The sequence below is a fragment of the Streptomyces sp. H51 genome, from assembly GCF_035656535.1.
Taxonomy (GTDB): Bacteria; Actinomycetota; Actinomycetes; order Streptomycetales; family Streptomycetaceae; genus Streptomyces.
Window position 1 is genome coordinate 135,815 of the sequence record NZ_JAYMHD010000077.1, and the last position, 57,671, is coordinate 193,485.

Genomic DNA, 57,671 nt, shown 5'->3' on the forward strand with positions numbered 1-57,671 from the left:
GTTCAGCACGTGCGGGGCGACCTCCAGCATGAGCATCCGGCCCTGGGTGTGGATGCGCACGAAGACGGTGACGACCAGCTCCTCCTCCCAGCCGCCGACCCGGATGCGCAGGAAGTGCCGCCGCTTCTCCGCGCCCTCCTCGACCGCGCGCGCCCGGTGCTCCTCGAAGGCGGCCGCGGTGTACGGCGCCTGGTCGCGGCTGAGCAGGCCCTCGACGGGCAGGAACACGCACTCGTCGATCTCCAGCCGGCGCAGCCGGTCCCGGACGCCGGGGCCGGCGTGCGCCGACGGCACGCGGAGCTGTTCGAGCAGTGGCCGGATCTTCTCCAGGACGGTGCGGTTGCTGAGCGGCTGCTGGTGCTTGGTCAGCTCGTCGCGCTTGAGTTCCACGGCGAGCACCCAGGTCTCGTGCGCCGTTCCCGCCCCGCAGAACGGGCGCGCCTCGTGGTACATGACCAGCGGCGCGTGCTGTTCGAGCCGGATGCGCTGCTTCAGCCGCTGGAAGCGCGGGTTGTCGGACTGCTCGGCGGGGTCGCCGGCGGCGTCCGGGAAGCGCTGCGGGGAGAGTTCGGTGGCCAGCGCGCGGCCGAACTGATTGCGCTGGGCATGCGCGCACCATGCGATGAGCGCGAACACGCCGAGGGCGAGCCAGGCCTGCCAGGGCTTCGCCAGGCCCTGGAGGGCGTCGGCGCTGGGGACGAGGACGTCGGTGGCGCTCCCGGAGCCGGAGGAGCCGTAGTAGCCGTCGTACGACGAACCGTTGGAGGAGGAGTCGTCCGAACCGGCGCCGCCGAACGCCTGGTAGACCGTCAGGCCCAGCAGCGCCGCGAACGCGATACGGCCCCACCAGCGGACGAGGAACGCGGCGGCCAGCCGGTACAGGGGCGGCTGTGCGGCACGGCCCCTGATCCAGGGGGCGACGGCGAGGGCCAGGCTGGACCACAGGAAGAAGAGCAGCAGCCCGCCGCTGAGCGCCCCGCCGACCGCCCACAGGCCGATGACCGCTCCCGCCCACAGCAGTTCCTGGCGGCGGGCGCGCAGGGCGTGGGCCAGGACACGGGCGGCGTCGAAGCCGAGTGACGGCGCGACGATCCGCTGTTCGTTGAGGTGGAGCTGCTCGATGACCCGGTCGCGGTAACCGGAGTCCAGGTAGGCGCCCGCGCACAGCAGCCGGGTCGCCTCGCTGGCGTGCGGCGGGGTGGGCGGTGCCGGCGGCGCTCCCGCGGGCGTCGTCGGCTGCGGTTGCTGCGGCACGTAGGCGGTGCTCACGCCAATCCCCCGATGCGTGGAAAGACCGTTCTCAGACGTCCGGCTGACAGGCCATCAGCATAGGGGGACGGGAAGGTCCCGCGACACCGGATTCCCCGCGGACCGCCCCTCGCGGGTGCCGCTGCGGGCAGCGGCGGCGGAAACGGGCGCGGGCCCCGTCCGGACAGAACCGGAACGGGGCCCGTGCGGGCTGCGCGGCTCGCGCCGCGCGGGGTGTGCGGGCTCCTGGCGGGGAGCGCCGGGGCCGCGGAGCCGTCAGACCAGGCCGAGCGAGCGGACCGCCTCGCGCTCCTCCTCGAGCTCCTTGACGGAGGCGTCGATGCGGGTGCGGGAGAACTCGTTGATCTCCAGGCCCTGGACGATCTCGTACTTGCCGTCCTTGCAGGTGACCGGGAAGGAGGAGATGAGGCCCTCCGGGACGCCGTAGGAGCCGTCCGACGGGATGCCCATGGAGGTCCAGTCGCCCTCGGCGGTGCCGTTGACCCAGGTGTGGATGTGGTCGATGGCGGCGTTGGCGGCGGAGGCGGCGGACGAGGCGCCACGGGCCTCGATGATCGCGGCGCCGCGCTTGGCGACGGTCGGGATGAAGTCCTCGGCCAGCCACTTCTCGTCGTTCACGGCCTCGGCGGCGTTCTTGCCGGCGACCGTGGCGTGGAAGATGTCCGGGTACTGGGTGGCGGAGTGGTTGCCCCAGATGGTCAGGCGCTTGATGTCGGCGACCGTGGTGCCCGTCTTCTTCGCGAGCTGGGTGAGCGCGCGGTTGTGGTCGAGGCGGGTCATGGCGGTGAAGCGCTCGGCGGGTACGTCCGGCGCGGCGGCCTGGGCGATCAGCGCGTTGGTGTTGGCCGGGTTGCCGACGACGAGGACCCGGATGTCGTCCGCGGCGTTGTCGTTGATGGCCTTGCCCTGCGGCTTGAAGATGCCGCCGTTGGCCTGCAGCAGGTCACCGCGCTCCATGCCCTTGGTGCGCGGGCGGGCGCCGACGAGGAGGGCGACGTTGGCGCCGTCGAAGGCCACGTTCGGGTCGTCGGTGATGTCGATGCCCTGCAGGAGCGGGAACGCGCAGTCGTCCAGCTCCATGGCCGTGCCCTCGGCGGCCTTCAGCGCCGGGGTGATCTCCAGCAGGCGGAGCTTGACCGGCACGTCCGCGCCGAGCAGCTGGCCGGAGGCGATGCGGAAGAGCAGGGCGTAACCGATCTGGCCGGCCGCGCCGGTGACGGTGACGTTCACGGGAGTGCGGGTCATGGCGTTCTCCGTATGACAGCTGGCGGTGGGCGTCCTTGCCCGGGGGTGCGGACGTGCGGATGATCGATCTCTTGGTATCAAGAGATCCACCGGTCAGGCTATCGCGCATCCGGGATGCCGGACGTCCGGGGTTGTGTGGCCCGTCCCACAGAGTGACGCCGCCGCAACACGGGACGCCGCCGGCCGCGGCCCGGGAAGGCGGCGCGAGCCGGGTCGGCGGCGCGCGACATGGGACGGCGGCCGCCCGTCCGGGAGAGGAGGGACGGAGACGGCCGCCTGGTGGGGGTCCCGACTGTGCCGGACTCCCGTGGGGGTACGGTTCGCGTGCCCGGGACGCGGACGCCTAATCCCTGCGCCGGGATTTTCTTTCGCGGACGTCCCCCGCCCGGCTCACTTCGTGCAGCCCTGCTGCCCGGACGCCAGCGTCGCGCACGCCGTCGCGTCGCCCGGGTCCCGCACGCCCACCATCGGCGTGTACGCGATCGTGTCGCCCGCCGTGGTGATGCTGTCGGTCTGCCGGGCCTTGCCCGCCGACACCCGGACCTGGTCGCCCTGGACGCCCTGGGTGATGCGGCCCCAGGCGGCGTCGCACGTCTCGCTGTAGCGGACCTCGACGGTGGTCGTGCCGACGGTCGCGGTCTTGGCGGTGGTCACCGCGGTGGCGTCCTTGGTGCAGCCCATGCTCTCCGCGTCCTTGCCGGTGCAGGAGTCGCCGCTGCACTTCACGCCGGGCGGCAGCTCGGTGGCGACGTCGGCGGAGGGCGACGGGGACTTCTTCCCGCCCTCGTCGGCCTTGCCCCCGCCGTCGGCCAGGAAGAACACGCCCGCGATCACGACCAGCACACCGACGGCGCCCGCGAGGACCATCGTCAGCCGCCGCTTGCCGCCGCCCCCGCCGGCGGACCCGCCGCCGCGCCGCGGTCCCTGCGCGGGGTCGGCGTACGGGCTCGGGGTGCCCGGTGTCCGGCCGGCACCGCCGGGGGCCGGCGTCCCGGCACCCGGACGGCGGCCGCCGGACGCGGCCGGGCCGCGGTAGCCGGCCATGTTCCACGAGTTGGTGCCCTGTCCGCCGGAGGACGGCCCGGCGCCCGCGGCGCCGCCCCCGAGCCGCGGGCCCGTCCCGTCGTCCGCCGGGTCCGGCGCCGGACGCGGCGGCACCGTCGGGGCGACGCCCGCCGGTCCGGCGACGCCGGGTGTCGGCGCCGCTCCGCCGCTCCTGCGGGACTGCTTGCCCCTGGCGTTCGCCGGGGGCGTGGCCAGTTCGCTGAGCGCGGCGCGCGCCTGCGAGATCCGGATCGCCTCCATGGTCATGTCGTGGCGCATCTCCGAACGGCTCCAGGCACGCTCGGCGAGCTCCCACATCGTCGTCAGGTGGATCGGGTTGGTGCCGGTGACCTCGGCCAGCGCGACGATGGCGCCCTTGGGCGCGAGCAGCCGGCCGTTCAGGTAACGCTCCCAGGACGTCTTGCTGTAGCCGGTACGGTCGGCCACGGACGCGATGCTCAGTCCACTGCGGTCCACGAGCCGCCGCAACTGGCTCGCGAACTCCCTGATCTGCGGATCCAGGTCCTCCGGCAAGGCCTTCCAACGAGGCATTGCTTCCCCCCTCTTCCCCCGGGTGTGGTGCTGTTCTCCGCCCCCGCGCGTGGTGCCCTCCGCCGAGACCCCTCCGGCTGCCCACAGGGATGCGCCGACTCAGGATCTCAGTTCCCGGGGTGGGGGCGCACGGGCGCGTCGGGGCCGGGCGTGCACCGTCGCACGCCGGCCGGGACCCGGTCCAGTCTCCCACCGACCGCCGTCAGTCACGCCGGTCGGGCCGGTCACGCCGATCGCGCGGTCATGCCGGTCGCGCCCGTCACGCCGGTCACGCCGGTCGGGCAGGCGTCGGCGCTGTCTTCGGCGCTGTCGTCGGTTGCCCGGTCGGTGCGAGGGACGGCGCCGGGCGGTGTGCGGTTCCCTCGTCCGTGGCGAAGCGCGGACACCGTAGCGAAACGGTCACCTCCGTGCCACAGCGCGCGGACAGCCGTTGAACAGGCGGTTCACCGCGGGAGAGGGTTGATCCGGGCGGCGGCCCGTCCTTGCTCGGGGGAGGGGACGGGCCGACGCCGCGCGGGGCCGACGCCGCGTGGAGCGCCCCCGGGCGGGCCGTTCCGCTAACCGCTGACCGTGAAGTGCAGGGTGTCCTTCAGGAACGGGATCTGCAGCCAGGGGTTCGGCTGGACCATCAGCGCCAGCAGCACGATCGCCAGCCCGAGGGCCCCGTAGGTGACGATGTCCGTGAAGCGGGAGCGCACGGCGAGCATGCCGACGTCGGGCAGCAGCCAGCGCAGCACACCGCCGGCGACCAGCGCGACGCCGATCAGCAGCGTGCCGTACCGGAAGGCGTCGAGAGCGGTCAGCAACAGGCCGAACGCGACCAGGCCCAGCACGGTGAGGACCGGCCACTGCCGGGCGGGCGCCGGGGCGTCGCCCGGCGCGGCCCGGCCGCCGCCCTCGGGGCGGGCGGTGTCCCTGGTGAACAGCGGGAAGCGGCGGGTGACGCGGCGCGGCCTGCCCTCGGCGTCCGGCGCGCTGACCGCGTCCCGCACCTGGAGGTCGTCGGAGTCCTCAGCCTGCACGGCGCTCCGCCGCCTCGACCACGTTGACGAGCAGCTGGGCCCGGGTCATCGGACCGACGCCGCCGGGGTTGGGGGAGATCCAGCCGGCCACCTCGGCCACGTCCGGGTGCACGTCGCCCACGATCTTGCCCTCGGCGCTGCGGGAGACACCCACGTCGAGGACGGCGGCGCCCGGCTTGACGTCCTCCGGACGGATCAGATGGGCGGAGCCCGCTGCCGCGACGATGATGTCGGCACGCCGCAGGTGCGCCGGCAGGTCGCGGGTGCCCGTGTGGCACTGGGTCACCGTCGCGTTCTCGGAGCGGCGGGTGAGCAGCAGCGGCATCGGCCGGCCGATGGTGACACCGCGGCCGACGACCACCACCTCGGCGCCCTTGATCTCCACGCCGTAGCGGCGCAGCAGGGTGAGCACGCCGTTGGGGGTGCAGGGCAGCGGGGCCGGCTCGTTCAGGACCAGGCGGCCGAGGTTCATCGGGTGCAGGCCGTCGGCGTCCTTGTCGGGGTCCATCAGCTCCAGGATGCGGTTCTCGTCGATGCCCTTGGGCAGCGGCAGCTGGACGATGTAACCGGTGCAGGCCGGGTCCTCGTTCAGCTCGCGCACGACCGCCTCGATCTCCTGCTGCGTCGCCGTGGCCGGCAGCTCGCGCTGGATGGAGGCGATGCCGACCTGGGCACAGTCGCGGTGCTTGCCGGCGACGTACTTCTGGCTGCCGGGGTCGTCCCCGACCAGGATGGTGCCGAGGCCGGGCGTGATGCCCTTCTCCTTCAGCGCCGCCACGCGGGCGGTCAGATCGGACTTGATCGCGGCTGCGGTGGCCTTGCCATCGAGAATCTGGGCGGTCATGGCCCCATCCTCGCGGATGACGGCCCCCCGGTTCCAATCCGGGTCCCTCCGGACGGCACGGTGCCGCTCCCCCGGTGTCCGGCCATGATCAGCGATGTTGCACTTGCACAACACCTGCGGAATGCGGCTGGACAAGTAAGTCACCGGTAAAGAACGATGGCGGAACAGTGCCGCGGGCAGCTCATCGGGGGGACGCACCGCAGACTCGGATTCTTTTCGGATCTTCCTCCGTACGGCGCCGCGCGTCGTCCCCGCACCTGGAGCAACGGAGGAAACCCCGCCATGAGTTTCGGCGATCCCCACAACCCCTACGGCCCGCCCCCGGGCCAGCAGCCGGGCTACCCCCAGGGGCAGCAGCCGGGGTATCCCCAGGGTCAGCAGCCGGGTTACCCCCAGGGCCAGCCGGGTTACGGCTACCCGCAGCAGCAGCCTCCCGGCTACGGTTACCCCGCCGCTCCCGCGCCGCAGCCCTACGGCGGCGCCCCGATGATGACGACGATGCCGGGCACCGTGAGCGCGGCCCGCATCCTGCTCTGGGTCATCGTCGCCCTGCAGCTGCTGGGCGTGGCCCTGTTCGCCTTCAGCGCCGCAACCATCCAGGCCGCCAAGAACGGCTCCCTCGACAACGAGGCGGCCTTCGAGCAGCTCAAGAACTACTCGACCGGCGCACTGTGGGGCTTCACGGTGTTCGCGCTGGCCTGGGGCGTGTTCGCACTCCTGCTGGCGGTGAAGTTCAACACCGGCGGCAACGGCGTGCGCGTCGCGGCGATGATCTTCGGCATCATCACCGCGGTCCTCGGCATCTACCCGTTCATCATCGTCGGCCTCATCCACACGGTGCTCGGCATCCTGATCGCCGTGTTCGTCGGCAACGCCAACGGCAACGCCTGGTTCAACCGAGCGCGTTACTGAGCCGGCGGGGCCGCTCGCGCCGAGCCGTCCAGGCCGTCCAGGCCGTCCGCGCCGCTGACACACGAGGGCCGTGTCCCACCCCGCGGGGAGGGACACGGCCCTGCCGCGTCACACGGACGCCGCGATCGACGGACGCCCTGATCGACGGACGTCGCGGTCGGGCGACGCCGCGGTCAGCGGCTGCCGCGGTCAGCGGCTGCCGCGACCGGGCGACGTCGCGATCAGTGGAAGAAGTGCCGGGTACCGGTGAAGTACATCGTGATGCCCGCCTTCTCCGCGGCCTCGACGACCAGTTCGTCGCGGACCGAGCCGCCGGGCTGGACGACCGCCCGGACACCGGCCTCAGCGAGGATCTCCAGACCGTCGGGGAAGGGGAAGAACGCGTCCGAGGCAGCGTAGGCGCCGCGCGCCCGCTCCGCGCCGGCCCGATCCACCGCGAGCTTCGCGGAGTCCACGCGGTTGACCTGCCCCATGCCGACGCCGACCGAGGCGCCGTCCTTGGCGAGCAGGATGGCGTTGGACTTCACGGCCCGGCACGCCTTCCAGGCGAAGGCCAGCTCGGCGAGCTCCGCCTCGGACAGCGCCTCGCCGGTCGCGAGCGTCCAGCCCGCGGGGTCGTCGCCGTCGGCCTGGAGGCGGTCGGTGACCTGCACCAGGACGCCGCCGTCGACGGGCTTGACCTCGACCGGGTTCGCCGGGGCGCCGGGCGCCCTCAGCACGCGGATGTTCTTCTTCCTGGCGAGGGCCTCCAGCGCGCCGTCCTCGTAGTCGGGCGCGACGATGACCTCGGTGAAGATCTCCGCGACCTGCTCCGCCATCTCCTTGCTGACCGGACGGTTGACGGCGATGACACCGCCGAACGCCGACAGCGGGTCGCAGGCGTGCGCCTTGCGGTGCGCCTCGGCGACGTCCGCGCCGATCGCGATGCCGCACGGGTTGGCGTGCTTGATGATCGCGACGCAGGGCTCGGCGTGGTCGTACGCGGCACGGCGGGCGGCGTCCGTGTCCGTGTAGTTGTTGTACGACATCTCCTTGCCGTGCAGCTGCTCGGCCTCGGCGAGGCCGGCCTGCGTGCCGTCGACGTAGAGGGCGGCGGGCTGGTGCGGGTTCTCGCCGTAGCGCAGGGCGTTCTTGCGCTCCCAGGTGGCGCCGAGGAAGTCGGGGAACTGCGACTCGTCGACGGGCGCGTAGGAGGAGGCGAACCAGCTCGCGACGGCGACGTCGTAGGCGGCGGTGTGCTGGAAGGCCTCGGCGGCGAGCCGCTTGCGGGTGGCGAGGTCGAAGCCGCCCTCCTTGACGGCGGCCAGGACGTCGGCGTACCGGGCGGGGCTGGTGACGACCGCGACCGAGGGGTGGTTCTTGGCGGCGGCGCGGACCATCGACGGGCCGCCGATGTCGATCTGCTCGACGCACTCGTCGGGCGTGGCGCCGGAGGCGACGGTCTCCCGGAACGGGTAGAGGTTGACGACGACGAGGTCGAACGGCTCGACACCCAGCTCGGCGAGCTGCTCCCGGTGGCTGTCCAGGCGCAGGTCGGCGAGGATGCCCGCGTGGACCTTCGGGTGCAGGGTCTTGACCCGGCCGTCCAGGCACTCGGGGAAGCCGGTGAGCTCCTCGACCTTGGTGACGGGGACGCCGGCGGCGGCGATCTTCGCGGCGGTGGAACCGGTGGAGACGAGCTCCACGCCCGCCTCGTTCAGGCCGCGGGCGAGCTCCTCGAGCCCGGTCTTGTCGTAGACGCTGACGAGCGCCCGGCGAATCGGCCGCTTGTTGCTCTCGGCGGTCACTGGATAACTACCTTTCGTCCCTCGATGCGATAGCCGTTGCGGGCGAGGCGCCCCACGACCTCGACGAGCAGCCTTCGCTCGACTTCCTTGATGCGCTCGTGCAGAGCGCTCTCGTCGTCCTCGTCCCGGACCTCCACCACGCCCTGGGCGATGATCGGTCCGGTGTCGACGCCGTCGTCGACGAAGTGGACGGTGCAGCCGGTGACCTTGGCGCCGTACGCGAGGGCGTCCCGCACACCGTGGGCCCCGGGGAAACTGGGCAGGAGCGCGGGGTGCGTGTTGACGAACCGGCCGCCGAATCGGGCCAGGAACTCCTTGCCCACGATCTTCATGAAGCCCGCCGAGACCACGAGGTCGGGCCGGTACGCGGAGACGGCCTCGGCCAGGGCGGCGTCCCACGCCTCACGGGTGTCGTGGTCCTTGACCCGGCACACGAAGGTGGGCAGTCCGGCGCGCTCGGCGCGGGCGAGGCCCTCGATGCCCTCCCGGTCCGCGCCGACGGCCACGATCTCGGCTCCGTACGCCTCGGCGCCGGTGGTCGCGATGGCGTCGAGGAGCGCCTGCAGGTTCGTACCGGATCCGGAGACCAGCACGACGAGGCGCTTGGCCACGGGCTTGGCGGCCACGGCGGGGCCCTTTCTCGGGGAGGCGTTTGTATGGTCGTACGAATGCTTCGCGCCCCCGGATACGGGGAAGTCTACGAAGCGGCCGACCGTCAGCAACGATACCGGCACACCGGACGGCCCCCGTGGGACGGGGGCGTGGCCGGAAGGTAGCGTCTGCGGGGAGCGGGCTCGGGAACGCGGCAGGCGTGCGGAGCGTTTCCGGGATGACAGCTCAGGCCGGGCCGGTCCGCCGGACCCACCACAGCCACCGTACTCGCCAAGGGGAAGACGCTCACTTGATGCCGGACCGCAGTCTGCGACTCCTCGCCCTCCCCCCGCTTCCGGCGCAGGAAGGGGAGCACAGCCGCGTGCTGCTGCGGGAGCGGCCCGCCTCGCCTCCCGACGCGCCCTCGGGCGGGACGAGGGGTGACGGGCGTGAGGGGGGCGCGCGGGAGGACAACCCGTTCGCGCCGCCGCCGGAGGGCGCTCCGGACCGGCCCTGGCAGCCGCGCGGCCCGGTGGGACGGGACTCCGGGGGCCGTGGAGGGTCCGGCGGTTCCGGGGGCTCGGGGGACTCGGGGGACTCCGACGGCACGTCCGGCGAGGGCGGGCATTCGCCCTGGGGCAGCCAGTGGAGCGACCGCCAGCCCGGCCGCTCCTCCGGCGGCTTCGGTGAACGCCCCGGCGCTCAGCGCGGCGACAGCGAGGGCCCGGCCCCCAAAAGCCCCGGCCCCGGCGCGAACATGCGCTGGGACCCCACCGACCCGGTCCAGCGCCGTGCCCGGTACGCGCTGCTGGGCGGCATGTGGGCGTTCTTCTTCTCCCTGTTCGGCTGGCCGTACGTGGCCCTGCTGCTCGGCGCGCTCTCCGTGTACTGGGGCATCAGCGCGCTGCGTGCCAAGCCGCGCGCCGGCGCCGGCCCGGAGGCGGCCGGCCGCCCGCAGACGACGGCGGCGGTGAGTGGCCTGGTCACGGCGTCCCTGGCCATCGTCCTGGTCGCCGCGAACTTCGCCGCGCACCTGGTCTACAGCGACTACTACACCTGCCGGAGCGACGCCCTCACCAGCGAGGCGAAGCAGTCCTGCAACCAGCACCTGCCGAAGGAACTGCGCGGAGTGCTGGACGCGAACAGCTGACCCACGGCGGCCCGGCTCGGGTCACGGCGGCTCGGGTCACGGCGGCTCGGGTCACGGCGGCTCGGGCGGCTGCTGCGGTTCATGCGGCTCGCCCGGCTCCTGCGGGCCGGGCGCCTGTGCCCGGGGGTTCGGGGGCAGGGCGTCCCAGGGCCGGAAGCCGGCGTCGTCCAAGCCGGGGAAGGTGTACGCCTCGGTGTCGTCGGCGCCGGGGACGCCGGCCGGCGGCGGGACGGCGGGCCTGCTGGACGGACGGCGCGCGAATGAGGGCAGCCGCATCCGCAGCCGCGGGCGGCGGCGGGCAGGCTGCACGGATGCGGGCGCGGGTTCCGGTGCGGGCGCGGGTGCGGGTTCCGCTGCGGGTGCGGGTTCCGCTGCGGGTGCGGGCGCGGGTCCGGGCGCGGGTTCTGGTGCGGGGCCGGGTACCGGTGCGAGGCCGGGTCCGGGTGTGGGTGCGGCGTCGTGGTGGCGGGGTCGTCGGGCCAGCGCCGTCGGGAGCGCCGTGACCGCCGTCCACAGCAGGGCCGCACCGCCCGTCTGCCACCACACCGGACCGAACCGGGCGAGCGCCGCCACGCCGAGCGGCCCGCCCGCCAGGGCCGCGAGCACCGCCATCGCGCCCCCGCACATCAGCGCCGCCAGCGCGGCCGTTCCGGCGGTCCACCGACGCGAGCGGACGGCGTCCCCGTCCGCGGCCCGCCCCACGAGCCACCCCACCGTCACCCCGGCCGCCGCCGGCACCAACCCCGCCGCCGCCCAGTTCGCCGGGCCCCCGGCCCCCGGTTCCGGCACCGCCGCCAGGAGCGGGAACGACGGCGACGAGGACACCGGCGCCGACGAGAGGGGCGCGACGACATGGCCGGCGTTCAGGAAGAAACCGGGGCCGAGCGCGTACGCCGCCGCCCAGACCGTCGCGTTCGGCAGCAGCGCCACGCACAGCAGCAGCACCGCGAACCGGCCGGACCAGTCCTCCGTCAGCCGCAGCAGGGACGCCTCCGCCACCCCGCCGTGCCGGACCAGGGAGACCGCCAGCAACAGTGCCCCGCCGCCGACGAGCACCGCCGCCCCGCCCGCCCCGGCCCGTGCGGCCACGACCAGGCGGTCCCGGGCATCGGCCCCCCGCAGGAACCGTCGCACCGACGCCGGCAGGGCGACCGGCACGCCGTGCACCGCCCCGTACGGACGGCCGTACGCCGTCCACACGCCCGCCCCGGCCGCCGCCGCGGCGACCAGCGGCAGGCTCACCGCGGTCGCTGCCCACGAGGGCCGCAGCTCACCGCCCGACGCGTACAGCGCGGCGGCCGCGGCGACGGCGAGGTAGCCGACGACGACGCCCGTCCAGGCCGTGCGGCCCGGCACGAGCGGTTCACCGATCTCACCCGCGTCCGTCGCGTCCCGGGCCGCCCGGTGCACCAGCCACACGGGAAGCGCGAGGAGCAGCAGCGGGGTGACGCCGACCGGCGCCGGGACACCGGAGAGGGTGTCGGTGCGGACCAGTTCCGCGCCGTGCGCGAGCAGCCACAGCGCGGCGGCGACGTGCAACACGCCGCGGGGCCCGGTGTCCGGGTACGGCGAGCTGATCCACAGCACGGTCACCAGCATGGCGAACGCCCCGAGCCCGAGCCCGGCGGCGACCGCACCGCCCACGAGGCCGACGGCCGGCCGGGGCTCTCGGCGGTTCCTCCGGGCCGGCCGCGGCGGTGACGGCGATCGGCGAGGGTTCATCCGGGTCACGCCCGCCATGCTCCCAACGACACGCTCTTTCCCGTCGTAACCGCTGAACCTCGGATGTGTCGCCCAATATACGGTTATGTACTTTTCCGTACGAAGGGGCGCGCAGTGACGCGGAGCCACCGGCCCGGCCGGCAGACCGACCTGACGCCCGCTCAGGCATTCGACGCGTTGTACGCGTTCTGCGCCCCCGCCCTCGTACGGCAGGCCTACCTCCTCACCGGGCGGCGCGAGGCGGCGCGCGAGGCGGTCGAGCGGGCCTTCCACCTCGCCTGGCAACGCTGGCCCGAGGTGGCCCGCGACCCGGATCCCGCGGGCTGGGTGCGGGCGGCGGCACATGAGTGCGCGCTCTCCCCCTGGGACCGCCTCCGCCCGCGCCACCGGCACCCCGAACCGCCGCCGGCCGACCCCGCCCACCGCGCGCTGCTCCAGGCGTTGCGGGACCTCCCGCCGCCCCACCGCCGCACCCTCGTGCTGTACGACGGCGTCGGCCTGGACCTGCCGGAGACCGCGGCGGAGACGGAGGCGAGCACCCCGGCGACGGCACACCGGCTGCTGTACGCGCGCGAGGCGGTCGCCGCGCGCCTGCCGGAGCTGGCGGCCCCCGGAGTACTGCACCGGCGGCTGACCGAGGTGGCCTCCGCGGAACGGCTGCGGGCCACCGCCCCGACGTCCGTGCGCACGAACTGCGAGCGCCGGGCGCGTTTCTGGACCCGGGCGGCGATGGCCTTCACCGCCTCGCTGATCGCGACCACGGCGCTGACCCTGCGCACCGCGCCGACGCACTACGAGCCCCCGGTCCCGCCCGGGGAGACCGTGCAGGGGCTGCCGCCGCGGGTCGCGCCGGGGCCGCTGTCGCAGCGCGAGGCGCGGCTGCGGGCCAAGCTGCGCTCCCAGGTCGTCCGGGGCCCGGACCGACTGCTGCCCGTGCCGCGCTGACGCCCGCCGGTGACGCGCCGCGGTGTCGGCCCCCGGTGACGCGCCGCGGTGACGCATCCCCGGTGACGACGGTGGCCCCCGGTGACGGCGGTAAGCCCCGGTGACGACGGTGGGCCCGCCCCCGGGAAGGGGGCGGGCCCACGAGCCGTACGGACGGCGGTACTGCCGGATTCAGCCGGATTCAGCCGGATTCAGCCGGATTCAGCCGGATTCAGCCGGCCAGGATCTCGCGCGCCAGCTTCGCCGTCTCGGTCGGCGTCTTGCCGACCTTGACGCCGGCGGCCTCGAGGGCCTCCTTCTTCGCCTGCGCGGTGCCGGAGGAACCGGAGACGATGGCGCCGGCGTGGCCCATCGTCTTGCCCTCGGGCGCGGTGAAGCCCGCGACGTAGCCGACGACCGGCTTGGTCACGTTCTCCTTGATGAAGGCCGCGGCCCGCTCCTCGGCGTCGCCGCCGATCTCGCCGATCATGACGATCAGGTCGGTGTCGGGGTCGTCCTGGAAGGCGGCCAGGGCGTCGATGTGGGTGGTGCCGATGATCGGGTCACCACCGATGCCGACGGCCGTGGAGAAGCCGATGTCGCGCAGCTCGTACATCATCTGGTATGTCAGCGTGCCCGACTTCGACACCAGGCCGATGCGGCCCGGCTTGGTGATGTCGCCCGGGATGATGCCGACGTTGGACTGGCCCGGGGTGATGATGCCGGGGCAGTTCGGGCCGATGATGCGGGTCTTGTTGCCCTTCTTGCCGGCGTACGCCCAGAAGGCGGCCGTGTCGTGCACGGCGATGCCCTCGGTGATCACGACGGCCAGCGGGATCTCGGCGTCGATGGCCTCGTCGACCGCGTCCTTGGTGAACTTCTCCGGCACGAAGATGACGGAGACGTTGGCGCCGGTCTTCTCGATGGCCTCCTTGACGGTGCCGAACACCGGTACCTCGGTGCCGTCGAAGTCCACGGTCTGACCCGCCTTGCGCGGGTTCACGCCGCCCACGACGTGAGTGCCGTCACCGATCATGAGCTTGGTGTGCTTCATGCCGGTGGCGCCGGTCATGCCCTGGACGATGACCTTGCTGTCCTTGTTGAGCCAGATAGCCATGGTGTGTTGTGTCCTCGTCCTGAGTGCTTACTTGGCGGCGTGGGCCAGCTCGGCGGCCTTGTCGGCCGCGCCGTCCATGGTGTCGACGCGCTGGACCAGCGGGTGGTCGGCGTCGGTGAGGATCTGTCGGCCCAGGTCGGCGTTGTTGCCGTCGAGGCGGACGACGAGCGGCTTGGTGACCTCCTCGCCCCGGTCCTCCAGGAGCTTCAGCGCCTGGACGATGCCGTTGGCGACCTCGTCACAGGCGGTGATGCCGCCGAAGACGTTGACGAAGACGGACTTGACGTCCGGGTCGCCGAGGATGATCTCCAGGCCGTTCGCCATGACCTGGGCGGAGGCGCCGCCGCCGATGTCGAGGAAGTTGGCGGGCTTGACGCCGCCGTGCTTCTCACCGGCGTACGCGACGACGTCCAGGGTGCTCATGACGAGACCGGCGCCGTTGCCGATGATGCCGACCTCGCCGTCGAGCTTGACGTAGTTGAGGTTCTTCGCCTTGGCCGCGGCCTCCAGGGGGTTGGCCGCCGCCTTGTCGTGGAGTTCCTCGAAGTCGGGGTGACGGAACTCGGCGTTGTCGTCCAGCGACACCTTGCCGTCGAGGGCGATGACCTCACCGGAGGCCACCTTCGCCAGCGGGTTCACCTCGACCAGGAGGGCGTCCTCCTTGATGAAGGTGTCCCACAGCTTGACGAGGACGTTCGCGACCTTGTCCGCGACCTCGGCCGGGAACTTGGCGGCCGCGACGATCTCACGGGCCTTGGCCTCGTCCACACCGTCGATGGCGTCGATCGCGACCTTGGCGACGGCCTCCGGACGGGTGGCCGCCACCTCCTCGATCTCCATGCCGCCCTCGACGGAGGCGATGGACAGGAAGGTGCGGTTGGCACGGTCGAGGAGGAAGGAGACGTAGTACTCCTCGAGGATCTCCGGAGCGGTCTCGGCGATCATCACCTTGTGGACCGTGTGGCCCTTGATGTCCATGCCGAGGATGTCCGTCGCGCGGGCGACGGCCTCGTCCGGGGTGGCGGCGAGCTTCACGCCACCGGCCTTGCCGCGGCCGCCGACCTTCACCTGGGCCTTGACGACGGACTTGCCACCGAGGCGCTCAGTGGCTGCGCGGGCCGCCTCAGGCGTGTCGATGACTTCACCGGCCAGCACCGGTACATCGTGCTTGGCGAAGAGGTCCCTCGCCTGGTACTCGAACAGGTCCACGCGCTTCCGTCCCTATCAGTGATCTCGCGGTTCGTTGGATGCGTGGGCGTGCCGCGAAGGGCAACGTGACGTCCGCCGTCTGTCACAAGGGAGGCGCACACGGTGTCCGAGCGCGCGGCATGTCCGTCTCGCAGGTTATCGCCGCTGGCGGAGGGTCTCTAAATCGCGGGTCACACCTGAGCGGTGATACCTGTCACATGATGCCACGCTCACTGGCACGGCGTGCCGACGGTGAGGCGGGCGGGAGGAGAGCCCGCGGAGACCGCGAGGAGACGGGGAAGGGCCTCACCGGGCTGGGGTTGACCCGGTGAGGCCCCCTGAACAACCCCGGAGGTGCGCGAAGAGGCCACCTGCGGGGTTCCGGGCGGACGGTCCCCACCCCGATGGGGTCCGCCCGGCCCGTTCCGCGGAGGTCCGGCCGGACGAATCCGACGGCTTTCGGCCGTCCGGGTCCTTCGGCTCCGCGAGTCGAGCGCCCGCCGCGTGACGGCGCGCGGGGTGCCGCGTGACGGCGTGCGGTACGTCGGGGCGGTCAGATGCGACGGGTGCTGCTCTGATGCCCGGTGGAAAGAGAAATCGTCGTGTCGGCGACCTCATGGAGGTCGGTCCGGGCCGCGGCGAGCGTCTCCTCCACCTCCGGGGCGAATACGGAGAGCGGGCCGAAGAGGTGGTCGACCTCGCTCTGGGGGTGCCGCGCGGGGCTCACGCCCGGCACGACGGGACCATCCGGCCCATCGGGGGCGTGCGACAGGTCGGGAACGTGCGGCAGGTGCGGCACGTCCGGCAGGGATTCGGGGGCGGCGGCGACCGTTCGGACGGCGACCGTGGGCCGGGCCTGCGCGGCACGGGCGGTCCTGGCGGCACGGGCGGCCCTGGCACCGCGGATGGCCTCGGCGACCCTCCAGCCCGTGGCCATCCTGACGTCGGCGGCTGCGACGAGGGAAGGGCGGATGTTCTTGTTCATGAGCGCGTCGGATCCTTCGGATCTCGGGTAGCGCTCCCTGGCGCATCGGGACGCCCCTCACCGGAGTGGTGCACCGGAGTGTGCACCGGAGTGGTGTGCGGCGGTCCTGGGCGTTCCCGGGCCTGGGAGGCTGGGTGACATTTCCGGGGCCGGTGCCGGTCGTGGTCCGGGGAGCCGGGAGGACCAGCGGAGCCGGCGGCTTGCGTCCGGAGCCCGACAGGGAGTCCGGACGGACGGGCAGACCTGTTCCGCCCCCGCGCGGCAGGTCCGTGGCGGGGGAAGGCACTGTCGCCTAAGCGGGGGAAACCGGAATGTCCCGGTGCCTGTCCCGGGCCTGGGTCGTGGTGGAGCGCGCGATGGCGCCGGGCACGAGCCGCAGGGGGGCGCGGTCGTTCAGGGCCAGGGCCGAGGCGTCCCTGTGACGCGAGGTGCCGCTGTCGAAGGCGGCGCGGTCGCCCGAGGCGGCGGCCGGGTCGCCGGCGGGCGCCCGGTGCGCGGGGGCGTACCCGGTAACGGCGGCCCGCTGTTCCCCGCCTCGCGTCACGGCACCGGCCGCGTCGCCGAGCCGCGGTCCGTACACCGCGCCGCTCGACACGATGCTCGACGCGTTACTCGACACGTTCGTCCCGGGCCGCCGCTCGCCGGACGGATCCTCGGCGGAGTGCTCCGCCCCCCGTTGCGGTGCCGAGGTGACCGGTACCGGCACCGTCTGCCCCGGAAGCGTGGGCAGGCCGGGCGAGCCGGGCACACCGGGGGCGGACGGCAGACCGGGGATCTCGGGCAGGGACGGGGAATCGGGCACCGACGGGGAGGGCAGCGACGACAGCGGCGGTATCCGCTCCGTCACCTCACCCAGCGCGGCGGCCACGGTCCCCGCCACGTCACCGACCGGCTGCACGATCCGCTTGTCCACGGACCGCAGGACCTGATCGGTCAGCGGCCGCAGGACGTCGTCGGCGGCCCGGGAGGCCGAGGGCTCCCGCGGAGCGAAGACGCCGGAGTCGACGGAGACGCCGGAATCACCGGAGTCGCCGGGAGTGGCCGCCGCAGCCGGCGGCAGGGCCTCGGCCGCCAAGGCCGCCGGGACCGCCGGCCCCAGAGCTGCCGGTGCCGCCAATACCACCGGAGACGCCGGAGGCGCCGTCGAGGAGCCGCTCTCCGCCGCCTGTGCCGGGGCTCCGCAGAGGAACCCGAGCGCGAGCAGTCCGCCCACCAGCAGCACCGCGCGCAGCACAAGCCGTCCGGCCGCCGAGCGCATCGCGCGCGGGGCGGCACCGGACGGAGCGGCCGGCGTGCTCATGGGAACGGTTCCTCCCGTGCTGCGGAACGGACCGGGCGAGTCGGCGAGCGAAGGCAGGGCGCGCTGACGAGCGGCTGGTGCCGGGTCACGAGCCCGACGCGGCGCGGTGCGGTACGAGGCGCGGAATGCGACCCACCGCTGACGCGGCGTCGGATGACCGGGCGTCGATCCTCGCACGGCTCTCCCGAGGTTGCGCAAGCCCCCTGTTACCGATGGGTAGTCATGTCCGGTTTTGCTGGGCGCACGCGCCGCGCCGCGCTCACGCGCCGCCCGTCACACGGTTTCCGGTATCGGAAGCGGCCGCTTCTCGATCGCCGCCGCCATCACCTCCGGGAACAGGTCGGGGGTGCAGGCGAACGCCGGCGCCCCCAGCGCGGCGAGCGCGGCCGCGTGCTCCCTGTCGTAGGCGGGTGCTCCCTCGTCGGACAACGCGAGCAGCGCCACGAACTGCACCCCCGACGCCTTCATCGCCGCCACCCGCTTGAGCATCTCGTCCCGGATACCTCCCTCGTAGAGATCGCTGATCAGCACGACCACCGTGTCCGCCGGCCGGGTGATCTGCGACTGGCAGTAGGCCAGCGCGCGGTTGATGTCCGTGCCACCGCCGAGCTGGGTGCCGAACAGTACGTCCACCGGGTCGTCGAGCTGGTCGGTGAGGTCGACGACCGCCGTGTCGAAGACGACGAGCCGGGTGTTGATGGACCGCATGGAGGCGAGCACCGCCCCGAACACGGACGCGTAGACCACCGACGCCGCCATCGACCCCGACTGGTCGATGCACAGCACGACGTCCTTCTTCACGGACTGCGACGCCCGCCCGTACCCGATGAGCCGCTCCGGCACGACCGTCCGGTGTTCCGGCAGGTAGTTCTTCAGGTTGGCGGCGATCGTGCGGTTCCAGTCGATGTCGTGGTGGCGCGGCCGGTTGACGCGGGCACTGCGGTCCAGGGCGCCGGTGAGGGTGGCCCGGGTGCGGCTGGCGAGCCGCTTCTCCAGGTCCTCCACGACCCGGCGCACGACGGCCCGCGCCGTCTCCTTCGTCGTCTCCGGCATCGCCTTGTTGAGGGAGAGCAGGGTGCCGACGAGGTGCACGTCGGCTTCCACCGCCTCCAGCATCTCCGGTTCCAGCAGCAGCGTGGACAGGCCGAGCCGGTCGATGGCGTCGCGCTGCATGACCTGGACGACGGACGAGGGGAAGTAGGTCCGGATGTCGCCGAGCCACCGTGCCACGGACGGCGCCGACGCCCCCAGCCCCGCCGAACGGTCCCGCCCGGCTCTCGCCTGCCCGTCTCCCTTGCCGTAGAGGGCGGTCAGCGCCGCGTCCATCGCGGCGTCCTGCCCCGACAGAGCGCACCCGGTGCCGTCGGCCGCGTCGCCCCCGAGCACCAGGCGCCAGCGCCTGAGCCGCTCCCGCGCCGGGTCCGCCGCCGCCCGAGCCGACACCGTCTGTGTCGTCGCGGTCTGTGCCGTCGCGGTCTGCGGCTGCGCCGTCCGTGCCTTCGCGGTCCGTGCCTTCGCAGTCTGCGGCGTCGCTGTCTGCGGCGTCATCGGTGGGCTCCCGGGCGAGGCCGCTCCCACAGCGGGATCACCAGGACGGCCGCTCTCGGACCGGCGTGCGCCCGCAGCGCCCGGGGCGTTCCCCCGTCCGGTCCGGCGCCCGCCGTCTCCGCCCCCGCCCTGAGCCTGCTCGTCACGTCGACGGTCATGCCGTCACCCCCACAAGATCGTTGTCGTCGGCGGCCTCGGCCGCTCCGTCCAGTCCCAGCAGCAGCTGCACCACCGGCAGCACCGCGTCCGCGCGCCCCGGGTCGAGTTCGGCCGCGAAGCCGGGTATGCCCGGGCCGCCCGCGGCCGGGCCGCCCCGGTGTGCGGGCCCGCGCCGGACCAGTTCGCCCAGCGTGCGGCGGACGCCCGGCTCGTAGGCGGAGAACGTGCGCCGCAGCAGAGGCAGCACATCCGTGAACGCCTCCGTCGGCACCCCCGTCAGCCAGGCGTCCACCAGGCCGAGCAGCCGCTCGTCGTGCACGAGCAGCATCCCGCCGCCCGAGCCGCCGCCGACGAACCCCTCGATCCAGGCGGCCGCGTCCCCGGGCGGCGTCCCCGGCGACAGCACGAGCCCCATGAGCCGCGCCGCCTCCTCCTGCGCCAGCTCTCCGTCGTCCAGCAGCAGCCGCACCGCCCGCCCCCGGACGACGCCGGGCACGGTGTCCCGCAGTCCCAGCACCCGCAGCACCGTGTGCCAGCGTCCACCGAGGTCGGGGTGGCCCGGCACGGGGACGTCGCCCAGCAGCCCCACCGCCCCGTGCACCGCGTCCACGTGGCCCCGCATCTGCTCCGCCGCCTCCGCGTCCAGGGCGGCGCAGGCCGACGGCAGCCCTACGAAGACACGCTCGGCGAGACCCGCGGCGACCTCGGCGAGCGCGCCGGTGTGCGTGCCGCGCACGTCGCCGTACCGCAGGGAGCGCACCAGGGCCGGCAGGGCCTGGGCCAGGTGCCCGACGTCCGCGTCCAGCGCCGCCCGGTCGGCGAGCACCCGCATCACCACGGGGAGCGCGTCCGGCAGCCCGGCCAGCAGGCATTCCTCGGCGAGACCGGTGACCTCGGCGAGCGACTGCGCGGCCACGGCGTCGGCCTCCGCCCTGGCGGTCGCGGCGGCGAGCACGGTCGTGCCCCACACGCCCGCCTCGGCCACCCGCACGGACAACTCGGGCTCCCAGCACAGCCGCCACGTCTCCCGGAACGTGCCCGTGCTGCCCCGTGAGGCCCGCGGCTCGCCCCACGCGATGCCCAGCAGCCTCAGCCGGTGCAGCAGCCTGCTGCGCTCGGCGTCGGTCTCCTTGCGCAGGTCCAGCTCCAGCTCCCGTTCGGCCGCCTCCGGCTTCAGCCGCAGCCGGCGCTGGATCCGGACGAGGTCCCGCTGCAACGGCACCGCGGGCGCCGCCTGCGGTACCTCCCCCAGCACGTCCCCGACGACCAGCCGGTCGTGCACCGGCGCCAGCGGCACGTCGGAGCCCTCGCACATCACCGCCCGCACGGCGTCGGTCGTCTCGCCGAGCCCCGGCAGCGGGCGGCCCCGCATCGCGGCGAGCGTCTCCGCCAGCCGCACCGCCTCGATGACATGGGCCGAGGAGACCAGGCGGTCCTCCTCCCGCAGCAGTCCGGCCACCTTCGTCATCCATCGCTCGACCGGCCGGTCCGGCGCGCCGAACAGGTGGCCGTACCAGCCCGGCGACTCGATGCCCGCGCCGTACCCGCTGGCCCGGGACAGCCGCCGATGCGTCCACGGCACCCACGTCATGTCCGTCTTGACCTTGGGCAGCCCCTTCAGCAGCGCCCGGTCGGCGGAGACCGCCGTCCCGCGGCGCAGCGCGGGCACGTGCCAGGCCCCGCAGACCACGGCCACGCCGTCGCCGAACTCGCGCCGTGCCGCTCGCACCTGGAGCCGCATGTACGCCTCCCGCACGAGGTCCCGGTCGTGCCCTCCGCTGCCGTACGCCTCCCGCAGCGCGCCCATGGCCTCCTCGAGCACGGCGAACGGCGCGAAGGCGTCCTTCTCGCCCGCCGCTCCCCGGTGCTCGACGACGTCCTCCCACCAGCGCTCGGGGTCGTCGTAGCCGGCGGCGTCGGCGAGCACGGCGAGGGGGTCGACCCGGATGTCGACGCCCAGGCCGGACTCCTCGGCCCGCCCGCCGTCCGGGCCCTCGCCGTCGCCCGGCCGGTTCCCCGCCGGGTTCCCGGACACGCCGGCCCGTCCGTCCGCGGAGACGTCCTGCCCCGCGGGGCCGTCCTCCCCCGGGGAGCCGTCCTCGCCCGGGCCCGCCGCCTCGCCGGCTGCGTCGTCCGCGGCCCCGCCGGGTTGCGCACCCGCCGGTTCCTGGCTCCCCCAAGCCAGGGTGTGGGTGGCCGGCAGGTCGATGAAACGGGCCGGCACCCGGTGCTCCAGCGCCCAGCGGATCGCGACCCACTCCGGGGAGAACTCGGCCAGCGGCCAGAACGCCGAGCGGCCCGGTTCGTCCACGGCGTGGGCGAGGAGGGCGACCGGCGGCCGCATGTCCTCGTCGGCGGCGAGCGGGATCAGCGCACTGGCCTCGGGCGGGCCCTCGATCAGAACCGCCTCCGGCCGGGCCGCGTCCAGCGCCGCCCGCACGGCCCGCGCCGAGCCCGGCCCGTGGTGCCGGACACCCAGCAGCCACGGCCCCGGCCCGGGCACCGCCGCCGCGGTCTCGTCAACGCCTGTCACAGCCTCCCCCTCGCTCCGCCGTCCCGCCCGGGCCCGCGCCGGACCGGCCCCTCCCGGCCCGGGTGGCCGCCGGGCCACGCGAACCGTCTCCGCCCGGCCTCCACCTGACCCCTCCCGCCCGGCCGCCGCCCGGCCGCTCCCGTCCGGCTCCCTTCACGCGCTGACCTCCCGGCAGGCGCGGTAGAAGTCCGTCCAGCCGTCACGCTCGCGGACCACGGCCTCCAGGTACTCCTGCCAGACGACCCGGTCGGCCGCCGGATCGCGGACCACGGCGCCGAGGATGCCCGCGGCGACGTCGGCGGCCCGCAGCACGCCGTCGCCGAAGTGGGCGGCCAGGGCGAGACCGCCCGTGACGACCGAGATCGCCTCCGCCGTGGACAACGTGCCGCTGGGCGACTTCACCTTGGTGCGCCCGTCGGACGTGACCCCGTCGCGCAGCTCGCGGAAGACGGTGACGACGCGGCGGATCTCGTCGACGCCGTCCGGCACGGCGGGCAGGTCGAGGGAGCGGCCGATCTGGTCGACGCGGCGCGAGACGATGTCGACCTCGGCCTCGACGCTCTCCGGCAGCGGCAGCACCACCGTGTTGAACCGGCGGCGCAGCGCGCTGGAGAGGTCGTTGACGCCGCGGTCGCGGTCGTTGGCCGTGGCGATCAGGTTGAAGCCGCGGACCGCCTGCACCTCCTGCCCCAGCTCCGGTATCGGCAGGGTCTTCTCCGACAGGATCGTGATGAGCGTGTCCTGGACATCGGCCGGGATGCGGGTCAGCTCCTCGACGCGGGCCGTCATCCCCTCCGCCATGGCCCGCATGACCGGGCTGGGCACGAGCGCGTCCCGGCTCGGGCCGTGCGCCAGCAGCTGCGCGTAGTTCCAGCCGTACCGGATCGCCTCCTCCGGCGTGCCCGCGGTGCCCTGCACCAGCAGCGTCGAGTCGCCGCTGACCGCCGCGGCCAGGTGCTCGGACACCCAGGTCTTCGCGGTGCCGGGCACCCCGAGCAGGAGCAGGGCGCGGTCGGTGGCGAGCGTGGTGACCGCGACCTCGACGATGCGGCGCGGGCCCACGTACTTCGGTGTGATCACCGTGCCGTCGGGCAGGGTGCCGCCGAGCAGGTAGGTGGCCACCGCCCACGGCGACAGCTTCCAGCGGGCCGGGCGCGGGCGGTCGTCGTGCGCGGCCAGCGCCGCGAGCTCGCCGGCGAAGGCGTCCTCGGCGTGCGGCCGCAGAGCCTCCGCTCCGTGCGCGGTCGGCTGCGTGCCCGCGCCCGCGGCGGCAGGGGTGCCGGTGCCCGGATTCGCGGGCGCGGACCCGTTCCCGTTCGGTTCGACGGACATCGGTTCTGCGGACACAGTCATGGCTGAGGCCCCCTCCAGCTCGGCCGGTTCGGATCTGCCACCAACCGTGCACCATGCCACTGACAATGCGTTCTGACCTGCGGAAACGCGCTCGCGAGGCCGATTGTCAGTGGTGGGTTCTACCTTCGATGTCATGACTCAGCAGGGGGTGCGCTGGAGCGCGGACCAGGTGCTGGCGCTGGCGCCTGACGCCGCGTCACGCAAAGCGGGAAGCAAACTCGCGACGGCCGGACCGTGGTCGGAGGCGGGCAGTTCCGGTGAGGGGACGGTGTGGGGACTGTGCAAGGGCAGCGGCAGCACGCCGTACCGGACGGTCGTGGACATCGCGGACGCGTCCGGTCCGGCGTACAAGTGCAGTTGTCCGAGCCGTAAGTTCCCGTGCAAGCACGCGCTCGGACTGCTGCTGCTCTGGGCCGGCGACGAGGGGGCGGTGCCGCCGGGAGCGGCGCCGGAATGGGCCGAGCAGTGGAGGGAGGGCAGACGCAGGCGGGCGGCGGAGAAGCGGACGGCGGATGACTCGGGGTCGCCGCCCGGTGACCCGGAGGCGGCGCGGCGCCGGGCGGAGCGCCGGGCCGAGCGGATCACCGCGGGCGCGACCGAGCTGGAGCAGCGTCTGGCCGACTTGCTGCGCGGCGGCCTGGCAGGTGCGGAGCAGGCGGGCTACGGGCTGTGGGAGGAGACGGCGGCCCGCATGGTCGATGCCCAGGCGCCCGGACTGGCGGCCCGGGTGCGGGAGCTGGGGACCATCCCGCCGTCCGGGCCCGGCTGGCCGGTGCGGCTGCTGGAGGAGTGCGCGCTGCTGCACCTCCTCGACCAGGGCTGGCTGCACCGCGAGCGGTTGCCGGCCGGCCTGGCGACGTCGGTCGGCGCCCGCGTCGGCCTGCCCGCCTCGCCGGACGGGCCGCCGGTCCGGGACCGCTGGCTCGTGCTCGCCCAGTACGACACGGCGGACTCCCGCCTGACGACCCGGCGAATATGGCTGTACGGCGCGGATTCGGACCGCACAGCGCTGCTGCTGTCGTACGGCGCCGGGGGCCGGGCTCCGGAGCTGGCGCTGCCCGTGGGGCTGGCCCTGGATGCGGAGGTGTCCGCGTATCCGGGCGCGGGGCAGCCGCGGGTGGCCCTGGGCGAGCAGTTCGCGCCGCCCGCCCCGGCGGACATCAGACCGCCGGGGGTGACGACGGCCGAGGCAGCCGCCCGGTACGGCGAGGCGCTGCGGGACGATCCCTGGCTGGATTCCGTCCCGGTCACCCTCGACCGGGTCGTGCCGGCCCTGGACGGCGACGCATGGCAGTTGGCGGACGCCGACGAGGACACGGCAGTGCCGCTCACCCCGGCCGCCCGTGCCCGCCCCGGCCTGTGGCGCCTCGTCGCCCTCTCGGGCGGTGCCCCCGTCAAGGTCTTCGGAGAGTTCGGTCACCGGGGCTTCGCTCCGCTGGCGGCCTGGCCGGAGGGGGCGGGGGAGGCGGTACCGCTGTGCTGAGCCGCCCACTCACCACGCCGAGCCACCGACCCACCGCGCTGAGCCAGCGATCCATCACGTCGAGCCACCGACCCACCGCGTCGACCCACCGAATCGACACGTCCGGCCACCGACTCACCACGCCGAGCCATCAACACACCAGGCAGAGCCGCCCACCCGCCGCGCCGAGCTACCCACCCGCCGCCCCGAGGTGCCCGCCCGCCGCCCCGAGTGGCGGCCCACTCACCGTGCGGTGCGGTCTTGCCGCGCGACGCGCCCTGAGCGACTCACCCGTTCGTACCCGTTCACACCTGATACGCGCATATGTCACGTTTCCCTGGACACCCGAAGTGGACGACCTGTCGACCGCTCCCGGGCACCGGCAGAGAGGAACCGCATGAGCAGCAATCCCGCCCCCGTGGACGCCCCCGCGCAGAGCGCCTGGGAGGAACTGGTGACGGCGGCGCTGCTCGGGACGGAACGGCGGACGCCGCCGGGCGGCGCGCCGGGGCGGGACGCCCCCGTGGCACTGCTGGACACAGCGGCCACGGAGACGGTGCGGCGACGGGCCGGGCTGCGACCGGCCCGGGCGGCCGAGCGGCTGCGGCCGGCGCCCGAGGACCGGCGCCCGGCGCTGCCCGCCCCGGCCGCGCGCAGGCTCGCGATGCTGCTGGCCGACCGCCCCGGCACGGGCGGCGGTGGCCGCCGGGGCACCACGCCGGACCTGATGGAGCTGCTGCCCCAGTGGCTCGCGGCGGCCAACGACCGCGGTTTCGCGGCACCCTCGCCCATGCTGCCCGCGCTGCTGGACGCGGCCAGGGGGCGTACGGATCTGCGTCCGGCGGTGCTGGCCTTCGCCGGGCCCCGGGCCGTGTGGCTCGCCCGGATGAACCCGGACTGGCGGTTCGCGCTGCGCGCCGCCCCGGGCGGGGGGACGGCGCTGCCGGACCTCGACGACACCGACGAGGTGCGGCGCCTGTGGCAGCAGGGGCTGTTCGCCGAGCGGGTCGCCCTGCTGGCCGCCCTGCGCGCCCGGGAGCCCGCCGCCGCCCGGGAACTGCTCGCGACGACCTGGCCGACGGAGCGGGCCGAGGACCGCCTCATGTTCCTCGACTCGCTGCGGTCCGAGCTCGGCGCGCAGGACGAACCCTTCCTGGAACAGGCGCTGTCCGACCGCAGCCGCAACGTCCGGGCGACGGCCGCCGAGCTGCTCTCCGCGCTGCCGGATTCGGCGCTCGCCGCCCGCATGGCGGCGCGGGCCGAGGCCTGCGTGGCCATCGACCGCACCGGGGACACGCCGACGATCGTCGTCGAAGCGCCGCACGAGTGCGGCACCGCCATGGAGCGCGACGGTGTCGTGGCCAAGGCCCCCGCGGGGCGGGGCGAGCGGTCGTGGTGGCTGGGCCAGTTGGTGGAGGCGGCACCGCTGGGCACGTGGACCCTGCGGCTCGGCGGCCGTACGCCGCAGGAGATCGTGGCGTTGCCGGTGGCGGACGACTGGCAGGGGGAGCTGCACGCCGCATGGTGCCGGGCGGCCGTGCGGCAGCGGAACGCCGGGTGGGCGCGGGCGCTGCTGGGCTCCCCGTCCGCCCCGGAGGCGGGCGGCCCTGGAGCGGTGTCGCTGGCCGAGCGCGCCAAGCTGCTCGGCACGCTGGGCGCCGCCGAGCGGGCCGACTGGGTGGCCGGGTTCATCTCCGCGCACGGGCTGTCCGAGGCGTTCCAGTTGCTCGGGGTGTGCGCGGTGCCATGGGCCGCACCGCTCGGGCGGGCGGTGGTCGACGCCCTCAACATCGCGCGGGACGCAGGGAGTTACCCATGGAGTTTCAGTGGAGTGATGGGACTGGCCGAGCGCTGTCTCGATCCCTCGGAGGCGAGCCGCCTCGACGCCCTGCTGGCGGTGCCGGACGAGCCGGAGGACGCGTCGCCCGGAGCGGGCGGGTACTGGGCGGAGGCGTTCCAGCGGCTGGTCACGACGTTGAGACTGCGGGCGGCGATGACCGGGGAGCTGGATGCCGGGAAGGCCGGCTGAGCCTCCGCCCGCGCCGCCGCCTGCCGCCCCTCCGGGTCGGCACGCCCCGCCTGGTGCCGCGCCCCCGCGCCTCGTTCCGGCCCGCACGGCCTCGCCTTCGCCCTCGCCGGCCGGACGGGCTGTGGGCCCTCCGTCAGCCGGACGGGCCCCGCACCACCCGCCGGCCGGACAGATCACAGACCACCCACCGGCCGGACGGGCCACGGAACGCCCATCGGCCGGACCGGCCGCGGGTCGCCGACCGGCACCGGAAACGGCGGGCGCCGGTCACGTCGCCGGAGGTCCTAGGCCTCCGCGGGCTGCCGGACGTTCGCCCGTACCCAGTCCACGATCGACTGCGTGGTCGCGCCGGGCGTGAAGATCTCCGCGACGCCCTTCTCCTTCAGCGGCGGGATGTCCGCCTCGGGGATGATCCCGCCGCCGAAGACCAGGATGTCCTCCGCGTCCCGCTCCTTGAGCAGGTCGATCACCGCGGCGAAGAGCGTGTTGTGCGCACCGGAGAGGATGGACAGCCCGATCGCGTCGGCGTCCTCCTGGATCGCGGTGTCGACGATCTGCTCGGGGGTCTGGTGGAGCCCGGTGTAGATGACCTCCATACCGGCGTCGCGCAGTGCCCGCGCGATCACCTTGGCTCCCCGATCGTGGCCGTCGAGCCCCGGCTTGGCCACCACCACGCGGATCGGACCGGCTGCCACACCCATCACTGCCTCCATGAAGCGACTACATCCATCCGTACCGACAAGTACCGCACACTTCGCGCACGCCGCGCACCTCACTCGCCCGACCCACCCGACGCGCACGCCGCGTACGCGACATGTCACGCACGGCGCACGTTCCGCCGCGCACCGCTGGGGTCGTGCCGTCACGGCACGGACGCCCCGCGCCACACCGCCCGGGGAAGTGAACGAACGTTATCGCCAGCATCCCGCACCCGGCAGTTTCACGGCGCACAGCGAGGGGGAAATCACACAGTGAGACACGTTCACCGCGCACCGCTCCGGCGGACAGCGCACCAGGAGCCGCAACGAGGTCGCCGCACCGCCACGCCGCAGACCACGCGCCGGGGTGGTGCGGCGCTTCGATCAGGACACGAAAGGCACGCAGGGCAGGTCAGGCACGACAGCGGGGAGCCTCGCCGGCACACCGGCACGGGATCCCGGCACGTCGGTGGCGTCACGGACGCGACAGGCTCCATCCACGTCATGTGCGCCGCACGCCGCGTCCGCCCCGCGTCGTCCGCTCGCGCCCCGTCGAGCGCCTCTGCCACGGCATACCACGAGTGCACACGGGGGACAGCGCCGTTCTCCTGCGTGCCGACAGGAGGTCGGCCATGAAGGTCACCGGGGTACTGCCTTTCCTCCCGTTCTGCCAGCGGCTGCTGCCCGGCAGGCTGGCGGGTCTCTCCCTGACCCTCCTGAAGGCGACGGCCCTGGAGCTGGCGATCCTGGCGGGACACCTCCTGCTGTACCCCTCGGGCATCATCCAGGAGCGCAGGAGCCCGGCGGCCCCGCTCCCCTCGACGGACGGCGCCACGCAGCTGCCGACCGAGACCGGCCCCCCGGTCGTCCTCCTGCACGGCTTCATAGACAACCGCTCGGTCTTCGTCCTGTTGCGCCGCAGCCTCGCCCAGCACGGCAGGCAGCGGATCGAGTCGCTCAACTACTCGCCGCTGACCTGCGACGTCCGCACCGCCGCCGAGCTGCTCGGCCGCCACATAGAGGAGATCTGCGAGCGCACCGGCAGCAGGCAGGTCGACGTCGTCGGGCACAGCCTCGGCGGACTGATCGCGCGGTACTACGTGCAGTGCCTCGGCGGCGACGCGCGGGTCCGGACGCTGGTCACGCTCGGCACCCCGCACTCCGGCACCCGAGTGGCGCCGCTGGCGAACGCTCACCCGATCGTGCGCCAGATGCGCCCCGGGTCCCCGGTGGTGGAGGAGCTGTCCCGGCCGGCGCCGGGCTGCCGTACGCAGTTCGTCAGCTTCTGGAGCGACCTGGACCACCTGATGGTTCCGCTGGAGAGCGCCTGCATCGACCACCCGGACCTGCTGGCGCAGAACGTACGGGTGAGCGGGATCGGGCACCTCGCCCTGCCGGTGCACCCGGCCGTCGCGACGGGGATACGGCGGGCGCTCGATGCCCCGGGCGAAGGAGCGGAAGCCGCCGCCCGCACCGGCGGCCTCACCGTGGCCTGACCGCCCGACCGCCGACCCGGCAGCCGACCCGGGAGTCGACCCGGGAGTCGACCCGGGAGTCGACCCGGGAGTCGACCCAACAGTCGAACAGTCTTCGAACATAGGGCCAAGGCCGTGTCCGCGCTCCCCCGAAACACGTCCGAATGCCCTTTTCCTTCGCGCACAAAACCTGTTGAAGATTGTCGCGCCCGCATACCGCCGGGTACAGTCGCCGCACTGCTCTGGCAGCCCCTGTTGTCGAGGCGAAAGAGAAGTTGGTGAACGACCGTCACCCGTCGGGGATCATGACCACCCCGACCCCGGCTTCCGACGCCGCCTCCGCGCACTACGCGCCGTACGGCACCCAGGAAGCCCAGTACGGCGACCTCACCGGCTATGGCGGCCACGACGCCGCGGGCTTCGCCCCGACCGGCCACGACGCCACGACTTTCGCCGCGGATCCCCTCTTCGGCAGCCTCCCGGGCCAGGACACCGGTCCCTACGACGCCACGGCCTGGACGACGGGCGTCCAGCACACCGGGGTCTACGACGCCTACGCGGCCCAGCACCACGCCGCCTACGACACCGGCGTGTACGACGCGACCGCCTGGGGCGCCGACCAGCAGAGGCTCTCCACCGTCCCGCCGCAGGCCACCGGGGCCGACGTCTCGGGACAGTGGGACGCGAACGCCTGGCTGCAGCCCGACGCCTCGGGCGGCCCGTCCGACCAGACCCAGCACTGGGAATGGGGCACACAGACCTTCGAGACCGGCGCGTACGACGCCACGCAGTGGAACTCCGACGGCACACCGGCCGGCGACGGACCCGCGGCCGACGGCTACGAGCCCGAGCCCTTCGACCAGCAGGCGACCGCGGTGTTCGAACCGGCCGGGCCGGACGCGTACGACGACCCCACCACGGACGACGGCGAACCGGAGATGGCCGCCACCGGCGAACTGCCCGCCGTCGGCCCACTCCTCGACGACCAGCTCCTCGACGATCAGCTCCTCGACGATCAGCTCCTCGACGATCAGGAAGAGGTCGTTCCGGCTCCCGGCTCACGCGCGGCCGCGCGCAACGGGGCGCGTTCCCGCCGCCGCCCGCCCGCCAAGCGCTCCGCCCTGCTGACGATCGCCGTGCCCTCGGCGTGCGTGATGGGCGTGGCCGGCATCGCCGCCGCCTCCGTCGGCACCCTGGGCAGCGACAAGGACACCTCCACGACGGCTTCGGACGCGCACGCCGTGAAGCCGTCCACCGCCAACAACAAGCTGGACACCCAGCTCCAGGTCCTCTCCGCCGGCGCCGACGACTTCGCCGACCGGGCCAGCCGCACGCAGGAACGTATCGACCTCAAGGCGCAGCAGGAGGCCGAGAAGAGGAAGGCGGCCGCCGAGGCCGCCCTCAAGGAGCGGCTGCGCCCCAAGTACGCCCTGCCGGTCGCGCAGCACGGCCTCAGCGCCTACTTCGGTCAGGCCGGCATCAACTGGATGTCCGTGCACACCGGCATCGACTTCCCGGTCTCGTACGGCACGACGGTGATGGCCGCCACCGACGGCACCGTCCGCACGCAGTGGAACAGCGCCTACGGCAACATGATGATCGTGACGGCGAAGGACGGCACGGAGACGTGGTACTGCCACCTCTCCAGCTACCGCGTCGCCTCCGGTACGACGGTCAAGGCGGGCGACCCGATCGCGTACTCCGGGAACTCGGGCAACTCCACCGGCCCGCACCTGCACTTCGAGGTGCGGCCGGGCGGAGGGTCGGCCATAGACCCGCTCGCCTGGCTGCGCAGCCACGGCCTCGACCCGAACTGACCCCCCGCGAACCACCCGCCCCGTGAGCCCCCGCCTTCCCGACGGGGGCTTTCCGGCTTCCAGCCACCGGCCACCGGCCACCGGCTAGAGCTTCTCCACCGGTGCGTACCGCAGCAGCAGCCGCTTCGGCTTGGTGTCGCCGAAGTCGATCGTCGCCTCGGCGTTCGCGCCCGTGCCCTTGACGCCCACGACCGTGCCGAGTCCGAACTGGTCGTGCGTCACCCGGTCCCCGACGGCCAGCGAGACCACCGGCTTCTCGGACGTCCGGCGGGTGGCGAACCCGGACGCACCCGACGCCGAGGAACGCGATCGGGAGGACGACAGGGAGGCCGCCACCCCCGAAGCCGGGCCGGAGGGCGCCGGAGACATGGCGCCCGTGCGCTTCCAGTCGACGTGGTGCGGCGGAATCTCCTCCAGGAAGCGGGAGGGCGGGTTGTAAGACGGCTGTCCCCAGGCACTGCGCATCGACGAGCGCGTCAGGTAGAGCCGTTCACGCGCGCGCGTGATGCCGACGTACGCCAGGCGCCGCTCCTCCTCCAGCTCCTTGGTCTGGCCGAGGGCGCGCATGTGCGGGAAGACGCCGTCCTCCATGCCGGTGAGGAAGACCACCGGGAACTCCAGGCCCTTGGCGGTGTGCAGCGTCATCAGGGTGATGACGCCGTCGCCGTCCTCCTCGTCGGGGATCTGGTCGGAGTCGGCGACCAGGGCGACCTGTTCGAGGAAGTCGGCCAGGGTGCCGGCCTCGCCCTCGCCGCGCTCCTGCTCGAATTCCAGCGCCACTGCCGCGAGTTCCTGGAGGTTCTCGATGCGGGTCTCGTCCTGCGGATCGGTGGAGGCCTGCAATTCGGCGAGGTAGCCGGTGCGTTCGAGTACGGCTTCCAGGACGGTCGCCGGGCCCGCGCCGGACTCGACGATCGTGCGGAGGTCCTCCATCAGCGTGTTGAACCGCTTGACGGCGTTGGTGGAGCGCGCCGCCATGCCGTACGCCTCGTCGACGCGGCGCAGCGCCTGCGGGAAGCTGATCTTCTCGCGCTGGGAGAGCGCGTCGATCATGGCCTCGGCCCGGTCGCCGATGCCCCGCTTGGGCACGTTGAGGATGCGGCGCAGCGGGACCGTGTCCTCCGGGTTTGCCAGCACCCGCAGGTAGGCCAGGACGTCCCGGACCTCCTTGCGCTCGTAGAAGCGGACGCCGCCGACGACCTTGTAGGGCAGGCCGACGCGGATGAAGACCTCTTCGAAGACACGGGACTGCGCGTTGGTGCGGTAGAAGACGGCGACGTCGCCGGCCTTGGCCTCGCCCGCGTCCGTGAGGCGGTCTATCTCGTCGGCGACGAACTGCGCCTCGTCGTGCTCGGTGTCCGCGACGTAGCCGGTGATGCGCGCGCCCGTGCCCGCGTTGGTCCACAGGTTCTTCGGGCGGCGGGACTCGTTGCGCTCGATGACCGCGTTGGCCGCGCTGAGGATCGTCTGGGTGGAGCGGTAGTTCTGCTCCAGCAGGATCGTCGTCGCGTCCGGGTAGTCCTCCTCGAACTGGAGGATGTTGCGGATGGTCGCGCCGCGGAAGGCGTAGATCGACTGGTCCGCGTCACCGACGACGCACAGTTCGGCGGGCGGGAGGTCGTACTCGTTCGGTGGGACGTCCTCTTCGTGGGCGCCGGTGCCGACGAGCTCGCGCACGAGCGCGTACTGGGCGTGGTTGGTGTCCTGGTACTCGTCGACCAGGACGTGCCGGAAGCGGCGGCGGTAGTGCTCGGCGACGTCCGGGAACGCGCGCAGCAGATTGACCGTCGTCATGATCAGGTCGTCGAAGTCGAGGGCGTTCGCCTCGCGCAGCCGCGACTGGTACAGGGCGTAGGCCTGGGCGAGGGTCTTCTCGAATCCGTCGGTGGCCTGCGCGGCGAAGTCCTCCTCGTCGATCAGCTCGTTCTTCAGGTTGCTGATCTTGGCGCTGAAGGACTTGGGCGGGTAGCGCTTGGGGTCGAGGTCCAGGTCACGGCAGACGAGGGCCATCAGGCGCTTGGAGTCGGCGGCGTCGTAGATCGAGAACGACGACGTGAACCCGAGTTTCTTGCTCTCCCGGCGCAGGATGCGCACGCACGCGCTGTGGAAGGTCATCACCCACATCGCGTTCGCGCGGGGGCCGACGAGCTGCTCGACGCGCTCCTTCATCTCGCCCGCGGCCTTGTTGGTGAAGGTGATCGCGAGGATCTGGCCCGGGTGGACGTCCCGCTCGGCGAGCAGGTGGGCGATGCGGTGGGTGAGCACCCGGGTCTTGCCGGAGCCGGCACCGGCCACGATGAGCAGGGGGGTGCCGTGGTGCACGACGGCGGCGCGCTGGTTGTCGTTCAGCCCCTCCAGGAGCGCGGCCGCGTCGACCGGGGGCCGCGGGGCGCCGTCGCGGTAGTAGGCGTCCCGGTCCGGCGGCACGTCGAACTTCCCGCCGAACAGATCGTCCGGAACGGGCTCCGGAACATGATCGTCCTCGGGCGGCGGCGGAGGCTCCTCCTCGTGGCCGCGGGGGGCCTGGAGGTCCGCCAGGAAGCTGTCGTCAAAGAGGCTGCTCATCGCTCTCCGAGTCTAGGGCGCCCCACCGACAGCCCGCCGCCGCCCTGAGAACATCGCCGGATCCGGCGACACCGCACCCTGGGGTACGCTCCGTACCGAGCCGCCACTTTCGGTGACCGGCACCGCGGGCCTTGCCGAATGTCACGAAAATGTATCGGGCATATCGCACATCAACCTTCACAGGCGCCACGCGGGTTGGCTACGGTGCCGGGCAGGCCGAACGACCCCCTCCGGCGAACGTCGCCGGGCCGTGCGGCCTCCGCCGAGTCCGGCGCGCCGCCGCGCTTCCGGAGCCGGGGACCCAACCGACCTTGGGTGAATCGGCCCACTCTCCCTCCGGGGAGAAGGCCGTAGGGCAACCCTTCCGAACCACCCGCCCGAGCCCTCCCCCAGCGCCTGAACGGCCTGGGAGGTACCCCCCACCGCTAACTCGGCAGGCGGAAGATGGAAGGAGTCGCCTCCCTTGGCGTCGCACCGCAAGTCGCGCCCCGCCGGTACCCGCGTGGCCGGCATCCGCACCCCCGCCCTCGCCACCGCCGCCCTCACCTCCGTGGCCCTGCTGTCCCAGTCGGCCAACGCCGCCCCCGCCGCCGACGGGAAGCCGAGCGTTGAGGAAGTCGAGAAGAAGGTCGACGACCTGTACCGCCAGGCCGAGTCGGCGACCGAGAAGTACAACGCGGCGAAGGAGAAGACGTCGAAGCAGCGCAAGCGCGTCGACACCCTCCTCGACGACGTCGCCAAGCGCACCCAGAAGCTGAACGAGGCGCGGGAGGAACTCGGTTCCTTCGCCGCGGCCCAGTACCGCACCGGGGCCGCCGTACCCGACACCGCGACCTTCCTGCTCGCGGACTCGCCTCAGGACTACTTCGACCGGACCCAGCTGATGAACCGGCTCACCGGCCGCCAGAAGCAGGCCGTCGACGACTACGTCACCGAGCAGTCCGCGACGATGAAGAAGCGCCAGGAGGCCACCAAGAGCCTGGAGACGCTCACCGAGTCGCAGGGCGACCTCCAGGCGGCCAAGTCCACCGTCCAGAAGAAGCTCTCCGACGCGCGTCAGCTCCTGTCGAAGCTGACCGCCGAGGAGAAGGCGCGGCTGGCGGCGATCGAGAAGAAGAAGCAGGAGGAGGCCGCGCGCCAGGCGGCCGAGCTGGCCGCTCAGCAGGCGGCGCAGCAGAAGGCGCAGGAGCAGACCGCCGGCACGTCTTCGGGCTCGACCTCGACCTCGGGGTCCACCTCGACCACCGACTCGACCTACGCCACCAAGGCCGAGAAGGCGATCGCCTTCGCCCGGGCGCAGATCGGCAAGCCGTACGTCTGGGGCGCCACCGGTCCCGACTCCTACGACTGCTCCGGCCTCACCCAGGCCTCCTGGAAGGCCGCCGGCGTGGCCCTCCCCCGCACCACCTACGACCAGGTGAACGCGGGCACCACCGTCTCACTCGCCGACGCACAGCCCGGCGACCTGATCTTCTTCTACGACGACATCAGCCACGTCGGCCTCTACATCGGCAACGGCATGATGATCCACGCCCCGAAGCCGGGCGCGTACGTCCGCGAGGAGTCGGTCTACTACGGCGGCGCGTCGATCATCCACAGCGTGGTCCGGCCGGCCTGAGACAGGACAGGACGGGTCAGGTCCAGAGCACCGCGATGAAGATGTTGGTCATGGTGAGCCCGCCCACCAGCCCGAACAGACCCTTGTCCACCTTCTCCTCGTCCCGCTTGACGTAGACGAGACCGAGGATGACGACCAGGACGGCGAGCTTCACGCCGATCTTGATGTTGTTGACCTCGTGGCCCTGGGCCTGATGGATGCCGACCAGGGCCACGCCGGTGATCAGCATGGTCAGCGCGCCGTGCAGCATCGCGGGCACGAAGCGTGCGGCGCCCTGGCCCATCGCCTTCATCTGGGTGAGGAAGCCGCCGAGCAGCGCGGCTATGCCGATGATGTGCAGGCCGAGGAAGAAATGGATGAGTACGTCCATGAGGCCGGAGCTTAGACAGCGCCCCGACCACCACCCGACACCGGCCCTCCCCCGACGGCGGCGTACGCGACGAACGCGGCCCAGGCCGTCCCGGCGACAGCGAAACGGGGACCCTCGGAGCCGAGCTTCGAATCCCGGACGTGGACGGTGTGGGGGCAGGGGGCTATTTCTATGCAGTTGCCGCCTTGATCATCGCTGTGGCTGGACTTGCGCCAGTCGGGAGCGACTTCGAGGCAGGCTCCCCCTTCGGTGCCGCTATAGCTGGACTTGAACCATCGCAGGTTCTGCGTCATCGCCCCTCCGCTACCTCGCTGATGAATCTCACGGACTCCGAAAGACTCAGCGCCTGACGCAAGATCATCGCATGACGCTGCGCAGCGATACTGACACGGTCCGGGTCCGAGTAAAGCACGCCTGCTGTCTGTCCCTCTTCGTACCCAAGATGCTCGTGCTCTGACGTTTCCAGCAAGACCAGGGGTCCGTTGAGGCCCGGATGCGCACCGGCAATGGGCAGCACTTGCACGGTGATGTTCCGCTGCCGGGATGCCGCCAACAGATGGCGCAGTTGACACAAGTGAGTTTCGGGTCCTCCGACCTCGTTACGCAGCGCCGATTCACCGATCACGAAGCTGAACGATCTTGTCTGCTGGGCGAGGACGTCCTGCCGCTTCAGCCGCGCCATCACGCGTTCCTCGACCGTTTCATCATCCAGCGGGGGCCAGTGCGCCTTGAGCAGCGAGCGAGCGGTCTCTTCCGTCTGCAGCAGGCCCGGCACGAGCAGCGGTTCGTACCAACTCAAGGAGATCGCCTCGGACTCGTACCGGATGAAGTCCTGCGAGAACGTCGGGAACGGCTCCGGCTTCAGGTACTCCTGAGCCGCAACCAGCTTCCCGCCCGCGCCACACACCTGGTCGGCGATCTGCAAGAACCGCAGCGTGGGCCGACGGCGGCCGTTCTCCATCGACTTGACGTACTCGTAGTCGTAACCGGCCTCCTTGGCCAGCGCCTCGCGGCCGACGCCGGCTTCCGCGCGCCACAACTTGATCTGGCTGCCGCAGTAACGCCATGCGATCGGCGGCTGGGAGTTCACCTGGGTCGTCACGCGCACCTCCACCGGTCCACGACGGGTACGACCACGCACCGTACCCGCGCCGTTACTCGTGAGGCTACGCACGGATCGGGACCCTGATCTGGCCAAACCTCGGAACTTCCACGCAAGGGATGAACAGCGCATGCAGACCCCGTGGCCCCAACTCCCCACGACAGCCGCACCGAAGGACATCGAGTGGCGCCTGCCCCGTCACCCGCGCAGCGTGGGCAGGGCACGTGCGCTGTTCCGTGAGCAGGCGGCCTCCTGGGGGCTGCCGCGGGACGTGACCGACACGGCGGAACTCCTCCTGAGCGAGCTGATGACGAACGCCTACCGTCACGCGAAGGTCCCGGCCGGCCGCGAGATCCGGGCCCGCTGCGCGGTCACGGACGACCGGGTCCGCGTCACGGTGACCGACGCGAACGACGCACTCCCCGAGCCGGGCCTGGCATCCCTGGACGACGAGTCGGGCCGGGGGCTCGCGCTGGTGGCGATGCTGGCGGACGACTGGGGTGCAGGGAGGCGGGAGTTCGGGATCGGCAAGGAAGTGTGGTGCGAACTCCTGACGAAGACCCCACAAGGCTGAGGGTCGTGCCGCTGCCCGGCAGGCGTGTGGCAGGGTCGTCCCGCAGGTCGGTGCCGGCGGCTCAGGGAGGAAGCGTGGAGCAGAGGATCTTGGCGCAGCGCTACGAGTTGGTGGAGCAGCTCGGGCGCGGCGGCATGGGGACTGTGTACCGGGCGGTCGACCGTCGGCTGCGCCGGGAGGTCGCCGTGAAGACCCTGTCCGCGGAGCTGGCACGGCAGCCCCAGTTCCTCGCCCGGTTCCGACGGGAGGCGCATGCCGCCGCCGCGCTCAACCACCCCGGCATAGCCACCGTTCACGACGCGGGTGAGGGCTCCGGAGACGGTTCCGCCGAGCCGTACCTGGTGATGGAGTACGTGAAGGGCCGGACGCTGAGCGATGTCGTGGGCGACGGTCCCATGCCGGTCGCGCGGGCCGTGGACATCGCCGGGCAGGTGCTGGAGGCCCTTGAACACAGCCACCGGCAGGCCATCGTGCACCGGGACATCAAGCCGGCCAACGTCATACTCACGCGCGGCGGTACGGTCAAGGTACTCGACTTCGGCATCGCCAAGGCACTCAGCGAAGCGGCGACCCGCCTCACCGGCACCGGAGTTGCGGTCGGCACGCCCGCTTACCTGTCACCAGAGCAGATCGTCGGGGACGAGACCGACCACCGTACGGACCTGTACGCCGTCGGCTGCCTGCTGTACGAGCTCGTGACGGGGCGCCCCCCGTTCACCGGCGAGTCACCGTTCTCCGTGATGCACCAGCACCTGGCCGCGGAGCCCGTGGCGCCGTCCCGCCTGCGGCCGGAGCTGCCTGCCGCCATGGACACGGTCATTCTGCGTGCTCTGCGAAAGAGCCGGGAGGACCGCTTCCCGGACGCGGCCGCGATGAGGGGCTCGCTCGCCGAGGCCGCACGGGTCGCCCCCGTGTCCGTGTCCCCGTCTCCCACCGAGGTCGATCCGGCGGCCAGGACGATGACGCGCCCGGCCGTCGCTCCGCAGGCCTCCGCCGAGAGCGTCCCGCCGCTCCCCTCCCCCAACCGGCGTCGGATGGGGGTGGTCGTCCAGCCGTCGGCCGAGGGCCTGCTCGCGCTGCTCGGCTGTCTGCTGTCCGTGATGGTCTCCACGACCGATGCCATCGAGATCGACCGCTTCCGCCAAGTGGCCTTGCTCGCCGGGGTCTTCGGATCAGTGATGCTGCTGTGGTCGGCACGGCTCGCCTGCGCCGTGGCCTGGGGGCCGGTGGCCGAGGCGGTGGCCGTGCAGTCGGGTCTCGCCCGCCAGTACATCGGCTGGGACACCCACTACGTCGTCCTGGCGCTCACCCTCGGTGCGGTCGCCGCCGTCTGTCTCGTCGCCGGGTACCGCGATACGCGGGTGGGCGGGTTCGCTCTCGTCGCCTTCTGGTTCACCGGCCTCACCTGCGTCTGGTTCTTCCTCGACGACCTCCGCAAGATCGGCGTTTTCTACGCCCTGCTCCTGGGCGTCACGATCGCCGTCGGCACGCACGTACTCAAGTCACGCATCCAGCCACCCCAGGGCACAGACCGCAGCGAGACACGCAGCGACGAGCGGGACGCGGAGCATCCGGCAGTTGGCCCCCGCAGAGACCAGTCGGTACCCGCGTCTCGATGAGGCGCTGCGGCGACGCTACGACGCAGTTCGGCAACCCGGGGGCCGTCGGCTCGCCTGCCCGACGGTCACACCAGCCGTCGTGCCGTGGCCCAGCGGGTCAGTTCGTGGCGGTTGGAGAGCTGGAGCTTGCGCAGGACCGCCGAGACGTGTGACTCGACCGTCTTGACGGAGATGAACAGTTGCTTGGCGATCTCCTTGTAGGCGTAGCCGCGGGCGATCAGGCGCAGCACCTCGCGCTCGCGCTGGGTGAGACGGTCGAGGTCCTCGTCGACCGGCGGGGCGTCGGTGGAGGCGAAGGCGTCGAGGACGAAACCGGCCAGGCGCGGGGAGAAGACCGCGTCGCCCTCCTGGACGCGGAAGATCGAGTCGATGAGGTCGGCGCCGGTGATGGTCTTGGTGACGTAGCCGCGGGCGCCGCCGCGGATCACGGCGATCACGTCCTCCGCCGCGTCCGAGACGGACAGCGCGAGGAAGCGGACGGGCTGCTCGGCGTCGGCCGTCAACGGGGCGCAGCGGCGCAGGACTTCCACTCCGCCGCCGCCCGGCAGATGGACGTCGAGGAGGACGACCTCGGGACGGGTCGCGGTGATGACGGTGACCGCCTGGTCGACGTCCGCCGCCTCCCCGACGACTTCGACGCCGGTCTGCTCGGTCTGGCCGATCTCGGCCTGCACGCCCGTACGGAACATGCGGTGGTCGTCGACGAGGACCACGCGCACGCGGCGCCTGCCCGCGCCGTCACCGGCCGGCTCCATCGGCTCCGCGTTCGCCTCGGTCAGGTCGCTCATGACGTCTTCTCCGCCCTCTCCATCTCCAGTTCGACCTCCGTGCCGCCGCCCGGCACCGCGCGCACTCGCGCCGTGCCGCCGTTGCGCTCCATGCGGCCGATGATCGATTCTCTGACGCCCATGCGGTCGGCGGGTATCGAGTCGAGGTCGAAGCCGGGGCCACGGTCCCGCACGGACACGAAGACCGTTCTGCCCTCGACTTCGGCGTAGACCTGTACGGCACCGCCCTCGCCACCGTACTTGGCGGCGTTGACCATTGCCTCACGCGCGGCCTGCATCTGCGCTCCGGTCTTGTCGTCGAGCGGGCAGTCACCGACGACGACGACCTCTATGGGGACGCCGTGCTTGTCCTCGACCTCGGCGGCGTTGCGCCGGACCGCGTCCGCGAGGTTGTCGGGCTCGTCTGCCTCGTCCTTGCCGGTGCCCTCCGGTTTGTAGAGCCAGGTGCGCAGGTCGCGCTCCTGGGCGCGGGCGAGGCGGCGGACCTCGCCCGCGTTCTCCGCGTTGCGCTGGATCAGGGTCAGGGTGTGCAGCACCGAGTCGTGCACGTGGGCGGCGACTTCGGCGCGCTCCTGGGCGCGGATGCGCATCAGGCGTTCCTCGGAGAGGTCCTGCGTCATGCGGACGAGATACGGCCCCGCGAGGAGCGTTATGCCGACGAGGACGGCGAGGGCCGCTTCGAGGACGGAGCCGAGGTGGGCGGCGGAGCCCTGCAGGACGAAGATGCCGGTGACACCGGCGGTGACGAGGAGGACACCACCCGCGGAGCGCAGCAGGGTGAGGGTGCGCCTGCGGCGGCCGACCTCCATCCAGCGTGCCCGCCGGGCGTTGTCCGCCTGGCGCCAGACCAGCGCGACGCCCGCCCCGACGAGGACCGCGGGCCAGAGGTAGACCTTGGCCGCGCCGCCCAGCTTCACGTTGCTCACGAAAACCATGGCCAGCACGACCATGAGCAGCAGGGCGACGATCTGGCCCTTGTCCGGCTTACGCGCCACGAGTCGGCGTCGGCCGTCCGGCGCGGTCTCGGTGGAGACGAGGGACGGCTTCTGGCCGCCGACACCGCCGACGCCGAGGGGTACGAAGAACCAGAACGCCGCGTAGAGCAGCGCGCCCAGGCCGTCCCCCATGAACAGGCCGACGAAGACGAGCCGCACCCAGATCACGGGCAGGCCGAGATGCCCGGCGAGCCCCCGCGCCACGCCACCGAGCCAGCGTCCGTCACTGCTGCGGTAGAGCTTGCGCGGCGGCCGCGGTTCGACGATGGGCGCTGCTGCGGCTTCCGGCATGCCAACGATGGTCACACGGCGGGCCTGCGCGGGCATCAGGGTCTGCCCCGGAGACTCCCCTGATCTTCGCCCGCCCGGTCCGTCGAACGTGTCCCGGGCTTCGGGTCAGGGGCGATTTCAGGGTCCGGCCAGGGTCGTTCCGACTGCCGCGACGGCGGCCCGCCCGTCACCATGGAGCCATGACAGAACACGAGCGCGCCGCGACGGGTCCGGGACCCGGCCCCGGCCCGCGCCCCGCTCCGGGTGCCGGGCCGCAGGATGCCGCGCCCGCCGCGGACGCCGCGTCCACGGCGAGCGCGGGGACCGGGCTCTCGGGTCCCGGGTCCGCCTCCCCCACCGGTGCGGGCGGCCACACGGGCGGCCACACGGCCCCGGGTGCGGGCGCGCGGGCGGGCGCGGGCCCGGAAAGGGAGGGGCACCCGGCGTCCATGCCGCTCCGGCGGGACCGGCAGTACAAGATGCTCGGCGGGGTGTGCGCCGGGCTCGGACGGCAGTGCGACATGGATCCGGTGATATTCCGGATCACGCTCGTGGTGCTCTCCGCGACCGGTGGCATCGGCCTGATCTTCTACGGCTTCGCGTGGCTGTTCGTCCCGTACGAGAACGAGGACGAGAACGAGGTCCGCAAGCTGCTGACCGGCCGCGTCGACGGGGCGGCGCTGGCGGCCGTGCTGTTCGCACTGGTCGGCTGCGGCGTGTTCCTGTCGATGCTGAAGAACGGCGGCATACTGGCCTTCGCCGTCGTCCTCTCCCTCCTCCTCGCGGGCGCCGGGTTCTGGTCGCGGCAGCGCGACACCCCCGACCCGGACCCGCTGGCCGCCCAGGCCGTCGCCGACGCGCCGCCGGAGGCCAAGGCGCCGCCGGTTCCCGCCGCGTACCCCTCCTGGTGGCGGGATCCCATCGTCAAGGACGGCACGCATGTGGGCGGCACCGGATATCTCTGGGGGCCCCAGGACTCCCCCGACCGGGACATCGCTGCGGCGGTCAACATCGGCCTGGGCAACTACTGGCACAACCGCGCGGACATACGCACCCCGCGCCCCCCGGCACCGCCCCGGGCGCGCGGGCCGCGCTGGACAGGCGGCTGGGTCTTCCTGCTCGCCCTGCTCGCGGGGGGCCTGGGCACCCGCCTGACGTGGGACGACCATCCTCTCGGCACCAGCCTGCAGGCCGGCCTGTCCTGCGCGCTCGTCGTCTTCGGCCTGGGCATAGCGATCAGCGCCTTCCTGGGGCGCACCGGCGCCGGCTCGGTCCTGCTGGCGGTGATCACGGCGGGGCTGCTCACCGGATCGGCCGCCCTGCCCGGCGACATCGGCACGCACTGGACGCGCACCACCTGGCAGCCGACCGCGGTGGCAGGTGTACGGCCGACGTACGAGCTCGGCAGCGGCGTCGGCACCCTGGACCTGACCCGGCTGCACGTGGCCAAGGGACAGACGGTCAGCATGAACGCCGAAGTCGGCATGGGCCGGCTCAAGGTGATCGTGCCGCAGGACATGACCGTGCGGCTGAGCATCGACGTGGGCGTGGGCGACATCCAGTTGCCGGGTGACGGTCAGAAGGACGTGGACGTGGAGCCGGGCAAGCACCAGGACGTGACCCTGTCGCCGACGACGGGTGGCAAGAACACCGGCACGCTGGACCTGGATCTCCAGGTCGGCCTGGGACAGGCGGAGGTCAGCCGTGCTGCGTCATGAGTTCCAGCCCGGGAAGCTGGTCGCCGGTCTGTTCCTCGCCGTCGCGGGCGTCATCTACGCCGGGGACGCCGGCGGCGCCTGGGAGGCACCGTGGTTCGTGGCGATCCCGGTCGTTACGGGAGGCCTGTTCCTGGCCGGTGCGGTGGGGCTGCTGGCCCGGTCCGTGCGCGGGCGCCGCAGAGCGGGGCGCAAGCGCGAGGGCTCGGGGGCGGGGGCGCGGCCGGACGCCAAGGTCTGACCCGGACACGGTCGGATCCGAGCGCAGCCCGGCCGGGTCCGAGCGCGGCGCGGTCGGACCCGGATATCCGCCCCGGACGCCGTCCCCGGATCCGGACGCCGTCGGATCCGAGCAGGTGACTACCGGTCCCCCTCCGCCCACCGTCGTCGCCGCGCGGCGTACCGGGTGGCGGCTCCAGCCAGCCGCCGTCACCATCGGGCCGACGCCACCCGGCCGTCGTCCATCCGGCCGTCACCTGCCAGGCGTCGCCACCTGCCCGTCGTCCACCCGGCCGTCACCTGCCAGGCGTCGCCACCTGCCCGTCGTCCACCCGGCCGTCGTCTGCCAGGCCCCGTCACCGCTGGTACGTCGTCCGCCAGTCCGGCGCCCGCCAAGCCGACGCCCTCCAGTCCGGCGCCGCCCGCCTGCCGACGGGTCGTCCCAGCAGCCGGTCAGCGGTCGGCCGGTCAGCCGGTCGGTCCTGCCCTCGGCCGGTCAGCCGGTCGGCCGGTCAGCCGGTCGGCCGGTCAGCCGGTCGGTCCTGCCCTCGGCCGGTCAGCCGGTCGGTCCGGCCGCTGGTCCGCTGGTCAGTCGGTCACCTCGATGGTGTACCGGTTGGTCTCCACGCCCGCCGCGGTGACGACCTGGACCTCCACCCGCCCGGGCTCCACGTCCGCCGGTACCGGCACCGTCAGGACGGCGTCCGTCGGGTTGCTGAAACCGCCGGTGACGGGGACCAGCGGCACATGGACGTGCACCGCGCCGACGCGCACGACCATTCGCGCCAGCCGGTCGGCGGCCCCGGCGCCCGGCGGGACGAAACCGGCACCGCGGATCTCGATGTCGTCGCCGGTCCGGATCGGCGCGTCGAGGTCGCCGGCCTCCCGGGCGCGCACCACGGAGAGGATGACCGGCCGGCCTCCCTCGGCGTACTTCCCGGCCACGTACGTCGCCGCCGACACCAGCACCACCACTCCGAGCCCCCAGGGCAGGTCCGGCAGCTGGTCCGGCCGCCGCGCCAGCCGGACCACGCCGAACAGCAGGGCGACCGCGCTGATCACGACGTACTGGATGTCGGCGAACGTCCCCCGGCCGGCGTCGTCCGTCAGCAGGTCGGCCGCCCTGGGCCGGTCGGCTCGTACCTTCTGCAGCCGTTGTCCGAGAACCCGCAGCCCGACCACCCGCCGCACCAGCACGGCGATTCCGCACACCACCGCGAGGACGGTCACCACACCGGCCCCACGGGCGAGGTCCAGCCCCGAGATCAGCGCGTCGCGTTCCGTGTGCTCGGAGGCCGCGGCGAGACGCCCCGCCAGCACCAGCACGGCGTAGGCGACGAAGAGCACCCACGCCGCCGCGACCGTGCGGGAGGTGGACAGCCGGTTGTCCTCGCCGATGACCGGGGCCAGCGCACCGCCCCGCGCGCGGTGGAACCACGACGCGGCCGTGAGCGCACCGGCCACCAGCAGCGCGGACAGCAGACCGGCCGTCCGGGCCGACGTCCAGCCGGGGCCGATCGCGGTGAGGGACTGGCCCAGGAGCAGGAGGAACACCAACGCCCACACCACGCACACCGTCCGCCGCCACAGCCGTGCCAGCCATGCCTCGCCCTCGGCGCGGCCGCGCTCGGCGACGAGTCCCGCGGACTGGGCGAGTTCCTCCGAGACCCACTGGCGGGAGGCCGAGGCCGAGTGGGCGACCGCGGCGGGCAGCCCCTGCCCGGCGGCGAACTCGTCGCGCTGGAGCAGGAACGCGGCGACGGCCCGCCGATGTCCCTCCCGTGCCCCGTGCGGGCAGTCCCCGCATGTGCAGCCGCCCCCGTGGGCGCCTCCGCGGGCGCCCGCGCCCGCGCCGCCCCTCGCCTCCTGCACCGCCACGCCCGACGCCCGCCTTCCCCACGTGCCCGACGACCGGCGGCCCCTCTTCGGCAGGGGGCCGCCGTCCTTCGACTCCGGTGTGATGAAAGCGCATTGTGCCCTATGTGACACGTCCCGCATCCGGCAGGTCCGGTGAGCGCGGGGTGACGCGCGGGCGGCCGTGTTGACCCGGCTGCGAGAATTTCCCTATGGCCGAGATCATCCAGCGGGACGGGACCTGGGCCTTCGACGGCACCACGGTCAGGATCACGCCGGGCCTGCACCGCTCGGTACCCCTGTTCCGGCAGACGTACGGGGAGATCACCGTGCCCCTGGAAGCCGTTTCGGGAGTCGTCTTCGAGCCGGAGCGGAAGCGCGGGCGGCTGCGGATGCGGCTGCGTGAGGGGGCCGACCCGTTGCTGCAGGCGACCGGCGGCAGACTGCCCGAGCCGGCCGACCCCTACCGGCTGCTGGTGGACGCCGACCGCGGCGGGGTGGCCGAGTACGTCGCCGAGGAGATCCGTCACGCGCTGCTGCTGGACCAGATCCCCAAGGAGCCGACGGAGGCGTATCTGCTGCCCGGACCGCCGGTGCCGGTCTCGGTCCGTTCCTCCGACGGCACCGTCTCCTTCGACGGCGCCCAGGTGCGGATCGACTGGTCCGACACCTCCGACCGGGTCAAGCGGGCGACCGGCCCGCGGATCATCGGCATGGGCGACCTGGTGCAGGTGGAGTGGCTGCCCAACTCCGGTTACGAGGACGGCTTCCTGCGGTTCGTGACCCGCGAGACGGTCTTCTCGAAGCTGCCGCCGGAGAAGGATCCGTACGCGCTGGACCTGTGGGGCAGTGCCCGCCGCGATCTGCTGACCGCGCTGGTCGCCACCGCGGTGACCGCGCGGCTGCCGCATCCGTCCATCCGCACGGGATTGGACCACGCCGACCGGCCGCAGCTCACCGTCGCCGTCCCGGCGGCGGCCGACCATCACGACGTTCTCCTGCGCAGGCTGCGGGAGCTGGGCGAACTGCACCGGGACGGGGTGCTGACGGACGAGGAGTTCGCGATGACGAAGGCCGCGGTGCTGCGCGGTTTCTAGGACCGGCCCGCCATCCCCGCACCGGCCCGCCATGCCCGCACCTGTCGGCTCAGCAGGCCGGGTTCAGGTCAGCAGATCGGGTTCGCTGCGGCTGATGTCCTGCCACATCGGCTGGTAGTTGATCCACGCCACCAGGTCGCCGCCGAGCTGTTCGCGGGTCGCCGCGGCCAGTTTGTGATCGATGAGGAGTGGCCGGCCGGCCGCCTTCGCCGCCAGCTGCACCTGGCAGGAGCGTTCCATGGACACGAACCACCAGGCCGCCGCGTCCACCGAGTCGCCGACGGTCAGCAGGCCGTGGTTGCGCAGCACGAGCGCCTTGCGCGAGCCGAGCGCGGTGGCGATGCGCCGGCCCTCCTCCGCGTCGACGGCGACGCCGGTGTAGGCGTCGTAGAGGGCATGGTCCTCGTAGAAGGCGCAGCTTTCCTGGGTGATGGGGTCCAGCAGGTCGCCGAGCGCGGACAGGGCCCGGCCGCCCACCGAGTGGCAGTGCGCCACGGCCACGACGTCGGGGCGGGCGGCGTGGACCTGAGCGTGGACGGTGAACGCGGCCTGGTTGACGTGGTAACGGCCCTCGATCACCTGGCCGTCCGAGTTGGCGAGCACCAGGTCGCTCACCGTCACGTGCTTGAACGGGATCCCGAACGGGTTGACCCAGAAGCAGGTGCTGTACTCGGGGTCGCGGGCGGTGATGTGGCCTGAGACCCCGTCCTCGAATCCGAGCCGCCCGAAGATCCGCAGCGCGCCCGCGAGCCGTTCCTTGCGGTGACGGCGCTCGTCCTCGACCGATTCGTGCATGGGCGGCATGGCGAACTGCAGCCGGCCGGTCGGGAGGGCGGGGGGCGGAGTGGGCGCGGGCGTCCCGTGCATGTGTCCTCCAGCACTGGGGTGCGGTATGGGGCTGGAAGTTACCCTCGGTCAGCCCAGGAGAACAGAGATGTTCTGTAAAGATGAGCGCTCAACTGTTCCAGGGCTCCGCGGGTCTGGCCCACGACCGGCGCCGCGCCGTCGGACGCACCACCAGACGCACCACCAGACGCACCACCGGAAAAGCAGACAGAAGGTGTCGGGTATCGGCGTCAGACTCGCCGTATGACAGCGAACTGGGGCGCCTTCAGCGCCGCCGAACCCACGCTCGCCTCCCTGGTCGAGGAGCGCTTCGGAGCCTTCACCCACCACGTCCTGGCCACCCTGCGCAGGGACGGGTCCCCGCGTACCACCGGCCTGGAGGTGCGCTTCCTGCACGGCGAGCTGTGGTTCGGCATGATGCCGGACTCGCTCAAGGCGCTCGACCTGCGCCGCGACCCGCGCTTCGCGCTCCAGGCGAACCCGGGCGAGGGTACGTCGATGGGCGGCGGTGACGTGCGGATCGGCGGCCGCGCGATCGAGGTGGACGATCCGGCGGCGAAGGCGGCGTACGTGAAAGAGGTGGAACCGCCTGAGCCGTTCCACCTCTTCCGCACCGAGCTGACGGAGGTCGTGCGGACCTACGTCGAGGCCGACACGTACCTGGTCGTCGAAGCCTGGAAGCCCGGAGGGCCGGTGCGCACCCTCAGACGGACCTGACCGGGGAGGTCACTCCCACTCGATGGTGCCCGGCGGCTTCGAGGTCACGTCGAGGACGACGCGGTTGACGTCCTTGACCTCGTTGGTGATCCGGGTGGAGATCTTCGCGAGGACGTCGTACGGCAGTCGCGACCAGTCGGCGGTCATGGCGTCCTCGGAGGAGACGGGCCGCAGGACGATCGGGTGGCCGTAGGTGCGGCCGTCGCCCTGCACGCCGACGCTGCGGACGTCCGCGAGCAGCACCACCGGGCACTGCCAGATGTCCCGGTCGAGGCCGGCCGCGGTCAGTTCCTCGCGGGCGATGGCGTCGGCCTCGCGCAGGAGGTCCAGCCGCTCCTTGGTGACCTCGCCGACGATCCGGATACCGAGGCCGGGGCCGGGGAACGGCTGCCGCTGGACGATCTCCTCCGGCAGGCCCAGCTCCTGGCCGACCATCCGGACCTCGTCCTTGAACAGCTTGCGCAGCGGCTCCACGAGCTTGAACTCGAGGTCCTCGGGGAGGCCGCCGACGTTGTGGTGGGACTTGATGTTGGCGGTGCCGGTGCCGCCGCCGGACTCGACCACGTCCGGGTAGAGCGTGCCCTGGACCAGGAACTCGACCGCGGGACCCTCGTCCGCGATGATCTCGGCCTGCGCCTGCTCGAAGACGCGGATGAACTCCCGTCCGATGATCTTCCGCTTCTCCTCGGGGTCGGAGACCCCCTTGAGCGCGGTGAGGAAGCGCTCCTCGGCGTCGACGACCTTCAGCTGGACGCCGGTCGCGGCGACGAAGTCCTTCTCGACCTGCTCGGTCTCGCCCTTGCGCATCAGGCCGTGGTCGACGTACACGCAGGTCAGCTGGGAGCCGATGGCCTTCTGGACGAGCGCGGCGGCCACCGCGGAGTCGACGCCGCCGGACAGGCCGCAGATCGCGCGCTTGTCGCCGACGAGCTCGCGGATGGCGGCGACCTGCTCCTCGATGACGTTGCCGGTGGTCCAGTCCGGGCTCAGGCCCGCGCCGCGGTAGAGGAAGTGCTCCAGCACCTGCTGGCCGTGCGTGGAGTGCATGACCTCGGGGTGGTACTGGACGCCGTACAGCTTCTTCTCGTCGTTCTCGAAGGCCGCGACCGGGACGACGTCGGTGGACGCCGTGACGGTGAAGCCCTCGGGCGCGGCGGAGCAGGCGTCGCCGTGCGACATCCACACGTGCTGCTCGGCCGGCGTGCCCTCGAACAGGGTGGACGACGGCTTGGAGACGTGCAGGTCGGTCCGGCCGTACTCGCGGGCGCCGGTGTTGTCCACGGTGCCGCCGAGCGCCTGTGCCATCAGCTGGAAGCCGTAGCACATGCCGAAGACCGGGACGCCGGAGTCGAAGATCGCGCGGTCCAGGCGGGGGGCGCCCTCCTCGTACACGGACGAGGGGCCGCCGGAGAGGATGATCGCCGCCGGGTTCTTCGCGAGCATCTCCGCCACCGGCATGGTGCTCGGCACGATCTCGCTGTAGACCCGCGCCTCGCGGACTCGACGGGCGATGAGCTGGGCGTACTGCGCGCCGAAGTCGACGACCAGAACGGTGTCGGGGGCGGCGGCTGGGGTCGCTGATGACACGGGTTGCCTTCCGGCGGTGAGCGAGGTGTGTGTGGGTCCGAGTCTACCGGGCCCCGCGGCGCCCCTTCCGGGACGAGCCCGGCACCCCATCCGGCACGAGCCCGGCACCCCATCCGGGACAGCCCGGTCTCAGCATGCGAACCGTCTTGGACGCCGGCGCCCCGCCCGGCATACTGGCCCCATGCTCACGCACCCGACCTTCGTCTTTACCTATGGCAACCGGCCCGCCGGCTGCCATGGTCGTGCTGCTTGAGCAACTGACAAGCGACTTCCCAGGCGCCCCGGGCCGACAAGGTCCGGGGCGTCTGGCGTTTCCGGGCCCTGCCGCTCCGGGGCACCCCACCCTCACGACGAGGAGCCCCCGACATGACCGCCACCGGCACGACCACCCCCAGCACCACCGGAACCACCACCACCGGCACGAGCACCCCCGGCGCCCCCGTCCCCGGCGGGACCACCCCGGGCACGACCACCGACGGCACGGCCGCCCGCACGATCCCCACACCCACCGCCCCCACACCCACCGGTCCCACCCCCGCCGACCTGACCGGCGCCCGCACCCCCGAGGCCGCCGACGTGATCACCGGCGCCCGTGAGCGCATCGACGCGCTCGACGACAGGATCATCGGCCTGATCCAGGAACGCATGGCCGTCTCGGCGGTCATCCAGGAAGCCCGGATCACCTCCGGCGGGCGGCGCGTGAACCTCTCCCGGGAGATGGAGGTCCTCGGCCACTACCGGGAGGCGCTGGGCAAGCCGGGCACCTCCCTGGCCATGACGCTCCTCGAACTGTGCCGCGGTCGCATCTGAGTTCGCCCCTGCTCTCACCCGTCCGGCGCGTGACCGTCTCGCGGGCGGCGTCGTTGGTGGTGGTGTCCGTGCCAGCCAGGGGCGGGCCCGAAAGAACCACGCGTGGCTCGCCGGAGCGATGAGACGTGCGGATCGTGCCGTGCGTCGTGGGACCTCGCTCCGGATTCGTGACCGGACGGCAGGGGACAGCAGCCCGGTCACTCCTGAGAACGGTCGGCTCCGGGGACGCCCGGAGCCGACCGGCGGAACCTGCGAAAACACACAACTCCGGGTGAAACGGTTGCGGGGGACGCACCCGGCGAGCAGGATGCAGGCAAGCCCAATTCCCGCCTCGGCCAACCGCCTTGCTCTGCGCTGACGCATCGCCAGAGGTCGACACCACCCGTGCGCCCAGGACGCGCCGGGGCGGCGACCCGGGGCGCATGGAGAGCAAGCGGCGCAATCCCCCGGCGCCGCCCCGAGGCACCGGCGCTGCCCTGACGCCGGTGCTGACGACGAAGGGCCCCGCGGCCGGTTCCGCGGGGCCCTTCGTGTACCCGCCCCGCCCCGCGGGGCCCTTCGCGCGCCCCTCCCGCCCCTCGATGGTCCCTTCGCGTGCCGTCCGCGCCGCGGGACGTACACCCCCACCCGGCATGTGATTCAGGTCACATAAGAAACCCGTGAATACGAAGACAACCATTCGCAGGTGCCACCGATCCAACGTGCAGAACCAAGGGCCACATCCCCGCGCCCCACACGCGGAGCCCTCCACACCGGACTCCCCTGAGGTTTTCATGAAGCTTCGCCGTGCCATGGCGGTCGCGGCCGCGACCGCCGCCATCGCGCCGTTAGCACTGCTGTCCGCGCCTGTCGCGCTCGCGGAGGACACGCCCTTGGCAGTCTCCAGCGAGAGCGCGTCCGCCTCGCCGTCCGAGACCCCGAGCGACACGGCGTCCGCGACCCCGTCCGACACCGGCCTGCCGTCCGACACGGCCCCCTCGCCGAGCGATTCCACGTCCTCGTCGGCGTCCGCCAGCGCCTCCGCCAGCGCCTCCGCGAGCCAGTCGGGCGAGCCCGAGCCCTCCGGGTCCGCCGAGCCGAGCGAGGACCCGACCGACCCGGACGTCCCGTTCTGCGAGGACGTCGACTCCGGCTACAGCGGCGCGAAGGTGTCCGCGGACATCAAGGGCCTGCCGGGCAAGATCGTGGCGGGCGACGGCTTCCACTCCTTCGAACTGGTCGTCACCAACGAGTCGAAGACCACCGTCGACGGCGTCGCCTTCTACGCCGAGGTGGAGAACTACGAGCTGGACGAGTCGAAGTACCTGAGCCCGTACGTCGACCTGGAGTTCAAGAACCCCGAGACCGGCTCCTGGGACCGGATCGGCGACGAGAACTGGGCCGGCGACTACTTCTTCTACGTCGACGAACTCAAGTCCGGCGCCAGCCGCACGCTCGACCTGCGCGTCGGCATCGACGCCAAGGCCCCGGCCGGGGACGCCTACTCCTTCGGCTCCGGCGCCTACCTCGACAACGTCGGCGGACAGGACTGCATCGCCGAGGGCTGGGCGCAGTACGACTTCACCGTGCTGAAGGCGGGATCGGCCAACCCCGACCCGGGTACCGCCACCCCGAGCGACAACGGCGGCAAGGACTCGGTGAAGAAGCCGCAGGGCGACGTCAGTGACCTGCCGACCGGCAACCTCGCCGACACCGGGGCGAACTCCGTGCTGCCGACGGTCGGCCTCATGAGCGGCGTCGCGGTGCTCCTCGGCGCGGGCGTGGTGGTCGCGGCCCGCCGGCGCAGGAACGGGGCCGGCGCCGCGTAACCAGCGCGCGGCGCAAGCCGGAGCGCGACACAAGACAGGAGAAGGACCTGTGCTCGGAGGGGGGCACGGGTCCTTCTCCATGTCCGTCGACAGGTCGACGGGTGAGCCGGTCGACAGGTCGACCAGTCGATGAGTCGGCTGATCGACGGGTGAGCCGGTCGATGAGTCGGCCGGTGGCCCGTTGAGCCCTTTCGCCCTTCGGCCCTTCCGCCCTCCGGCGCTCCGGCCCTCCGGCGCTCCGGCCCTCCGGCCCTCCGGCTACTTCTTCGGCGGCACCGTCGGCACCCCGAGGAACGGCAGCCGCAGCGCCGCGAACGCCTCCGCCGGGACCGCCGGCGCCTTCGGCTCCACCGGCTTCAGCCGCTCGTACGCCGCCCCCTGCCGCGGGCGCCGGTCCGGCTCGCCCTTGTTGGGCCAGAACGACATGGCGCGCTCGGCCTGGGCGGTGATGGTGAGGGACGGGTTCACGCCCAGGTTGGCGGAGACCGCGGCACCGTCGACGACGGAGATGCCGGGGTGGCCGTAGAGGCGGTGGTAGGGGTCGATGACGCCTGTCTCGGGCGAGGCGCCGATCGCGCAGCCGCCGAGGAAGTGGGCGGTCAGCGGCGTGCCCATCAGCTCACCGACGTTGCTGCCGGGGAAGCCGTTGATCTCCGCCGCGATCGCCGATGCACCCTCCGAGGCTGCCTTGATCTGCAAGGGGTTGGGGGCGCCGTGACCCTGACGTGCCGTCAGCAGGCCCTTGCCGACGCCGCCCGGCTTCAGGTACGTCGTCAGGGAGTTGTCCAGCGACTGCATCACCAGGCCGATGATGGTCCGCTCCGACCAGCGCCGGTTGGACAGCGAGCGCAGCACCAGCATCGGGTGGCGGGCGGCGTTGCCCAGCCAGGCCAGCACCCTGGAGGAGCCCTCCGCGTACGGCACCTGGAGGACCGACAGGCTGCCCATCGAGTTGGAGCCCTTGCCGTAGCGGACCGGCTCGATGTGGGTGTTCTCGTCCGGGTGGACCGAGGACGTGATGGCGACTCCGCGGGTGAAGTCGACCTTGGGCCGGCCCGTCAACTTGCGGTAGCGCCGGCTGTCGGTCTGCGCACCGACCAGCGCCTCGGAGTTGGTGCGGGTCAGCTCGCCCAGCTTGTCGGAGATCCGGGGCAGCCGGCCGGTCGCCTTCATGCGGTGCAGCAGGGTCTGGGTGCCGTAGGTGCCGGCGGCGAGGACGACCTGGCGGGCCCGGAAGGTGCGGCCGCGGCCCTTCTTGCGGTCGTCCGTGGGCAGGGTGGCGACGGCGTAGCCGCCCCGCGAGTCGTCCGTGACGGACACCACCGTCGTCATCGGGTGCACGACCGCGCCCGCCTTCTCGGCGAGGAACAGGTAGTTCTCGTTGAGGGTGTTCTTCGCGCCGTGCCGGCAGCCGGTCATGCACTCGCCGCACTCGGTGCAGGCGGTGCGCTCCGGGCCCACGCCGCCGAAGTAGGGGTCGGGCACCCGCGCGCCCGGCTTGGCTTTCGCCTTCCCGTCCGCGTCCTCGCCGTCGCCGAAGAACACCCCGACCGGCGCCATGTGGAAGGTGTCGCCGTAGCCCATCCGCTCGGCCGCCGCCTTCAGGTGCACGTCGGACGGGGTCATGGTCGGGTTGAGCCGGACGCCGAGCATGCGCCGGGCCTGGTCGTAGTACGGCTTCAGCTCCTCCTGCCAGTCGGTGATGGAGCGCCACTGCGGGTCCTCGAAGAAGGGCTTCGGGGGCACGTAGAGCGTGTTGGCATAGTTGAGGGAGCCGCCGCCGACGCCCGCCCCGGCCAGCACCATGACGTTGCCCAGCAGGTGGATGCGCTGGATGCCGTACATGCCGAGCTTCGGGGCCCAGAGGTAGTTCTTCAGATCCCAGGAGTTCTTGGGCAGCGCCTCGCGGGTGAAGCGGCGGCCGGCCTCCAGTACGCCGACGCGGTAGCCCTTCTCTGTCAGGCGGAGGGCGGTGACGCTGCCGCCGAACCCCGATCCGACGACGATGACGTCATAGTCGTACGCAGCGTCGTCGTCCTGCGTGCGGACGGAGGTCTCCTGTGACACGTGCTCTCCTCGTCGAGAACTGCCGGGAAGTGTCGAGAACTTGCGAACGGGTGCTGTCCGGGGGCCCTCGGACAAGGGCCCCCGAGAGGCTCCCTAGCGGAAGCGGAACGCCTTCATCAGCCTGAGGCTCCTGCTCATGAATGCCGCGTACTTCTCGTCGTCCATGCCCAGCGACGGCGCCATGGGCAGCAGGCGCTGCTGGGCGACCGTCTGGGCCTCCGTGTACTTGAGGATGCCCTCGGAGCCGTGGCGGCGGCCGAGGCCGGAGTCCTTCATGCCGCCCATCGGGGACTGGACGCTGCCGTAGGCGGGGGCGTAGCCCTCGTTGACGTTCACCGTGCCGGTGCGCAGCCGGGCGGCGACCTGGCGGCCGCGCCGGCCGTCCTTCGTCCACACCGAGGAGTTCAGGCCGTACGGCGTGGCGTTGGCGAGCTCGATCGCCTCCTCCTCGGTGCGGAAGCGGTAGACCGACACGACCGGGCCGAAGGTCTCCTCCGTGCACACCGACATCGGCTCGGTGACGCCGTCGAGGATGGTCGGCTCGAAGAAGTACGGGCCGATGTCCGGCCGGGCCACCCCGCCCGCGACGACCTTCGCGCCCTTGGCGACGGCCTCCTCGACGTGCCGGGTGACGGTCTCCAGCTGCCGCTCGCCGACCAGGGAGCCCATGTCGGCGCCGTACGCGAGGGACCTGCCGAGTCGCATGGCCTTCGTGCGGGCGGCGAACCGCTCCAGGAAGGCGTCCGCGACCGACTCGTGGACGTAGAGCCGCTCGATGGAGATACACAGCTGCCCGGCGGAGGAGAAGCAGGCGCGGACCGCGCCGGCGGCCGCCTTCTCGATGTCGGCGTCCTCCAGGACCAGCATGGCGTTCTTGCCGCCGAGTTCGAGGGAGACGCCGACCAGGCGGGCGGCGGCACCCTGGGCGACCTCGCGGCCGGTGCGGGTGGAGCCGGTGAAGGAGACGTAGTCGGCGTGCCGGACGATCTCCGGGCCGACGACCGGGCCGTCACCGATGACGACCTGGAAGACCTCGGCGGGCAGGCCGGCCTCGATGAGCAGGTCCCGGGCCCACAGGGCGGTCAGGCAGGTCTCCGTGTCCGGCTTCATCACGACCGCGTTGCCCGCGGCGAAGGCGGGCAGCGCGTCGCCGACCGACAGCTCCAGGGGGTAGTTCCAGGGGGCGATCTGGCCGACGACGCCGCGCGGGTGGCGCAGCTCGGTGACCTTCGTCAGCGTGGGCATGGCGCCCGCGTGCCGCTTGGGCCGGAGGTAGGCGGGGGCCTTGCGGCCGTAGTGCCGGGACGCGACGGCGACGGCCTGCACCTCCTCGTGGGCGTGCAGACGAGCCTTGCCGGTCTCCAGCTGGATCAGGTCGAGGACCTCCGCCTGGCGTTCGAGGACGAGGTCGTGGAAGCGCAGCAGCACCGCGGCACGCTGCCGTACCGGGGTCTGCTCCCAGACGGCCTGGGCGCGGCGGGCCGCCTCGAACGCCCCCGCCACGTCCTCGGGCGTGGACTCCGGCAGGTCGGCCAGCTTCTCGCCGGTGAAGGGCGTGTGGTTCGCGGTGCGCCCGGAGCCGGCCACGCCCTTGGTGAGCCGGGCGACCAGCTCGGGGGTGACCACCTGAGCGGCGGTGCGGGTGCCCTCGGGGGCGGGGGCGAGAGGATTCGTGCCGGTCTTGGCCGGGGCCTGCGCGTCCGTCATGAGGCGCAGGGTATGCCGCTGCGGAAACTTTGGGTACCCGTCGGTAACGCGACTTCACCGACTGCACACATGCCGCCAGTGGCTACTGGCAACGAATGCCCTGATCAGGGGTTGTGTGGACCGGAGGTGAACCGGACCAGCCTTTTCCGGACGGGCGGTCCGGCTTTCCGGACGGGTGGTTCAGCCGTTCCGGATGGCGAGACGGTCCCGCGCGCCCTTGAAGAGGGCCGTCCCGTCCTGCTCGGCCGCGGTGCCCTTCGGCATGGTCACGCGCAGCCGGTACATCCGGTCGTCGCCGGTGCGGACGATCAGTTCCATGACCCGGGTGGGCGTGTGGGCGAGACCGTAGGTGGTGTCGACGAGTACGGCCTCGTCGCCGCGGAAGGTGGTGGACGTGTACCGGGTGCGCGCGTCCCGGTAGCGGGAGTCCCAGACGGCGTGCGCCTCCTCCGCCTGGTCCTTCGGGGAGGCGGGCGCCTCGTCCCACTGGGCGAGGCGGACCTGGATCGCGCCGCCCGCCGCGTACACGACCGTCCGGGGCGAGCCGCTCCCGCCGCCGTCCCGGGCGGTCGCCCGGTAGGCGGACGGCAGGTAAAGGACGGCGTCCATGCCCTCCTCCCGGTGCCCGGCCCAGCCGCCGGTGGCGGGCGTCGGGGTCTCCCCGGGCGCGGACGCCTCCGCGGCCGCGGGAGCGGAACGGTAGGTGGCGGTGTGCCCGGTGACCGCGTCGCTGTGGGAGTCGCCGAGCAAGGAGACGCCGAACCAGGCGGCGCCGACGAGGAGAGCGCCGAGCAGGGCCATGGGGGCGGGGTGGCGGAGGAGGGATCGTGTGGGGGGTGCGGTGGTTTCGGTGGCGGTGGGGGCGGAGTCGGGGGCCGACCCGACTGTATGGGCGGGGGTGACGGTGGCCGGGCTGCCGGTGGCCGGGGCGCCGGTGGCCGGATTGACGCTGGACGGGGCAGTGGAGGCCCGGGCAGCGGGGGCCGAGGATGCCCCGGCGGCCGGATCGCCGGGCGCGGGTGCGAGCCGTACGGTGCCCTGGTCGTCCCCGAACTCCACCAGCGCATCGCCTTCCTGCGCCTCCGCCTCCTCGATCACCGGCACCGGCCGGCCCTCGGCGACCGTCTCCAGCACCGCGCCGGTCTCCTCCGGGCCGGGCCGTCGCTCGGCCTCCTTCGCCAGCAGCCGGGTGATCAGCGGGCCGAGCGGGCCGGCCTGCTTCGGCTCGGGCGGGTCGGCGGCTAAGACCGCGCTCAGCGTCGACTCCGGCGTCGTACGCCGGAACGGGGACCGGCCCTCGACGGCCGCGTACAGCAGCACGCCCAGGGACCACAGGTCGGACGCGGGTCCGGCTCCCCGGCCCGACATCCGCTCGGGCGCGACGAACTCCAGCGAGCCGACGAACTCCCCGCTGACGGTGAGGGATTCCTCGCCCTGGACGTGGGCGATGCCGAAGTCGGTCAGGACGACGCGGCCACGGGGACCGAGCAGCACGTTGGCGGGCTTGACGTCACGGTGCACGATGCCGACGGCATGCGCGGCGCGCAGCGCGCCGAGGACGGCGAGCCCGATGCGGGCGGCCTCGCGCGCCTCGACCGGGCCGCGCGCGAGCCTCTGTTGCAGCGACTCGCCCCGCACCAACTCCATGACGATCCACGGCAGTCCGTCCTCCTCCTCGGCGACCACGTCGTGGATCGCGACGGCTGAGGGGTGGTCGACGCGGGCGGCGGCGCGGGCCTCGCGGTAGAGGCGGTGGGCGGCGCGCCGGTGCTCGTCGTCCTCCGGATCGCCGGGCAACCGGGGTTCCTTGACGGCGACTTCACGCTGCACGAGCTCGTCGTAGGCCCGCCAGACGGTGCCCATCCCGCCGGAGCCGATGCGCTCGGCCAGCCGGTAGCGGCCACCGATCAGCCGTCCGTCGCGCACCCGTTCGCCGCCTTCGCTCATGCCCCATGACTACCGTGCGGAACACGGGCTTGTCGACGCGCCATCACCCGACCCCACGAACCGAGGCCAAGCCGCGCCCCGTCCCGCCGAACCTCCACGGCACCCGCACCCCCGAAATGCGCGGGGACCACCAACTCGATCCCGTACGGCGCCCGTTCGAGCACCCGCCGGCGGCTGGCGGCCGCCTGCCCGGGGTCGAGGCAGAAGCAACTGCTGTACTCGCGATGCGGGCCCGGGACGGGGCTGTGCAGCAAGTCTCCTACGAAGAGAGCCCGTTCACCGCGAGAGGCGACGCGCAGAACGGACGAGCCGGGGGTGTGGCCGGGCACGGCTTCCATGACGAGGTGGTCGTCGATACGGTGCTCCCCGTCCCACAGCACGGCCTGCCCGGACCTGTGCACGGGCGCGACGCTGTCCTCGTAGACCAGCCGGTCGTCGGCCCGGACGCCGCCGCCGTGCCCTCCGTCGGGGCACGAAGTGGCGGTCGTCAGTGGCCGAGAGGAGGTAGACGGCGTCGGGGAAGGTGGGCACCCATTCGCCGTCCGCGTCACGAGTATTCGCGCCGGACTCCGTAAGGGCGAACTCCTCGGCCTCCACTGGGAAGACCTCGACCTCGACGGCGGCACCGCCACCATCCACCGCTCCCTCCAGCGCACCCGCAGCCAGGGCC

General features: G+C 72.9%; 44 protein-coding genes and 2 pseudogenes (2 of these 46 running past the window's edge). 17 read left to right on the top strand and 29 right to left on the bottom strand.

The annotated features are described in order from the left end of the window. The 5 genes from VKA29_RS29550 to VKA29_RS29570 form a co-directional block, all read right to left on the bottom strand. Nucleotides 1-1,269, bottom strand: the 5' portion of a protein-coding gene (locus tag VKA29_RS29550; RefSeq protein WP_324789062.1) for a hypothetical protein. The gene continues 513 nt to the left of window position 1, outside the view; the window shows 1,269 of its 1,782 coding nt (coding positions 1-1,269); it begins with the start codon at nt 1,267-1,269; its stop codon lies beyond the left edge, outside the window. A gap of 255 nt (nt 1,270-1,524) precedes the next feature. Next, on the bottom strand, nt 1,525-2,514 hold the full coding sequence (locus VKA29_RS29555; protein ID WP_324789063.1) for a malate dehydrogenase: 990 nt from the start codon (nt 2,512-2,514) through the stop codon (nt 1,525-1,527). A gap of 390 nt (nt 2,515-2,904) precedes the next feature. Beyond that, complete coding sequence (locus tag VKA29_RS29560) at nt 2,905-4,110, bottom strand: helix-turn-helix domain-containing protein (RefSeq protein ID WP_324789064.1); 1,206 nt, start codon at nt 4,108-4,110, stop codon at nt 2,905-2,907. 557 nt (nt 4,111-4,667) lie between these two features. After that, nucleotides 4,668-5,132, bottom strand: a complete 465-nt coding sequence (locus VKA29_RS29565; RefSeq protein WP_324789065.1) for a DUF3017 domain-containing protein — start codon at nt 5,130-5,132, stop codon at nt 4,668-4,670. After that, nucleotides 5,122-5,976, bottom strand: coding sequence for a bifunctional methylenetetrahydrofolate dehydrogenase/methenyltetrahydrofolate cyclohydrolase (locus tag VKA29_RS29570; RefSeq protein ID WP_324789066.1), 855 nt, complete (start codon nt 5,974-5,976; stop codon nt 5,122-5,124). The genes VKA29_RS29565 and VKA29_RS29570 overlap by 11 nt, the downstream gene beginning before the upstream one ends. Nucleotides 5,977-6,258: 282 nt before the next feature. Between VKA29_RS29570 and VKA29_RS29575 the strand changes: the two genes are divergently transcribed. Next, nucleotides 6,259-6,888: a hypothetical protein gene (locus VKA29_RS29575; RefSeq protein ID WP_324789067.1), complete on the top strand. Its 630-nt coding sequence runs from the start codon at nt 6,259-6,261 to the stop codon at nt 6,886-6,888. A 221-nt stretch (nt 6,889-7,109) separates the two neighbouring features. On the opposite strand, the gene purH is transcribed toward VKA29_RS29575, so the two are convergent. Together purH and purN are read right to left on the bottom strand one after the other, a co-directional pair. Then, complete coding sequence (gene purH / locus VKA29_RS29580; RefSeq protein ID WP_324789068.1) at nt 7,110-8,675, bottom strand: bifunctional phosphoribosylaminoimidazolecarboxamide formyltransferase/IMP cyclohydrolase; 1,566 nt, start codon at nt 8,673-8,675, stop codon at nt 7,110-7,112. After that, nucleotides 8,672-9,301 (bottom strand): phosphoribosylglycinamide formyltransferase, encoded by a 630-nt coding sequence (gene purN / locus VKA29_RS29585; protein WP_324789069.1) that lies wholly within the window; start codon nt 9,299-9,301, stop codon nt 8,672-8,674. The genes purH and purN overlap by 4 nt, the downstream gene beginning before the upstream one ends. Nucleotides 9,302-9,579: 278 nt before the next feature. Between purN and VKA29_RS29590 the strand changes: the two genes are divergently transcribed. Then, complete coding sequence (locus tag VKA29_RS29590; RefSeq protein WP_324789070.1) at nt 9,580-10,416, top strand: hypothetical protein; 837 nt, start codon at nt 9,580-9,582, stop codon at nt 10,414-10,416. A gap of 51 nt (nt 10,417-10,467) precedes the next feature. Here VKA29_RS29590 and VKA29_RS29595 read toward each other — a convergent pair whose 3' ends face one another. Beyond that, nucleotides 10,468-12,156, bottom strand: coding sequence for a DUF6350 family protein (locus VKA29_RS29595; protein WP_420718591.1), 1,689 nt, complete (start codon nt 12,154-12,156; stop codon nt 10,468-10,470). Nucleotides 12,157-12,252: 96 nt separating this feature from the next. Between VKA29_RS29595 and VKA29_RS29600 the strand changes: the two genes are divergently transcribed. Beyond that, entirely contained in the window at nt 12,253-13,083 is an 831-nt protein-coding gene (locus tag VKA29_RS29600) for an RNA polymerase subunit sigma-70 (RefSeq protein WP_324789071.1), read from the top strand. 211 nt (nt 13,084-13,294) lie between these two features. Here the strand turns inward: VKA29_RS29600 and sucD are convergent, their stop codons facing one another. From sucD to VKA29_RS29635, 7 genes are all read right to left on the bottom strand, one after another. Next, complete coding sequence (gene sucD / locus VKA29_RS29605) at nt 13,295-14,179, bottom strand: succinate--CoA ligase subunit alpha (protein WP_324789072.1); 885 nt, start codon at nt 14,177-14,179, stop codon at nt 13,295-13,297. 27 nt (nt 14,180-14,206) lie between these two features. Further along, on the bottom strand, nt 14,207-15,388 hold the full coding sequence (gene sucC / locus VKA29_RS29610; RefSeq protein ID WP_324789073.1) for an ADP-forming succinate--CoA ligase subunit beta: 1,182 nt from the start codon (nt 15,386-15,388) through the stop codon (nt 14,207-14,209). 532 nt (nt 15,389-15,920) lie between these two features. After that, on the bottom strand, nt 15,921-16,352 hold the full coding sequence (locus tag VKA29_RS29615; RefSeq protein WP_324789074.1) for a hypothetical protein: 432 nt from the start codon (nt 16,350-16,352) through the stop codon (nt 15,921-15,923). A gap of 292 nt (nt 16,353-16,644) precedes the next feature. Then, complete coding sequence (locus VKA29_RS29620) at nt 16,645-17,652, bottom strand: hypothetical protein (RefSeq protein ID WP_324789075.1); 1,008 nt, start codon at nt 17,650-17,652, stop codon at nt 16,645-16,647. A 273-nt stretch (nt 17,653-17,925) separates the two neighbouring features. Then, nucleotides 17,926-19,200, bottom strand: coding sequence for a VWA domain-containing protein (locus VKA29_RS29625; RefSeq protein WP_324789076.1), 1,275 nt, complete (start codon nt 19,198-19,200; stop codon nt 17,926-17,928). Between the two features lie 154 nt (nt 19,201-19,354). Next, nucleotides 19,355-21,892 carry a DUF5682 family protein gene (locus tag VKA29_RS29630; protein WP_324789077.1) on the bottom strand — a complete coding sequence of 846 codons (2,538 nt, stop codon included), beginning with the start codon at nt 21,890-21,892 and terminating at the stop codon, nt 19,355-19,357. Nucleotides 21,893-22,045: 153 nt separating this feature from the next. Beyond that, complete coding sequence (locus tag VKA29_RS29635) at nt 22,046-23,245, bottom strand: AAA family ATPase (RefSeq protein ID WP_324789078.1); 1,200 nt, start codon at nt 23,243-23,245, stop codon at nt 22,046-22,048. 133 nt (nt 23,246-23,378) lie between these two features. Here VKA29_RS29635 and VKA29_RS29640 point away from each other — a divergent pair, with 133 nt between their 5' ends. Together VKA29_RS29640 and VKA29_RS29645 are read left to right on the top strand one after the other, a co-directional pair. Then, on the top strand, nt 23,379-24,728 hold the full coding sequence (locus VKA29_RS29640; RefSeq protein WP_324789079.1) for an SWIM zinc finger family protein: 1,350 nt from the start codon (nt 23,379-23,381) through the stop codon (nt 24,726-24,728). A 376-nt stretch (nt 24,729-25,104) separates the two neighbouring features. Beyond that, nucleotides 25,105-26,736 (top strand): DUF5691 domain-containing protein, encoded by a 1,632-nt coding sequence (locus VKA29_RS29645; RefSeq protein WP_324789080.1) that lies wholly within the window; start codon nt 25,105-25,107, stop codon nt 26,734-26,736. Between the two features lie 284 nt (nt 26,737-27,020). Here the strand turns inward: VKA29_RS29645 and VKA29_RS29650 are convergent, their stop codons facing one another. Continuing rightward, nucleotides 27,021-27,437, bottom strand: a complete 417-nt coding sequence (locus tag VKA29_RS29650; RefSeq protein WP_133927567.1) for a cobalamin B12-binding domain-containing protein — start codon at nt 27,435-27,437, stop codon at nt 27,021-27,023. A gap of 629 nt (nt 27,438-28,066) precedes the next feature. On the opposite strand from VKA29_RS29650, the gene VKA29_RS29655 reads away from it, so the two are divergent. Beyond that, on the top strand, nt 28,067-28,930 hold the full coding sequence (locus VKA29_RS29655) for an esterase/lipase family protein (RefSeq protein WP_324789081.1): 864 nt from the start codon (nt 28,067-28,069) through the stop codon (nt 28,928-28,930). Between the two features lie 257 nt (nt 28,931-29,187). Then, nucleotides 29,188-30,726, top strand: a complete 1,539-nt coding sequence (locus VKA29_RS29660) for a M23 family metallopeptidase (protein WP_420718592.1) — start codon at nt 29,188-29,190, stop codon at nt 30,724-30,726. 84 nt (nt 30,727-30,810) lie between these two features. On the opposite strand, the gene pcrA is transcribed toward VKA29_RS29660, so the two are convergent. Next, nucleotides 30,811-33,291, bottom strand: coding sequence for a DNA helicase PcrA (gene pcrA / locus VKA29_RS29665; protein WP_324789082.1), 2,481 nt, complete (start codon nt 33,289-33,291; stop codon nt 30,811-30,813). Nucleotides 33,292-33,754: 463 nt separating this feature from the next. On the opposite strand from pcrA, the gene VKA29_RS29670 reads away from it, so the two are divergent. Continuing rightward, nucleotides 33,755-34,909, top strand: coding sequence for a C40 family peptidase (locus tag VKA29_RS29670; RefSeq protein ID WP_324789083.1), 1,155 nt, complete (start codon nt 33,755-33,757; stop codon nt 34,907-34,909). Between the two features lie 16 nt (nt 34,910-34,925). On the opposite strand, the gene VKA29_RS29675 is transcribed toward VKA29_RS29670, so the two are convergent. The 3 genes from VKA29_RS29675 to VKA29_RS29685 are packed head-to-tail and all read right to left on the bottom strand — an operon-like array spanning nt 34,926 to nt 36,381. Then, the gene (locus VKA29_RS29675) at nt 34,926-35,279 is read right to left on the bottom strand and encodes a hypothetical protein (RefSeq protein ID WP_324789084.1); all 354 of its coding nucleotides are present in this window, start codon (nt 35,277-35,279) and stop codon (nt 34,926-34,928) included. An 11-nt stretch (nt 35,280-35,290) separates the two neighbouring features. After that, nucleotides 35,291-35,572 carry a DUF397 domain-containing protein gene (locus VKA29_RS29680; protein WP_324789085.1) on the bottom strand — a complete coding sequence of 94 codons (282 nt, stop codon included), beginning with the start codon at nt 35,570-35,572 and terminating at the stop codon, nt 35,291-35,293. Next, nucleotides 35,569-36,381 (bottom strand): helix-turn-helix transcriptional regulator, encoded by an 813-nt coding sequence (locus VKA29_RS29685; protein WP_324789086.1) that lies wholly within the window; start codon nt 36,379-36,381, stop codon nt 35,569-35,571. Before VKA29_RS29685 ends, VKA29_RS29680 begins: the two co-directional genes overlap by 4 nt. 130 nt (nt 36,382-36,511) lie before the next feature. On the opposite strand from VKA29_RS29685, the gene VKA29_RS29690 reads away from it, so the two are divergent. Together VKA29_RS29690 and VKA29_RS29695 are read left to right on the top strand one after the other, a co-directional pair. Then, on the top strand, nt 36,512-36,955 hold the full coding sequence (locus VKA29_RS29690; protein WP_324789087.1) for an ATP-binding protein: 444 nt from the start codon (nt 36,512-36,514) through the stop codon (nt 36,953-36,955). A 74-nt stretch (nt 36,956-37,029) separates the two neighbouring features. After that, the gene (locus VKA29_RS29695) at nt 37,030-38,574 is read left to right on the top strand and encodes a protein kinase domain-containing protein (protein WP_324789088.1); all 1,545 of its coding nucleotides are present in this window, start codon (nt 37,030-37,032) and stop codon (nt 38,572-38,574) included. 65 nt (nt 38,575-38,639) lie between these two features. On the opposite strand, the gene VKA29_RS29700 is transcribed toward VKA29_RS29695, so the two are convergent. Continuing rightward, on the bottom strand, nt 38,640-39,362 hold the full coding sequence (locus VKA29_RS29700) for a response regulator transcription factor (protein WP_324789089.1): 723 nt from the start codon (nt 39,360-39,362) through the stop codon (nt 38,640-38,642). Continuing rightward, nucleotides 39,359-40,648, bottom strand: coding sequence for a PspC domain-containing protein (locus VKA29_RS29705; protein WP_324789090.1), 1,290 nt, complete (start codon nt 40,646-40,648; stop codon nt 39,359-39,361). The genes VKA29_RS29700 and VKA29_RS29705 overlap by 4 nt, the downstream gene beginning before the upstream one ends. Before the next feature lie 179 nt (nt 40,649-40,827). Here VKA29_RS29705 and VKA29_RS29710 point away from each other — a divergent pair, with 179 nt between their 5' ends. Further along, nucleotides 40,828-42,345, top strand: coding sequence for a PspC domain-containing protein (locus VKA29_RS29710; protein WP_324789091.1), 1,518 nt, complete (start codon nt 40,828-40,830; stop codon nt 42,343-42,345). Beyond that, entirely contained in the window at nt 42,332-42,583 is a 252-nt protein-coding gene (locus VKA29_RS29715; RefSeq protein ID WP_324789092.1) for a hypothetical protein, read from the top strand. Before VKA29_RS29710 ends, VKA29_RS29715 begins: the two co-directional genes overlap by 14 nt. Before the next feature lie 566 nt (nt 42,584-43,149). Here the strand turns inward: VKA29_RS29715 and VKA29_RS29720 are convergent. Beyond that, complete coding sequence (locus tag VKA29_RS29720; RefSeq protein WP_324789093.1) at nt 43,150-44,439, bottom strand: hypothetical protein; 1,290 nt, start codon at nt 44,437-44,439, stop codon at nt 43,150-43,152. A 188-nt stretch (nt 44,440-44,627) separates the two neighbouring features. Between VKA29_RS29720 and VKA29_RS29725 the strand changes: the two genes are divergently transcribed. Beyond that, on the top strand, nt 44,628-45,512 hold the full coding sequence (locus VKA29_RS29725; RefSeq protein WP_324789094.1) for a DUF4429 domain-containing protein: 885 nt from the start codon (nt 44,628-44,630) through the stop codon (nt 45,510-45,512). A 63-nt stretch (nt 45,513-45,575) separates the two neighbouring features. Here VKA29_RS29725 and VKA29_RS29730 read toward each other — a convergent pair whose 3' ends face one another. Continuing rightward, the gene (locus VKA29_RS29730; protein ID WP_324789095.1) at nt 45,576-46,379 is read right to left on the bottom strand and encodes a class II aldolase/adducin family protein; all 804 of its coding nucleotides are present in this window, start codon (nt 46,377-46,379) and stop codon (nt 45,576-45,578) included. A 222-nt stretch (nt 46,380-46,601) separates the two neighbouring features. Between VKA29_RS29730 and VKA29_RS29735 the strand changes: the two genes are divergently transcribed. Continuing rightward, complete coding sequence (locus VKA29_RS29735) at nt 46,602-47,075, top strand: pyridoxamine 5'-phosphate oxidase family protein (protein WP_324789096.1); 474 nt, start codon at nt 46,602-46,604, stop codon at nt 47,073-47,075. A gap of 9 nt (nt 47,076-47,084) precedes the next feature. On the opposite strand, the gene guaA is transcribed toward VKA29_RS29735, so the two are convergent. Continuing rightward, complete coding sequence (gene guaA, locus VKA29_RS29740; protein ID WP_324789097.1) at nt 47,085-48,662, bottom strand: glutamine-hydrolyzing GMP synthase; 1,578 nt, start codon at nt 48,660-48,662, stop codon at nt 47,085-47,087. A gap of 495 nt (nt 48,663-49,157) precedes the next feature. Here guaA and VKA29_RS29745 point away from each other — a divergent pair, with 495 nt between their 5' ends. Both VKA29_RS29745 and VKA29_RS29750 read left to right on the top strand, forming a co-directional pair. Beyond that, entirely contained in the window at nt 49,158-49,472 is a 315-nt protein-coding gene (locus tag VKA29_RS29745; protein WP_324789255.1) for a chorismate mutase, read from the top strand. Between the two features lie 773 nt (nt 49,473-50,245). Then, a complete protein-coding gene (locus tag VKA29_RS29750; protein WP_324789098.1) occupies nt 50,246-51,280 on the top strand; it encodes a cell wall protein in 1,035 nt (344 codons plus the stop codon). Nucleotides 51,281-51,538: 258 nt separating this feature from the next. Here the strand turns inward: VKA29_RS29750 and VKA29_RS29755 are convergent, their stop codons facing one another. From VKA29_RS29755 to VKA29_RS29770, 4 genes and pseudogenes are all read right to left on the bottom strand, one after another. Continuing rightward, complete coding sequence (locus tag VKA29_RS29755) at nt 51,539-53,347, bottom strand: GMC family oxidoreductase (RefSeq protein WP_324789099.1); 1,809 nt, start codon at nt 53,345-53,347, stop codon at nt 51,539-51,541. A gap of 93 nt (nt 53,348-53,440) precedes the next feature. Then, nucleotides 53,441-55,054, bottom strand: coding sequence for a succinic semialdehyde dehydrogenase (locus VKA29_RS29760; RefSeq protein WP_324789100.1), 1,614 nt, complete (start codon nt 55,052-55,054; stop codon nt 53,441-53,443). A gap of 180 nt (nt 55,055-55,234) precedes the next feature. After that, nucleotides 55,235-57,001, bottom strand: coding sequence for a serine/threonine-protein kinase (locus tag VKA29_RS29765; protein WP_324789101.1), 1,767 nt, complete (start codon nt 56,999-57,001; stop codon nt 55,235-55,237). Continuing rightward, nucleotides 56,998-57,565, bottom strand: a pseudogene (locus VKA29_RS29770) (MBL fold metallo-hydrolase); the annotation flags it as partial. The pseudogene VKA29_RS29770 and the gene VKA29_RS29765, both read right to left, overlap by 4 nt. Here VKA29_RS29770 and VKA29_RS29775 point away from each other — a divergent pair. Then, a pseudogene (locus VKA29_RS29775) lies at nt 57,560-57,671 on the top strand (site-specific integrase); its annotated part runs 460 nt beyond the window's last position; the annotation flags it as partial. The pseudogenes VKA29_RS29770 and VKA29_RS29775 overlap by 6 nt on opposite strands.

Coding starts and splice junctions, on each gene's coding strand:
- VKA29_RS29590 (WP_324789070.1), top strand. CDS start 9,580: ATGCCGGACCGCAGTCTGCGACTCCTCGCCCTCCCCCCGCTTCCGGCG.
- VKA29_RS29575 (WP_324789067.1), top strand. CDS start 6,259: ATGAGTTTCGGCGATCCCCACAACCCCTACGGCCCGCCCCCGGGCCAG.
- VKA29_RS29710 (WP_324789091.1), top strand. CDS start 40,828: ATGACAGAACACGAGCGCGCCGCGACGGGTCCGGGACCCGGCCCCGGC.
- VKA29_RS29765 (WP_324789101.1), bottom strand. CDS start 57,001: ATGAGCGAAGGCGGCGAACGGGTGCGCGACGGACGGCTGATCGGTGGC.
- pcrA (WP_324789082.1), bottom strand. CDS start 33,291: ATGAGCAGCCTCTTTGACGACAGCTTCCTGGCGGACCTCCAGGCCCCC.
- VKA29_RS29640 (WP_324789079.1), top strand. CDS start 23,379: ATGACTCAGCAGGGGGTGCGCTGGAGCGCGGACCAGGTGCTGGCGCTG.
- VKA29_RS29555 (WP_324789063.1), bottom strand. CDS start 2,514: ATGACCCGCACTCCCGTGAACGTCACCGTCACCGGCGCGGCCGGCCAG.
- VKA29_RS29595 (WP_420718591.1), bottom strand. CDS start 12,156: ATGGCGGGCGTGACCCGGATGAACCCTCGCCGATCGCCGTCACCGCCG.
- VKA29_RS29760 (WP_324789100.1), bottom strand. CDS start 55,054: ATGACGGACGCGCAGGCCCCGGCCAAGACCGGCACGAATCCTCTCGCC.
- VKA29_RS29625 (WP_324789076.1), bottom strand. CDS start 19,200: ATGACGCCGCAGACAGCGACGCCGCAGACTGCGAAGGCACGGACCGCG.
- VKA29_RS29705 (WP_324789090.1), bottom strand. CDS start 40,648: ATGCCGGAAGCCGCAGCAGCGCCCATCGTCGAACCGCGGCCGCCGCGC.
- VKA29_RS29730 (WP_324789095.1), bottom strand. CDS start 46,379: ATGCACGGGACGCCCGCGCCCACTCCGCCCCCCGCCCTCCCGACCGGC.
- VKA29_RS29650 (WP_133927567.1), bottom strand. CDS start 27,437: ATGGGTGTGGCAGCCGGTCCGATCCGCGTGGTGGTGGCCAAGCCGGGG.
- sucD (WP_324789072.1), bottom strand. CDS start 14,179: ATGGCTATCTGGCTCAACAAGGACAGCAAGGTCATCGTCCAGGGCATG.
- VKA29_RS29635 (WP_324789078.1), bottom strand. CDS start 23,245: ATGACTGTGTCCGCAGAACCGATGTCCGTCGAACCGAACGGGAACGGG.
- VKA29_RS29570 (WP_324789066.1), bottom strand. CDS start 5,976: ATGACCGCCCAGATTCTCGATGGCAAGGCCACCGCAGCCGCGATCAAG.
- VKA29_RS29750 (WP_324789098.1), top strand. CDS start 50,246: ATGAAGCTTCGCCGTGCCATGGCGGTCGCGGCCGCGACCGCCGCCATC.
- VKA29_RS29700 (WP_324789089.1), bottom strand. CDS start 39,362: ATGAGCGACCTGACCGAGGCGAACGCGGAGCCGATGGAGCCGGCCGGT.
- VKA29_RS29560 (WP_324789064.1), bottom strand. CDS start 4,110: ATGCCTCGTTGGAAGGCCTTGCCGGAGGACCTGGATCCGCAGATCAGG.
- VKA29_RS29675 (WP_324789084.1), bottom strand. CDS start 35,279: ATGGACGTACTCATCCATTTCTTCCTCGGCCTGCACATCATCGGCATA.
- VKA29_RS29690 (WP_324789087.1), top strand. CDS start 36,512: ATGCAGACCCCGTGGCCCCAACTCCCCACGACAGCCGCACCGAAGGAC.
- VKA29_RS29725 (WP_324789094.1), top strand. CDS start 44,628: ATGGCCGAGATCATCCAGCGGGACGGGACCTGGGCCTTCGACGGCACC.
- VKA29_RS29645 (WP_324789080.1), top strand. CDS start 25,105: ATGAGCAGCAATCCCGCCCCCGTGGACGCCCCCGCGCAGAGCGCCTGG.
- VKA29_RS29735 (WP_324789096.1), top strand. CDS start 46,602: ATGACAGCGAACTGGGGCGCCTTCAGCGCCGCCGAACCCACGCTCGCC.
- VKA29_RS29620 (WP_324789075.1), bottom strand. CDS start 17,652: ATGAGCACGCCGGCCGCTCCGTCCGGTGCCGCCCCGCGCGCGATGCGC.
- VKA29_RS29655 (WP_324789081.1), top strand. CDS start 28,067: ATGAAGGTCACCGGGGTACTGCCTTTCCTCCCGTTCTGCCAGCGGCTG.
- VKA29_RS29680 (WP_324789085.1), bottom strand. CDS start 35,572: ATGACGCAGAACCTGCGATGGTTCAAGTCCAGCTATAGCGGCACCGAA.
- VKA29_RS29615 (WP_324789074.1), bottom strand. CDS start 16,352: ATGAACAAGAACATCCGCCCTTCCCTCGTCGCAGCCGCCGACGTCAGG.